This window comes from Amycolatopsis coloradensis (genome assembly GCF_037997115.1).
Lineage (GTDB): Bacteria > Actinomycetota > Actinomycetes > Mycobacteriales > Pseudonocardiaceae > Amycolatopsis > Amycolatopsis coloradensis_A.
In genome coordinates, this window is sequence record NZ_CP150484.1 from 6,378,817 (window position 1) to 6,434,041 (window position 55,225).

Below are 55,225 nucleotides of genomic sequence, written 5' to 3' on the forward strand. Positions count from 1 at the left end.
CGGTACAGAGGTCGAGAACTCTCGCCCCGGCGGGCATTCCTGACGTGCTCAACGCGCTCGCCAGCATCCAGGTGTCGTGTTGCGGGCGGTACACCCCCGGGGGTCGCAGCAGCCGTGGCCGCGCCGGGGCAAGTGGAATCGCTGCTGCGTTGGAGATCGCGGTCATGTCCCCTCCGGGTTCGCCGATGTTGCTCCCGGCTACCCCGGACGTACGGTGCCAAACGTCCACAATGGCCTGCGACGCGAGGGTTGGACGCGCTCGGAACGGGGTAGCCGCAGGTAAAGGACCGAAGGAGGCCCCGATGGAGAAAAAGGCCGACACCGGCGAGAAACGGGACGAGGAAGAACGCGAGGAGGTCCGAGGGGAGCAGGGCACGTCATCCGGTGATCCCCACGACGACACCGACCCGCAATCCGGCTGAGCCGGTGCGGAACTCCCCCGGCTCGCCCGGCCCGGGGGAGTTTCACGGCGTCTCCACGGGGTACCCGGCGGGTCTTCTGGCGAAACGGAGGCGTTTCCGATGAATCTGCGTACGACAGGCTTTCTTCTGCGACCGGCGGTGCTGATCATCGCACTGGTCCATCTCGTCTTGGGGGTGCTCGGCTTCTTCTTCCTTCCCGAAGCGAACCAGGCGGGCGAGAACACACTGTGGATCTTCAGCGCGACCGGGATGCTGGACGTCATCCGCACCGTACTCGGCGTGCTCGGCCTGGTCGCGGTGCTCAAGCCGTCCGCGATCCCGGCCTACTGCTGGCTGGCTTTCGTGGCCTTCGCGGGTTTGACCGCGTTCGGGGTGCTCTCGGCGGGCACCGACACGTCCGGTGACGCCGTCAACTTCAGCTGGGCCGACAACACCCTCCACGCGCTGACCTCGCTCGCGGCACTCGCGGTGGGCATCGCCGCCACGCGTGTTTCCCAGCGCAAGCAAAGTAAGGCAAGGGAAAACGTTTAGTCCGTCCACAACCGGCAACCTGGCGGGTATGACGAAAAAGGCCCCGCTCCGGATCCTCCTGTGGCACGTCCACGGGTCCTGGACCCAATCCTTCGTGCAGGGCGGCCATCGTTACCACCTGCCGCTGCTCGCCGAGGGCGGGCCTTGGGGACGCGGCCTCAGCGGCCGTGACTGGCCCTCCGCCGAGGAGATCCCGGTCGACGAGCTGAAAGACCTCGACGTCGATGTCGTCGTTCTCCAGCGGCCCGAGGAGATCCAGCTGGCGGCGCGGTGGCTGCGCCGCCGCCCCGGCAAGGATGTGCCCGCCGTCTACGTCGAGCACAACACGCCCCGGGAACACGCGGCCACCACCCGGCACCCACTGGCCGAGCGGGACGACATCCCGCTGGTCCACGTGACCCACTTCAACGAACTGATGTGGGACTCCGGTCTCGCACCCACGGTGGTCGTCCCGCACGGGATCCCCGACCCGGGTGAGCGCTACACCGGGGAACTCCCCCACGGCGCGGCCCTGATCAACGAACCGGCGAGGCGTGGGCGGATCACCGGAACCGATCTGCTGCCCGCTTTCGCGGAGATCGCGCCGGTCGACGTGTACGGGATCGGCAGCGAAGATCTCGAAGGCCGTCACCCCGCGCTCCGTCCAGGCGGCGACCTGCGCAGCCGCGAACTGCACGCCGAGGTCGCCCGGCGCCGCGTCTACCTGCACACCGCCCGGTGGACGTCGCTGGGGCTCTCGTTGCTCGAAGCGATGCACCTCGGCATGCCGGTCGTCGCACTGGCGACCACCGAAGCCGTTCTCGCGGTCCCGCCCGACGCAGGCGCCGTCTCGACGGATGTCGAAGTGCTGGCGAGGGCCTACCGCGAATTGATCCATGAACCAGATTTCGCCGCACTGGCAGGGAAATCCGCGCGCGAGTTCGCGTTGAGCCACTACGGGCTCGACGCGTTCCTCGAACGCTGGGACGCCCTGCTGACCGAGGTGACCGCTTGACCACGCCGACCGCGGCGGGAAGGAGCCCGATGAGGATCGCGATGGTTTCCGAACACGCCAGCCCGCTCGCCGCGCTCGGCGGAGCCGACGCCGGGGGCCAGAACGTCCACGTCGCCGAACTCTCCGCCGCGCTGAGCAGGCAGGGCCACGACGTCACCGTCTACACGCGCCGTGAGAACCGGCGTGTCGCCGCGACGGTCGAGACGCCGGACGGCTACCGCGTCGTCCACGTCCCGGCGGGCCCGGCGAGGAAGCTGCCGAAGGACGAACTGCTGCCGCATATGGGAGAGTTCGGCCGGGTGCTGCGCTCCCGCTGGGCCAAGGACCGGCCGGACGTCGTCCACGCGCATTTCTGGATGTCCGGCCTGGCTTCGATTCTCGCGGCGAAGGATCTCGGTATCCCGGTGACCCAGACCTTTCACGCGCTGGGCGTGGTGAAACGGCGCTATCAAGGCAAAAAGGACACGAGCCCGCCCGACCGGAGCCGGCTCGAACGGATGATCGCCAAACAGGCCGACCGGGTGATCGCGACCTGCTCGGACGAGGTCTTCGAACTCGTGCGGTTGGGCCTGCCGCGCTCACGCGCCTCGGTCGTCCCCTGTGGAGTGGACTTGACCGAGTTCACCCCGGACGGCGAGTGCGCTCCCCGCACGGCTAGGCAGCGGATCGTCAGCGTCGGCAGGCTGGTGCCGCGCAAGGGTTTCGACCTCGCCATCGCCGCGCTGCCCTCGCTCCCGGACACGGAACTGGTCATCGCGGGCGGCCCGGACTCAGGCGCGCTCGCCGAGGCTCCGGAAGTGCGGCGGCTCCAGGCGATCGCCGATCGGGCCGGCGTCGCCGACCGCGTGCACATGCCGGGGCTGGTGTCCCGCGAGAACATGCCCGCGCTCCTGCGTTCCGCCGACGCGGTGGTCTGCACACCTTGGTACGAACCGTTCGGCATCGTGCCGCTGGAGGCGATGGCTTGCGGTGTCCCGGTCGTGGCGACCGCCGTCGGCGGGCTGACCGACACCGTCGTCGACGGCGTCACGGGCCTGCTGGTCCCGCCTCGCAGCCCGAAGGACTTGGCGGGAGCGTTGCGACGGCTCCTCGGTGACTCTTCGGCGCGCGAGTCGTTCGGGATCGCCGGGACCGACCGGGTGCGGGCACGGTACTCGTGGGACCGGGTGGCCGCGGACACCTTGCGCGCTTATGGGCGCGTTGTGAGCGAGGAGACGGAAGTGGCGGCGGCTGCCGCTTCGCCTTCCTGACCCGCTGCAGGTGGGTCGCGTGCGGCGCGCATGTCCCGAAAGTGGCTTTCGCGGCAGGGCTCACCATCGCTGGTGGCGCGAAAGCCACTTTCGCAACACACCTGTCACGCTAAGTCACTCAGCAGGTCATTTGCGGTGCGCTGAGTCATTCTCATCTGTGATCAGTGCCGAATGCGCGCCCTCGAGCCTGGGCGCGGCACTCATGTCGCGACCCCCGCCAACGGTGCGGAAGCCGCTTTCACAACACTGACGGAGAGGTTCTCCGCCGATTCGAAGAGGAACGTCCCCGNTGATGTGGAGGGGATCGACTTCGTCACCCGGTTCTTCGCGCCGGGCGTCGGCATCGACGAAGACCGGGTCGATCTCAGCCGCGGCCGAGATCGACACCGCAACACCGGCGAAGCGAACCGGCTCACCCCACATACCGTCGCGCGACCGAGTTCCGCTGCGACTCCTCCAGCAGCACCAGCCCGCGCTCCACTCCGGCCGGAACCACCGCCCGCTCCCGCAGCACCCAAGGGATCCCCCGCACCGCTTCCGCCACCGCCGCGAACGTGGCCCGGTCGAAGGGCGCAGAACGCAGCACCGCGGCCATCCGGCGCACGATGCTGCCGAGCGGACGCCGCAGCCACAGCGTCCACAGCGTGTTCCGGATGCCGAGCTGCCGTCGCCGCCGCGGATCGCGGACGGCCGAGGGGGCGTGGTGGATCACCATCTCCTCGTCCCAGCACATCCACCAGCCCTTGGCCGCGAGGTCGAGGGCGAACAGCTCTTCCTCTCCCCCGAGCCACATGCGGTCGGAGAAGCCGCCGACGTCGTGGAAGGCGCGGACGCGGACGGCCGAGAGGCCCGCCATGACGCCCAGCAGCGCGGGCCCGGGCAGCCAGCCCGGGCCGGGGACCGGGGAGTGTCGCAGTTCCGGGGTGATCGGGTCCTCGGTCAGCGCCGGCTCCACCAGGCACCGCCCGGTCACCACACCGAGTCCGGGGTAGGCATCGAGGTGCTCGACGGCGCGCCGCAGAGACCCCGGCTGCCACCGGGTGTCGTCGTCGCAGAACGCGATATACGGCGTCTCCACCTCGCGGACGGCGAGATTGCGCGCGACGGCGCCGAGGTTCCGCGGCGAGCGGATCACCCGGATCGACGGGAACCGTTCTTCGACGGCGTCCGCCGAGCCGTCGCCGGAAGCGTTGTCCACCACCACGATCGGCGCCGCGTCGGGCAGCGCGGTCATCGAGTCGAGGGTCCCCAGCAGTTGCGCGCGCCGGTTGTGCGTGATCACCACGACCGTGATCCGGTCCGTCATTTCATCCTCCATGGGCGTGTTCCAGAACGCGGATGCGGCGCTCCACCGAAGCGGGCAGCCGTTGCCGGTCGGCGAGCGCGCGGGGCAGCCGCCGGAGCACTCCGGCGAGCGCGCCGAGCACGTGTGGTTCCCGGAGAACCCTGGCCAGCGCACGAAATCCTTCGGCTAGACATCGGCGCACGGGCCGTCTCATCACCGTGATCAGCATCCGGTTGCGGAGTTCTGCGCGCTCACGCCACGACGGCGACGGCCGCATCGGCGACGGGTGGTGATGCGCCCGCACGTCCTCCGCGTAGCAGAGCCACCAGCCGCGCGCCGCCAGGTCGTAGGACAGCAGCCGCTCCTCGGCACCGAAATGCAGCAGCGGATGGAAACCCGCGGCCTGCAGATAGGCGGTCCGCCGGACGACCGCGGAGCAGGCGAGGAACCCGAGCACGGCCGGTCCGGGAAGCCCATCAGGTCTGCCAAGGGGGCTGGCGGCCATCAGCGAGACGACCGGGTCCTCCCGTTCTTCCTCCCCTACCAGGGTTTTCGCGGCGACGAGGCCGACGTCGTCGTGAGCGTCGAGGATGCGCTCGGCCTCGGCGAGCGCATCCTCGGCCCACCAGGAATCGTCGTCACTGAAGGCGACATAAGGCGTCCGCGCCACGGCGACCCCGAGATTCCGCGCGGACACGCCGATGTTGCGCGGCAACCGGACGACGCGCACGCCCGGGAACGCGGCGGCCATGGCCGCGGTACCGTCGGAGGAGCCGTTGTCCACCACCACGATCGGCGGAGGCGGCCGCAACGCCGTGAGCCGCCGCAACGTCCGTTCCAGTTCCGGCGCCCGATCGCGGGTGGCGATCACCACCGTCGTCGCGGCCGCGCTCATCGCACCGGCCGGGTCTTGAGCGCCTTCACCATGTCCCGCACGAGCCCGTCGTCACCGGGCAGCGCGCGCAACGCGGCGACCGCCCGGCCCTGCACCGAGGAGCACCAGCGCCACCAGGAGTCGAGCACGTCCCGGTTGCCCGCCTCCTCGGCCGGGACGAGGGCGGGCCAGCCGAGCGCGTCGGCCTGTGCGGTGACCTTGCCACCGCCCTCGACCGGGTCGATGGCCAGAGCGGGCACTCCCGCCTGAAGACTCAGCACCAGCCCGTGCAGCCGCGTCGTGACCACGACGTCCAGATGCGACAGGATCGACGTGAACTGGTCCGGTGTCTCACAGCGTTCCCATTCCGACGCCGCCAGCCGCGTGTCGAGCGGCACTCGAGCGCAGTCGACCCCGGCGATCCAGTCCTTCACCGAGGCGTGCACCGCCGTATGGCGGCCGGAGTCGCCGTACTCCCGTTGTTCCGGCGCAAGGATCACCCCCGTCACCAGCACCGTGTCGGTCGGCACGCCGAGGGAGAGATCCGGTGTGCCGACCCCGTCGTGGTCCCGCGCGAAGATCTGATCGAAACCCGTGACCGTGTCGTCCTCCGGATCGATCACCGAGACCCCGACGGCGATCCGATGACAATGGGCGAACCTGCGGTGCACTTCGCGTACCTGCCTGCCGTGCGCGGGCCCGCAGACGAACACCACGTGGCTGTACCGTGCCGGATCCACCTCTTCGTAGTTCACGTCGCCCGGCCGGTACACCGGGCTCCACGCCAGGTCGTGCGGGAGCCCCATGGTCGACAACGCTTCGTCGACCCTGCGCATACTGAGAACGTCTCCTGCCGTCGCCTCGCCGTGCCGGAAGCTCGCCCAGCCGATCACCAATGCACGCATATCCGATGCTTACCCGGCATCTCCGGATTCACACGGTTTTTGCCGCTCTCACCGCGGGTAGCCAGTCGCCATGAACAGAGTGCTGGTGACCGGAGGCGCGGGTTTCGTCGGCTCGCATCTGTGCGAACGCCTGCTGGACGCGGGCACGGAGGTCGTCGCGGCGGACAATTTCGCCACGGCCGTCATGGCCAACGTGGCGCATCTCCTCGACCGTCCGGGGTTCCGGCTCCTCTCCCGTGACGTCACCGGGCCGATGAGCGCGCCGGGCCCGTTCGACGTCGTCTTCCACCTCGCGTCCGCCGCCTCGCCCCGTGACTACTTCCGCCTTCCGCTCGAGACGCTGCGCGCGGGCTCGCACGGCACCGAGCGGGCGCTGGACATCGCCGAACGCGACGGCGCGCGGTTCGTCCTCGCCTCGACGAGCGAGGTCTACGGCGATCCGCAGGAGCACCCGCAGCGCGAGGAATACTGGGGGCACGTGAACCCGATCGGACCGCGCAGCGTCTACGACGAGGCCAAGCGGTACGCCGAAGCGCTCGCTTCGGCCATGCGCCGGGAACGGGACGCGAACACCGGCATAGCCCGGATCTTCAACACCTACGGCCCGCGTATGCGCCCCGACGACGGCCGCATGATCCCGACGTTCATCGGCCAGGCGCTGGCGGGCGAACCGCTCACCGTGACCGGCAGCGGCGACCAGACCCGTTCCCTCTGCTACGTCGACGACACGGTCCGCGGTCTGATCGCGCTGGCGGACTCCGACGTGCCCGGCCCGGTGAACCTGGGCAATCCGCACGAATTGACCGTGTTACGGATCGCGGAGGAGATTCTGGCCGTCACCGGCAGCGCGTCGCGGATCGAGCATGTCGACGCGGCGGTCGACGATCCGGCCCGCCGCTGCCCGGACATCTCCCGCGCCCGCCGGGAACTCGGCTGGGAGCCGGAGATCCCGCTGACGGAAGGACTTCCACGCACCGTCGCCTGGTTCGCGCGGCCACGGTCCGGCCCATACCCGGCCGCCGGCGTCTGACCACCCGGGCCCCGAATCCCCGGAGAGACGCTTCGCTCAGTAGCGACGTCCTGGGCTTTTGCGCCGCGTCGTTTATCGCCGACTGCACCGGGTAGCGCTACAGGAGTAAGCGCGGGTCACGGCCCGCATCCCCCGACCGGAGAGGTGGCCCGGTGCGCATACTCGGTATCAACGCCGTTTTCCACGACCCGGCCGCGGCCCTCGTGGTCGACGGCGAGATCGTGGCCGCGGCGGAGGAAGAACGGTTCAGCCGTCGCAAGCACGGCAAGCGGCCGGTGCCGTTCTCCGCTTGGGAACAGCCCGCCGAAGCCGCCGCGTGGTGCCTGGCGGAGGCGGGAATCTCCGCGCAGGATCTCGACGCCGTCGGCTATTCGTACGATCCGGCACTCGTCGAGGCGGGTCTGGCGGGGCATGACGGGAAGAACGAAGGTCTCCGTACCGACTTCGCCCGCCGGGCTCCCGCGTTCCTCAAGGCGGCGTTGCCGGGGCTGGATCCCGCGACCGTCCGTTTCGTCCGGCACCACGTCGCGCACGCCGCCTCGGCCGCGCTCGCCGCGCCGTTCGAGGACTGCGCGGTGCTGGTGGCCGACGGCCGCGGCGAGAGCACGTCCTACCTCGCGGGTGAGTACCGCGACGGCAAGTTCGAGGAACTCGCCGAGCAGCGGCTCCCCCATTCGCTCGGGCTGATGTACGAGGACCTGACCGAGCACCTCGGATTCGCCCGGTCCAGTGACGAGTACAAGGTGATGGCGCTGGCCTCCTACGGGAAGCCCCGGTTCCTAGACCGGATCGCGGAAAGCGTGCACACCAACGGGATGGGGTTCCGTACTGACGAGATCGACTGGACCTCGTTCGCGCCCGCCGTCGAGCCGGGGCAGGAGCCCGGGCAGGTCCACGCCGACCTGACCGCGAGCGTGCAGCGCTGCCTGGAGGACGTGCTGCTCGAACTCGCGGCCAAGATCCATGAACACACCGGGCACACGGACCTCGCGATGGCGGGCGGGATCGCACTCAACTGCGTGGCCAACACCCGGCTGCACGCCGAAGGACCGTTCGAGCGCATCTGGGTCCAGCCCGCCGCCGGTGACGCCGGCACCGCGCTCGGGGCGGCGCTGCAACTCGCGGCCGACTTCGGTGAACGCGGCGGCCCGATGGCCGGCGCGGACCTGGGCCGAGGCTGGACGGACGACCAGCTGGAGAACGCGCTCAAGACCGCGAACGTGCGCTACGAACGGCCGGACGACGTCGCCGAGGCGGTCGCCGGAGCCCTGGCCGAAGACCGGATCGTGGCCTGGTTCCATGGCCGGTCCGAATTCGGCCCGCGCGCGCTCGGCCACCGGTCGCTGCTCGCGCATCCCGGGCACGCGGCCAATCTGGAACGGCTGAACGACGTGAAGGGCCGAGAACAGTTCCGCCCGGTCGCCCCGATGGTGCTCGCCGAACGCGCGGGCGAGATCTTCTCCCGCGGCCCGCTTCCCAGCCCGTACATGCTTTTCGTGCACGACGTCGCGCAGGAGTGGCGGGATCGCCTCCCCGCCGTCACCCACGTCGACGGCACCGCCCGCGTACAGACCGTCGACGCCGACGGCGAACCGCTCGTGGCGAGAATGCTCGGCGCGTTCGAACGGCTTACCGGCGTGCCCGCCGTGGTCAACACCAGCCTCAACACCGCGGGAAGGCCGATGGTCGATTCCCCGCGGGACGCGCTGGAGTGCTTCGGTTCGGCCCCCATCGACCTGCTCGCCCTCGGACCTTTCGTGGTCCGCCGTCCCTGACCTTGGAGGTGTGTCGTGATCGAAGAACACTTCGCAGCATTGAGCGAGGCCGCCGGGAAGTCCGCTTCCTGGTCGCCGAAGATCCGTGACTGGGGTGACCATCTGGCCACCGTGCTGTCGTCCGGCGGACGGCTGCTCGCGTGCGGCAACGGCGGGAGCGCCGCCGAGGCGCAGCACCTCACCGGTGAGCTGGTGGGCCGGTTCCGCAACGACCGGCAGCCGTTTTCGGCGATCGCCCTGCACGCGGACACCTCCGCCGTGACGGCCATCGTGAACGACTACGGCGAGCACGAGGTGTTCGCCCGGCAGGTGCGCGCGCACGGCCGTCCCGGCGACGTCCTCGTCTGCCTTTCCACCAGCGGGGGGAGCCAGAACGTCGTCGCGGCCGCGAAGGCCGCCCACGAACTCGGCGTGACCACCTGGGCGATCACCGGCCCCTCCCCCAACCCGCTGGCCGCGCTGTGCGCCGACGCGATCCCGGTGGAGGCGCCGTCGATGGCCACCGTGCAGGAGGTCCACCTCGCGCTGGTGCACGCCCTGTGCACCGCGTTCGACCACGCGCTCGGGGTGCCCACGTGAGGCCGCTGGTCGTGCTGGGCGACGCCTTGCTGGACGTCGACGTCGACGGCACGTCGGACCGGCTCTGCCCGGACGCGCCGGTCCCTGTGGTCGACCTCGCCCGCGAATGGCGGCGGCCGGGCGGCGCCGGGCTGGCCGCGTTGCTCGCGGCGCGGTCCACCGCCGAGGTCGTCCTCGTCACCCCGCTGGGCGGCGACCAGGCGGGCCGGACCCTGGCCGGGCTGCTGGAGCGCGAGGTCCGGGTGGTGCCGATGCCGTTGTGCGGCACCACCGTCACCAAAACCCGCGTCCGCGCCGCCGGGCAGTCGCTGGTCCGTCTCGACAGCGGTGACGGCAGGGCGGAGTACTCGCCGCTCACCGCCGGCGTCCGTGATGCGCTGCGTTCGGCGGGCGCGATCCTCGTCGCCGACTACGGCCGCGGCGTCACCGGCCATCCGGAGGTCCGCAAGCTGCTCGCCGAACTGGCGCGCACGATCCCGGTCGTCTGGGATCCGCATCCCCGCGGAGCTGAGCCCGTGGCGGGAATCCGCCTCGCGACCCCGAACCTCGCCGAAGCCGAGCAGCTCACCGAAGCCCGCGGCGACGCCGACGACCTGGCGAAGCAGATGCACGCGCTCTGGAAGGCCGACGCGGTCTGTGTCACCACGGGCTCGCGCGGCGCGGTGCTGACCGAGGGCGGCCCGTGCACGACGTTCCGGCCGCCGTCGGGCGTCGTCGCCAAGGACACTTGCGGCGCGGGTGACCGCTTCGCGTCCGCGGTCACCGCCGCGCTCCTCGACGGGGCGTCCACCGCCGACGCGGTGGCCACCGGGGTCGAGACGGCCGCACGCTTCGTCGCCACCGGCGGCGCCGCCACGTTGTCCACTGTGGACAACGAACCGCGGCCGGAGACCACGCACCACGGTGCTTCGGCGTTCGACGTGGCCGCGCGGGTCCGCGCGCGAGGTGGCAGGCTCGTCGCCACCGGTGGCTGTTTCGACCTGCTGCACCCCGGCCACGCCAGCCTGCTCCGGCAGGCACGTGCGTTGGGTGACGCCCTCGTCGTATGCCTCAATTCCGACGCCTCCGTGCGCGGCCTGAAAGGACCGGGACGGCCGATCGTGACCGCCCGGGACCGCGCCAGGTTGCTCACCGAACTCGCCTCGGTCGACGCCGTCGTGGTGTTCGACGAGCCCGATCCCGCCGCGGTGCTGGACCGCCTCCGCCCGGACGTCTGGGTCAAGGGCGGCGACTACGCGGACACTGAGCTCCCCGAAAGCGCCGTCGTGCGCAGGCACGGCGGCGAGATCGTCCTGATCCCGACCATCCGCGGCTATTCCACCTCCCGGCTGGTGGCCGCGGCGGAAGGAGCATGATGCGCCCTCTCGGCAATGTCCTGATCACCGGCGGCGCCTCCGGACTCGGTGCCGCGACCGTCGAAGCCGTCCGTGAAGCGGGTGGTACACCCCTCGTCGTCGACCGCGTCGAACCGGCGGCCGACGTCGCCTTCGTCCAGGCCGACCTGGCCGATTCCGCCGCGGCCGCGAGCGCCGTGAACGCACTCGCCGAACGAGCGGGCGGGATCGACGGCGTCTTCACCGCGGCGGGGACCGACGCGTGCGGCGCGCTCGACGAAGTGTCCACAGAGGACTGGGAACGCGTGGTCCGGGTCAACCTGCTCGGTACGGCCGCGGTCGTCCGCGCGGCGCTGCCCCATCTGCGGCTGAGCCACGGCACGGTGGTGACCTGCGCGTCGACGCTGGGGCTGCGGGTGGCCGGGGACGCGAGCGCCTACTGCGCCTCGAAATTCGGCGTCGTCGGCTTCACCAGGGCACTCGCCATGGAGCTGGCGGGCCGGGTCGGGGTGACGCTGCTCGTCCCCGGCGGCATGCACACCGCGTTCTTCGACGACCGGGCCGAGCAGTACAAGCCGCCGCCGGACGCGAAACTCAACCAGCCCGAGCACGTTGCGGCGTCGGTGGTGTTCGCCCTCTCCCAGCCGCCCGGCTGCGAGGTCCGCGAACTCGTGGTGTGCGCTTCGGAAGAAGGGTCCTGGCCGTGACCGGTGGCATCCTCGTGCTGCGCGCGCTCGGTCTGGGTGATCTGCTCACCGCGGTTCCCGCGCTGCGGGCACTGCGCCGCGCCTTCGACGGCGAGCGGCTGGTGCTCGCCGCGCCCGAGAACCTGCGCGACATCGTCGAACTGATCGACGCGGTGGACGAGTTGCTCCCGACGGCCGGACTCGGCGAGCTGTCCTGGCCCGGCGAGCCGCCGCGGCTGGCGGTCAACCTGCACGGCCGCGGCCCGGAGAGCATCCACGACCTGCTCGCCCAGGACCCGCTCGAACTGATCACGTACCGGCATCCGGACTTCCCCGGCGTCGACGGCCCGGACTGGCCTGCCGAAGCGCACGAAGTCGACCGCTGGTGCCGTCTGCTCGAGGCCGCCCGAATCCCGGCAGACCGCACCGATCTCGCGCTGCCGCCGCCTCCCGGCCCCAGCCCGGCGGCGGGTGCGGTGGTGATCCATCCCGGCGCCGCGTTCGCCGCCCGGCGCTGGCCGCCGGACCGGTACGCGCGGGTGGCGCGGGCACTCTCCGGAGAGCATCGGGTGGTCGTCACGGGAAGCGCGCCGGAAGCGCCCCTCGTCCGCGACGTCACCGAGGCGGCCGGGCTTCCCGACGAGGCGATGCTCACCGGTGGCGGTCTCGCCGAACTGGCCGCGACCGTGGCCGAAGCTCGGCTGGTGATCTGCGGTGACACCGGCGTCGGGCATCTCGCCACCGCCTATGGGACGCCGTCCGTCCTGCTGTTCGGGCCGACCCCGCCGCGGCTCTGGGGCCCTCCTCCCGATGCCCGGCAGCACAAGGTCCTCTGGGTGGGCGACGTCGGCGATCCGCACGGCGAAGCTCCGGATCCCGGCCTGCTGCTGTTGCGCGAGGAACGCGTCCTCGCGCAGGCCGAAGAACTACTGGCGACGGGGGCTTCCCGTGGGTGAGCGGGTGGGCGTGATCGGCGCCGGCTACGTCGGGCTCACGAGCGCCGCGTGCTTCACGCATCTGGGACATCAGGTGGCCTGCGTCGACAACAATCGATCCAAAGTGGACACTTTGCGGCGCGGTGAGGTCACGATCGTCGAGCCGGGGCTCACGGAACTCGTCCGGAACGGGCTGAGCAGCGGCCGACTCCGGTTCACCACCACGCCGGACGAGCTGTCCGATGTGGACTTCGTCTTCCTCTGCCTGCCCACTCCGGAAGGGAAGGACGGCGCCGCCGACGTCCGGGTGCTGGAAGAGGTCGTGGCCACGCTTCCCGGCCTGCTGCGGTCCGGCTGTGTCGTCGTCACCAAGTCCACCGTCCCGGTCGGCACCGGGACCCGGCTGGCGGAACTGCTCGGACGGCCGGATCTGCCCGTGGTGAGCAATCCCGAGTTCCTCCGCGAGGGGCACGCCGTCGAGGACTTCCTGAAGCCCGACCGGATCGTCCTCGGCTCGGTGCCGGAGAACCGGGCGCCCGCCGAACGGGTGGCCGCGTTGTACGGCGAGACGAACGCGCCGGTGTGGTTCACCGATCCGGCCAGTGCCGAGCTGGCGAAATACGCCAGCAACGCGTTCCTGGCGCTAAAAGTGTCCTATGTGAACGTCCTCGCCGAACTGTGCGAGCATTACGGCGCCGACATCCGCGACGTCGGGCGGCTCATGGGGCTCGATTCCCGGATCGGCCCCGCCTTCCTCGTGCCCGGCCCCGGCTGGGGCGGCTCGTGCCTGCCCAAGGACACCGCCGCGCTGCTGCGGACCGCCGAACACGCGGGCGTCGACTTCGGCATCCTGCGTGACGCCATGAAGGCCAACGCCCGCCAGCGGGCGGCCGTGGTGCGGAAGATCCGCCTCGCGATCACCGGTGTTTCGGACGGTTCGCTCTCGGGCATCCGTATCGGGCTGCTCGGATTGGCGTTCAAGGCGGGGACCGGGGATCTGCGCGATTCCCCCGCGCTCGCGGTCGCGCGGGAGCTCGCCAGGAGCGGCGCGGTGTTGACCGCGTACGACCCCGGCGTCGAGTCCGTCGAACCGGACATCGTCCAGGTCGTCGACGACCCGTACCTGGTCGCGAAGGACGCGGCGGCGCTGGTGGTGCTCACCGAGTGGCCCGAGTTCCGCGAGCTCGACTGGGACCGGCTCGCCGCCGCCACCGAACGCGCCGTCGTCGTCGACGCCAGGAATCTCCTGGACCCGGCGACCGTCAGCGAAGCGGGCTTCACCCATACGGGGCTCGGTACCGATCCGAACAGGAGGACAGGATGACCCAGCCGTTGAAGGCCCTCGCACTGGTGTGCTCGCTCAAACCGTCTCCCGCGCCGTCGAGCAGCGCGCTGATCGCCCAGCAGCTGCTCGACGAACTGGCCGGGTGCGGCGCCACCGGTGAACTCGTGCGCGTGGTCGACCACGACGTCAAACCCGGCGTGGAAGGCGACATGGGCGACGGCGACGCCTGGCCGGGGATCCGCCGGAAGATCGCCGCGGCCGACATCCTGCTGATCTCGACGCCGACCTGGGTCGGCCACATGTCCAGTGTGGCCCAGCGCGTGCTGGAACGGCTCGACGCCGAACTGTCCGAAACGGACGACGAAGGCAGGCCCGCGATGTTCGGCAAGGTCGGTGTCACCGCCGTCGTCGGCAACGAGGACGGCGCGCACAAGATCACCGCCGACCTGTTCCAGGCCCTCAACGACGTCGGTTTCACCGTGCCCGCCCAGGGCGGGACGTATTGGAACGGCGAGGCGATGAAGGGCGGGGACTACAACGATCTCGACGAGACGCCCGAAGCGGTCGCCTCGACCAACGCGACCCTCGCGCGCAACGCCGTCCACTTGGCGAACCTGCTGCGGGAGCGGCAGTATCCCCCTTCCTGACGCCAGGTGTGAACGACGCCATGGCCGGGTACCCCGTTTCCGTGATCGTCAAAACGCTGGCGTTCGGTGTTTGTCTCCTGCTCGCCGGCTGCACCGGAGCGAGCGGGCAAGAGCCGGTGAAAGAGGCAGCCGCGCGGTTCATCGGCGCGCTCGCGTCGGGTGATCACCGCTCGGCGTGCGCGCTGCTGGCGCCCCGGGCGCAGGAGTCCTGGGCGCCGGAGAGCTGCGAACGCGGCCTCGCGAGGGCGGACGTCCCGGGCGGAACACCCGAAACGGTCTCGATCTGGAGCGAGGAAGCCCAGGTGAAGACCGCCCGCGACACGCTTTTCCTGCACGAATCGTCCACCGGATGGGTGATCACTGGCGCGGGCTGCCGCCATCGGAACGAACAGGTCTACGACTGCTCGGTGGGTGGACCGTGAAAGCGCGCCCGGTGTTCACCGTCTACCTCGTCTTCGTCGTGGCCGTCCTCGGCTATTGCGTCCTACTGGGCCTGCTCCACCGGTGAAGGAGGCGGATGATGCGGCGCTTTCTCCGGGACAACGCCCTCTCGCTGGCGTTCGGACTGCTGTTCCTGCTGAGTCTCGCGGGACAGGCGTTCGCGGGCCTCGCCGATTACAACGACGGGCGGCTCAGCCACGCCGCCGAACCGATCGGCCTGCTCGACTACCTGGCGTCCGCCGACTTCGCCGTCGACGTCGCCGAAAACTGGCAATCGGAGTACCTGCAGTTCTTCCTGTACGTGTTCGCGACCGTATGGCTGCTGCAACGCGGCTCCCCCGAATCGAAACCGGCCGGCCGGGTCGGCCTGGAAACCGACGAGGAGCAGCAGGTCGGGCGGTATTCGACGGCCGATTCGCCGAAATGGGCCAGAGCGGGAGGCTGGCGCACGGGGATCTTCTCGATGTCACTCGGACTGGTGATGCTGGGACTGTTCCTGCTGTCCTGGCTGGCCCAGTCCGTGGCCGGGATGAGCGCCTACAACGCCGAGCAGCTCACCGAATTCGGTGATCCGGAGTCGTGGTTCGGCTATCTGGCGTCGTCGGACTTCTGGAACCGCACACTCCAGAACTGGCAATCGGAATTCCTCGCCATCGGCTCGATGGCGGTGTTCAGCGTGTACCTGCGCCAGCGCGGCTCCCCCGAATCCAAACCCGTGGGCGCGCCGCATCACGTCACCGACGAATCCGGGTGAGTGAATCGCGGAGAACGGGTATCCGTGCGGTGTCGGACTGACGACCACGGACAGGAGTGTCCATGACCACCACCACGAAACACGACCTCGTCTCGGTGATCACCGAAGACCACCGTGCCTTCGAACGGATCTTCAAGGAGCTCGAATCCGGCAAGGGCGGTGATCGGCACCGCAAGGACCTCGCGGACCACGTGATCGCCGAACTCGTGCGGCATTCGATCGCCGAAGAGCAACATATGTACCCCGCCGCGCGGAAGAAGCTCCCCAACGGCGACGAGGTCGCCGACCACGAGATCGAGGAGCACGCCGAAGCCGAACGCGTGATGAACGACCTCATCGGCCTGGAGCCGACGGACAAGCGGTTCGACCAACTGGTCGGGAAGCTGATCGAGGACGTCCGGCACCACATCGAGGAGGAGGAAAGCGACCTGCTGCCGAAACTGCAGGCCGCCTGCTCGCCGGGAGAATTGCAGGAACTGGGCGAGAAAGTGTTGCGGGCCAAGGAGATCGCCCCGACACGGCCGCACCCCGCCGCCCCGGACCGGCCGCCGGCGAACCGGATCCTGGCGCCGGGGACGGCGTTCATCGACAAGATCCGGGACGCGCTGACGGACCGCGCCACCTGAGCTTTCCGGCGGCGTTCCGTGAAGGCCTCCTTCCCTACTCTCAAGGTAGGGAAGGAGGCCTTCACGGCGTCGCGCGATCCGNCACGTCGCTCTTCCGATCTAGGGAAGGAGGCCTTCACGGCGTCTTGCCGGTGGTGTGGCGGTTCCGGTGGGGAAGGGTGTTGCGAAAGTGGCTTTCCCAACGTCCGGCGTCGCTGTTCCAGCCGAAACGCAGCAACCTCAGAGCTCCGCAGGAACATCCCGCACCGAGGACTCGGGCAGCTCCCCCGTCAGCGCGAAGTCCACCCGCCGCGCCACCGAAACGGCCTGGTCCGCGAACCGCTCGTAGAACCGCGCCAGCAACGCCACCGAGATCGCGGGCGCGACGCCGTGCGGCCAGTCCGGCTCCGTGACCAGCGTCATCAGCTCTTCGTACAGCGCATCGACACGCTGGTCGGACCGGGCGAGCGAGTGGAACACCTCCGCGGTCGGCCCCTCGATCGCCGCGCCGAGATCTTCCGCCATCGAGCCGACGAGCCCGGCCATCTCGCCGAACCGGCCGGCGAGCGCGTCGGGGACGGCGAATTCCGGCGCTCGCGCGGCCTGGTCCGCGATGTGCTGGGCGAGGTCGCCCATCCGCTCCAGCCGGTCGGCGCAGTACACCGCCGCGAGCACGGTCCGCAGGTCGCGCGCGACCGGCGCCTGCAGGGCGAGCAGCTTCTGGGCGGTCTCCTCGCATGTGGTCCGTGCCGCGTTCAGTTTCGCCTCGACGGCCGCGAGTTCGGCGGCGGCTTCGGCGTCCCGGTCGAGGAAGACCCGGTTCGCGAGGCGTAGTTCCTCGCAAGCCATCCCGCACATGCTCGACAGGAGCTCGCCGAGAACGCTCAGTTGACCATGGAATCGATCCCTCATGTCAGCACTTTCGCAGGTTCGAGGACGTACGTGGCGTACGCCGCGCGGATCACCGGCTGGGCGACGTTGCGCACGGGGACACCGCCCGGGCTGACGCCTTGTTCGCTGCCGTAGTGCGCGTGTCCGTGCACGGCGAGCGCGACCTGGGCGTCGTCGATCGGCTCGCACAGCAGGTACGACCCCAGGAACGGGTGGATTTCCGGCGGTTCGCCGTGCAGGGTGCCGGGGATCGGCGAGTAGTGCGTCAGCGCGACGGTCACGTCGGGCTGCTCGTGTTCGAGCCCCTCCAGCGCGGTGCGCAGCCGCCTGGCCGCCGCCATGGTGTGTTCGACGAAGTCCTTCATCTCGCGTTCACCGAACCGGCTCGCGCATTTGCCCGCGAACCCGCCGCCGAAGCCTTTCACCCCGGCGACGCCGAGCTTTCCGCCGTCCAGGTCCACGGTGGTGGCCGAACCCTCCAGAACCGTGATCCCGCTTTCCTCCAGCAGCCCGCTGACCGCCTCCGCCTCGTCCGAGTGGTAGTCGTGGTTGCCGAGCACCGCCACCACGGGGACGTCGAGCCCGGCGAACTCGTCGGCCACCACCCTGGCCTCTTCGACGCTGCCGTGCCGGGTGAGGTCGCCCGCGAGCAGCAGCACCTCGGCGTGTTCGGCGATGTTGTCCAATGCCGGCCGCAGCAGGCCCCGGTTGTCCTCCCCGAGGTGGACGTCCCCGACCGCGGCGACCCGGATCACCGGATCTCCTCGGCGTGCGACGGCTCGCGGACGTCCGCCGTCCGGACGTCGTTGTGCACCAGCTCGGCCGCGATGTGTTCGCAGACGACCGCCTCGATGTCGGCCTTGCGGTTGGCACAGGGGACCTCGCCGCTGAGCCGGACCTGGTCACCGCGCACGGTGACGTGCACGCCGAGTTCGGCGGTCCTCGGATCCTCCGCCAGCGCCTTGGTCAGCCTGGCGACCAGGTACTGGGGCGCTTCCTCGGGCATCGGAAGCTCCTTTCCGTCGATGATGGACAGTGCCGCGAGCAGGGTCAGGAACGACCAGGCGTACGGCGATTCGGCGGTCTCCTCGGCCACGCGGTGCCAGTCGACCTGCTCGCGGAGGTCACGGGCGATCCGCAGCAGCGGCCCGAAATCGCACCGGTGCGGGCTGAGCACGAGTATCTTGTCGACGAGCAGATCGGTGCCGTTGAGCACGGGAGCGGCGGTCGCCCCGACCCGCATCAGCGAAGCGCGGTCGAGCATTTCGTCGGTGACCGGCCGATGGTTGGGCCGGAAGATGAGGTCCACGAGACAGTCGCCGTCGTAGACCTTGGTGAGCCAGTCCTCCGGCGGACGCACCCGTCTCAGCCCCGCGGCTTCCAGCGCGTCCGCCGCTTCCTCGATGTCCTCGTGCTTGAGGAAGAGGTCGACGTCGTGGTCGGACGGCGGGCCGCCCCGCGCGTACACGGCGAGACCGCCCGCGATGGCGAACCGCACCGACGTGCCGTCCAAAGTGGACACCACCTTGGTCAGCGTGTGCAGCAGCTCCTTCTCGTTCACGGCCGCTCCTCCACCCCGGTGGCCAGTTCGTGCCCCCGGCCGACGTCCGGTTTCAGCGGTTCGGTCGGGAACCCTTCGCCTTCCCGCAATCCCTTGAGGAACGCTTCGATCGCGTCCTCCGACGAGTATCGCGGCGTCCAGCCCAGCTCTTCCCTGGCGCGCGTGCAGTCCATCACCGGGAGACGCAGCACGGCTTCGAAAAGCCCAGGCGTGGCCGGAATCAGGTGCAGCGACCAGGCCGCGGCGAGCGCGTTCCGGACCAAGGAGGCCGGGACCTTCACCGGCCTGGCACCGAAGATCCGTGCCAGCGCTCGCGTGTCCAGTACCGGGTCTGCGGCGACGTTGAAGGCGCCCTTGACGTCCTGCAGCGCACAACGGCGGTACGCGTCGGCCACGTCTTCGGTGTGCGCGGTCTGGATCCTCAGTCGCGGGATGTCCGGAAGGATCGGGACGAGCGGCGGCCTCAGCAGTTTGCCCGGAACGAGCGGCCCGCCGAAAAGGCGGCGCTGTTCGGGCGCCGCGGCCTTCTGGAACAGGAATCCCGGGCGCACCCGTACCACCCGCAGCCGTGGATGACTGCGGTCGAACGCCTCGAGAACCCTTTCCACATAAGCCTTTTCCCGGGTGTACGCCGCCTTGGGCGAGCCGTGCGTCGGCCAGTCCTCGGTCACCGGGTGGTCGTCGTCCCTCGGCGAGTACGCCCCGATCGACGACGCGTACACCAGCGACGGCACCCGCATCGCCTGCGCGGCTTCGAACACCCGGATCGAACCCAGCACGTTGACCCGCCAGGTGACCTCGGGCCGGTGGGTCGGCTGGAAAAGCCAGGCCAGGTGGATCACCACGTCGGCGCCGTCGAACACGGCCCGGAGGTCGTCGCGGGCCACGTCGGCGGTGACGAACTCGGTCTTCGGGCTCTCCCAGCGGCTGGGGCGCCTCGCCAGCCCGACGATCGAGCCGACCTCGGGGTCCGCACCCAGCGCGCGCACCACCGCTGTCCCGACGTTACCGGTGGCGCCGGTGACCACGATCCGCTTGCCACTGCTGCTCATGGGTACGGTTACCCACCGTCGCCCCGGCTTAATCGGCGCGGAGCCGCTGGACGAGACGGCGAGCAGGCAACGCCATCGCCCCCAGGCCGATCGACGTCGCGACCTCGTCCGTGGGCGTGACGAGCAGGTGGTCGATCTCGTCGAGCAGCCTGCGGCACCGATCGAGTTTGTCCGGGTCACCCGAACGGGCCACCTCGGCGAGTGCCTCGAGCAGGTCGCCGACGACCCCGCGCGCGTGCTCGCCGGGATGCCGGAACGGCTGCTCGCTCCGGGCGGCCTCGCTCACGGCGTCGATCAGCTGGGCGAGCGGCTGCCACAGGGAAATGAGGTTCGACAAGGGCTCCTCGCGGATCTCACGCCGTCCGCGAAGGTTCAGGTACCGGCCCTCCCGGGTCCAGCCGATCGCGTCTTCCGCCTCCGCGGCCAGGCTGCGGACGTCCTGCAGCCGGTCGTCGAGACCGTCGGCCGAATCGCCGCCGCGGACCAGTTCCGCGGTCTCGTCGAGGACGTCGGCGATCGCCCCGGCCAGCCGGGAGGTCGCCGCCCGCAGGCGTTCGCCGTGCAGCGGCGGCAGGATCACCGCGTTGAGCACCGCGCCGATCGCCGCGCCCAGCGCGGTCTCCAGCAGCCGGTCGGCGAGCAGGACCGGTTCGGTCGCGCTGCCGTAGGAGATCAGGAGCATGCCGGTGATCCCGACCCACACCCCGGAATCACCGAACCCCCGCCACGAGCCGATCAGCAACCCGGTGAAGACGACCAGTCCGAGCGCGATCGTGACGGACGGGATGACCTGGCCGGCGCCCGCCGCGAGCAACACCCCCACGCCGACCGCGCCGACCTGCTGCGCCCAGCCGCGCAGGGAGCGGTAAACGGTGGCCTGCACCAGGAACACCGCGGCGTACGGCGCGAGGAAGGGTTGCGGCAGCCGCAGCACCGAGGTCGCCACGATCCACGCGATCACCGCCGCGGCCGTGGCCTTCGTGGTCTGGATGAGACTCCGGCGTTCCTCCCCCGGAACCCGGAACGCCCGGCCGGCCCAGGCGAACGGCGCCGTCCATGGGTGCCGGGCGCCCATCACGGCCCCGGAGGCGCCAGGTGGACGACCTTGGTCTGCGTCATCTCGTCGAGCAGTTCGGGCCCGTAGCCGTAACCGCTGCCGCTGACACCCCGCGGATGGGCGGCTCCGCCGGGCGCGCCACCGAAGACGTTGTTGATCTTCACGGTCCCGACCGGGAGTTCGCGCCATGCCCGCTGCGCGTGCGCCATCGAGGAGGTCAGCACCGTGGCGGCGAGCCCGTACTCGCCGTCGGCGGCCTGGCCGAGTGCCTGCTCGAAGTCCGCGACCACCGTCACCGGCGCTACCGGGCCGAACGTCTCCTCGCGGAGAATCCGCATCCCGGAGGTACATCCGGTGAGGACGGTCGCCGGGTAGAAGGCGCCGGGACCGTCCGGCACGACGCCGCCGACGAGCGGATCGGCGCCTTGCGCGATCGCTTCCGCGACCTGGGCGTGCACCCCCTCGCGGTGACGCCGGTCGACGAGCGGGGCCAGTTCGCGCCTGCCCGCTTCGGCGACCAGCGCGGTGATGAAGGCGTCCGCGACGTCCTGGTGCACCAGGATCCGTTCGATCGAGACACAGATCTGCCCTGAGTTGGCGAACGCCCCGGTCGCCGCCTGACCGGCCGCCCAGACCGGATCCACGCCGGCGTCGACGACGAGCGGATCGTTGCCACCGTTCTCCAGCAACGCCTTGGCGCCGGTCTTCGCCGCACTCGCCGCGATCGAACGACCCGCGACGCTACCGCCGACATGCGCGATGACGTCGACATCCGCATGGGCCGCGAGTTCGGCGCCGACGGTCCCGTCACCCTGCACGGTCTGGAGCACTCCCTCGGGAAGCGCCTCGGACAGCACGTTCCCCAGCCAGGCGCCGGTGTGCGGGCAGCGTTCACTCGGCTTGTGCACCACCGTGTTCCCCGTGACCGCCGCGGCACCCAGCAGCCCGCAGGCCACGGCGACGGGGTCGTTCCACGGCGTCAGTGCCACGACCACGCCCCGCGGTTCGGGCACCATCAGGTCGGTGGCCGACGGATCACCCAACAGGGATCGGCCGCGGTGCACCGGACCCAGTTCGGCGTACTGCTCCAAGGTCCCGGCTCCGGCGAGGACACCTTCCTCGGCTTCTTCGCGAGGCTTCCCGGTCTCGCTCTCGATGAGGACGGCGAGTTCACCCGCCCGAGCCCGGAGCGACCTGGCCGCGTCCTTCAGCGCGATCCCGCGTTCGGCCGCCGGTGTGGCGGCCCAGCCCGGGGCCCGCCGTTTCGCCGTGGCGATCGCCATTTCGACGCCATCGGGGGTCGCCGCCTTGACGCTGCCGACGAGCCTGTCGTCGACGGGGTCGCGGATCTCCAGCACGGTCGGCCGATCCACCGTCGTCATTCGCACCTCCACCAAGTTTCCTGCGCGCCGGTTACCCGGTGTCGTTTTGCCGAAACAGTGCCGGGGTAGCCGCGAGGGAAACCACCACCGCGAAGGGGCGACACCAGTGGCACAGCATCGAGAAGACGCGAAGGACGAACAGCTGGGCGGAAGCCGTGTGGATCCCGGGCAGTCCGCGCTGACCACCCAGCAGGGTGTCCGCGTCGATCACACGAACGACTCCCTGACCGCGGGAGCCCGGGGACCGACGTTGCTGGAGGACTTCCACGCGCGAGAGAAGATCACCCATTTCGACCACGAGCGCATCCCCGAACGGGTCGTGCACGCGCGCGGCGCGGGCGCCTATGGCTTCTTCGAAGCCTACGACGACGCGCTGGCCGACTACACGGTCGCCGAATTCCTCACCAGCGGCGAGAAGATCCCCGTGTTCGTGCGGTTCTCCACCGTCGCGGGGTCGCGGGGCTCGGCCGACACCGTGCGTGACGTCCGCGGCTTCGCGACCAAGTTCTACACCCGTCAGGGCAATTACGACCTCGTGGGCAACAACATGCCGGTGTTCTTCATCCAGGACGGCATCAAGTTCCCCGACTTCGTGCACGCGGTCAAACCCGAACCGCGCAACGAGATCCCGCAGGCACAGTCGGCGCACGACACGTTCTGGGACTTCGTGTCGCTTCAACCGGAGAGCCTGCACATGGTGCTCTGGCTGATGTCCGATCGCGCGCTGCCGCGCAGCTACCGGATGATGCAGGGCTTCGGCGTCCACACGTTCCGGCTCGTCAACGCCGACGGCAAGGGCACCTTCGTGAAGTTCCACTGGAAGCCCGTGCTCGGCACGCATTCCCTGGTGTGGGACGAATGCCAGAAGATCGCGGGCAAGGACCCCGACTTCAACCGGCGCGACCTGTGGGACGCCATCGAGGCCGGGCAGTACCCGGAATGGGAGCTGGGCGTCCAGCTGGTGGACGAGGACTCCGAACACGACTTCGACTTCGATCTGCTGGACGCGACGAAGATCATCCCCGAGGAGCAGGTGCCGGTGCGGCCGGTCGGGCGGATGGTCCTGGACCGCAACCCCGACGACTTCTTCGCCGAGACCGAGCAGATCGCCTTCCACACCGCCAACGTGGTACCCGGCATCGACTTCACCAACGATCCGCTGTTGCAGGCACGGAACTTCTCGTACCTCGACACGCAGCTGATCCGGCTCGGCGGCCCCAACTTCTCCCAGCTCCCGGTGAACCGGCCGATCGCCCCGGTGCACACGAACCAGCGCGACGGTCACGGGCAGCAGAGTATCCACAAAGGACGGACGAGCTACTTCCCGAACTCGCTCGGCGGTGGCTGCCCGGCGATCGCCGATTCCGGCGTCTTCCGGCACTACACCGAAGCCGTGGCCGGCCACAAGATCCGGGAACGCAGCGAGAGCTTCAAGGACTTCTACAGTCAGGCGACGCTGTTCTGGAACAGCATGTCCCCGGTCGAACGCGAGCATATCGTCGCCGCGTTCCGGTTCGAACTCGGCAAGGTCGAGGACCGGGAGGTCCGGGCGCGGACCGTCGCCGAACTCAACAACGTCGACCACGACCTGGCGGCCCGGGTGGCCGAGGGGATCGGCGTGAGCGTGCCCGCCGCTCCGGCCATGCCACACCATGACCGCTCCTCCCGCGCGCTTTCCCAGCTCAACCAGCCCTCCGTCGCCCCGGCCAGCCGGAAGGTCGCGGTGCTGGCCGCCGACGGGGTGGATACGATCGGCGTCGGCCGCCTGGTCGAGGCGCTGACCGAGCAGGGCGCGATCGCTGAGGTCCTCGCGCCGACCGAAGCCGAACTCCGGCCAGGCGGTGAAGGAGGCCCGCTGCGGCCGGACAGGCAGCTCAACACCATGGCTTCGGTGCTCTACGACGCCGTCGCCGTCCCGTGTGGCCCGGGCGCGATCAACATCCTCGAACGCGACGGGTACGCCGTGCATTTCGTCGCCGAGGCGTACAAGCACGGCAAACCGGTGGCCGCCTTCGGTTCGGGTGTGGACCTGCTGCGCCGCGCCGGGGTGACCTCGAAGCTGGCCGACGACACCGAAACCCTGATCGACCAGGGCGTGGTGACCACCACGGCGGCCGAGGCGACCCTGCCCGACGGCTTCTTCGCCTCGTTCCTCGCTCAACTGGGCGAACATCGGTCGTGGCTGCGGCAGACCGACGCGATCCCGGCGTGACCGGAGTTTGCGGCGGTGGCTCCCGGGTACCGGAAGAGGGTGAGCGACCTCGACTACACGATCGTGATTCCGACGACCGGCCGGGAGAATCTCCACACGCTCCTGGCCGGGATCGAAGCCGCCGGGGAACCCCGGCCCGCGCGGATCATCGTCGCCGACGACCGGCCCGGCGGCGATGATCTGCGGCTTCCCCCGTCCAGTACGGAAATCGAAGTGGTCCGCTCCGGCGGACGCGGTCCCGCCGCGGCCCGTAACGCGGGCTGGCGGCGCGCGGAGACCGAGTGGATCGCCTTTCTCGACGACGACGTGGTGATCGGCTCGGACTGGCCGCGGAAACTCGCCGAAGACCTCCTCCCCCTCGGGCCGGAGACGGCGGCGTCGCAGGCGCGGCTCGTCGTACCGCTGCCGCCGGACCGTCGTCCGACCGACGACGAACGCGGAACGGCCGGGCTGGAGACGGCCAGGTGGATCACCGCCGACATGGCCTACCGCCGGTCCGTGCTCGCCGAGGTCGGCGGATTCGACGAACGGTTTCCCCGTGCCTACCGGGAGGACTCGGATCTGGCCTTGCAGATCGCCAAGGTGAGTCACCTCATCGCACGGGGTGAACGCGTCACCGTCCATCCGCCCAAGCGATCGGGGCCGCTGGCCAGCCTCCGCGCCCAGCGGGGCAACGCCGACGACGCGCTCATGCGGCACAAGCACGGTGTCCTCTGGCGACAGCAGACCGGAGCCGGACACGGACGGCTCGAACGGCACGCGCTGGCCACCGTGAGCGCGGCGGGCGCCGTGGCGTTGTTCGCGCTGGGACACCGTAAGGCCGCCACCGCGGCGGCCGGAGTGTGGGCGGGGCTGACCGCCGAGTTCGCCGCGCGCCGGATCGCACCGGGGCCGCTCACCCCGGGCGAGGTGTCGCGGATGCTCCTGACCAGCGTCCTCATCCCGCCGGCGGCCTGCTATCACCGGCTGCGCGGGGAGCTGCGGCACCGGCTGGCCCGGCGGCCACAGGCTCTGCTGTTCGACCGGGACGACACCCTCATCGTCGACGTGCCCTACCTCGACGATCCCGGCGGCGTCCGTCCCGTGCCCGGCGCCAGGGAACTCCTGCACGGCATACGGGCGGCGGGGATCAGGATCGGCGTGGTCAGCAACCAGTCCGGGGTGGCGAAAGGGCTGATCACCCCGGATCGGCTGGCCGCCGTGAACGCCCGCGTCGAACAGGTCCTCGGCCCGTTCGGCACCTGGCAGGTCTGCGTGCACGACGACGGCGACGGCTGCGCCTGCCGCAAACCCGCGCCGGGCCTGGTTCGCCAGGCCGCGGAGGCGCTCGGCGTGGACGTCCGCCGCTGTGTGGTCATCGGCGACACCGGTGCCGACGTGGACGCCGCCCTCGCGGCCGGAGCCCGCGGGATCCTCATCCCGACCGCGCGGACCCTGCCGGAGGAGATCGCCCGCGCCCGTCGCCGGGCGACCGTCGCGCGGGACCTCGCCGAAGCCGTGCATCTGGCCGTCGCGGGTACTCGATGAACGTCCTGGTCGCGAGGATGGACAACCTCGGCGACGTCCTGCTGGCCGGTCCCTGCGTCCGCGCGGTCGCGGCCGGGGCGGAACGGGTGGTCCTGCTGACCGGGCCCCGGGGCCGTGCCGCGGGCGAACTACTGCCCGGAGTGGACGAGGTCATCAGCTGGTGCGCCCCGTGGATCGACCCCGAGCCTCCGCCCGTCACCCAAGAGGACACCGACGCGCTCGTCCGGCGCTTGCGCGGGTTCTCCTTCGACGCGGCCTTGATCTTGACGTCGTTCCACCAGTCCCCGCTCCCGCTGGCGCTACTGCTGAGGATGGCGGGCGTGCCGTGGATCGGCGCGGTCTGCGAGGACTACCCCGGATCGCTGCTGGATCTGCGGCATCGCGTTGCCGGTGATCCGCCGGAGCCGGTCCGGATGCTCTCCCTGGCCGAGGAAGCGGGATTCTCGTTGCCACCCGGCGACGACGGCGGTCTCGCGATCCGTGAACCGCTGCCACCCGTGGACGGGCTAGTCGGCGATGAGGGCTACGTGGTCTTCCATCCGGCCGCGTCGGTCCCGGCCAGGCAGCCGTCCGCCGAACGGTCGGCCGCGATCGTGCGGGCACTGTCGGACGCCGGGTACCACGTGGTCGTGACCGGGTCCCCGTCGGAAAGCACGCTGACCAAGGAAGTGGCCGGAGACGCGCTCGATCTGGGCGGCCGCACGGGACTGTCCGAACTGGCGGCCGTGCTCGCCGGGGCGGACGTCGTGGTGGCGCCGAACACCGGCCCCGCCCATCTCGCTGCCGCCGTCGGGACGCCGGTCGTCTCGCTGTTCTCGCCGGTCGTGCCGGCGTCGCGCTGGGCGCCGTACGGAGTGCCGTCCGAAGTGCTCGGCGACCAGCACGCGGCGTGCAGGGACAGCCGGGCCCGGGTCTGCCCCGTGCCCGGCCACCCGTGCCTGGACCGCCTCGCGCCCGAAGCCGTCGTCGACGCCGTGGCGCGCCTCAGCCGGGTGTCGTCTCGCCACCCAGCGCGGCGATGACCTCGCCGCTGTAGTACGACGAAAGCCGGTTGGACGCCAGGAAGACGTACGACGGCGCGAGGTCGTCGGGATGCGCCGCCCGCTCGAACGGGACCTGGAGGCCGAACTTCTCCACCTTCTCGGGCGGGAAGGTCGACGGGATCAGCGGTGTCCACACCGGACCGGGCGCGACACAGTTGATCCGAACGCCGCGATCGGCCAGTGCCTGCGCCATCGCGTACGTCCAGGCGTGCACGGCACCCTTGGTCGCGGAGTAGTCGATGAGCGATTTGTTGCCCCGCAAGCCGTTCACCGAGCCGGTGTTGATGATGACCGAGCCCTCACCCAGATGGGGCAACGCGGCGTTGGTCACCCGGAAGAAGCTGTGGATGTTCACGTCGAAGGTATGCGTCCACTGCTCGTCGGTGAGCTCCTCCGGAGAGTCGACCGGCCACTGCGTGGCGACGTTGTTGACCAGGATGTCCAGGCCGCCGAGCTCCTTCACGGTCCGGTCCACGATCTCGCGGCACTGCGCCGCCTCGGCGAGATCACCCGGCAGGAGGAGACACTCGCGCCCTTCAGCGCGTACGCGTTCCTCGGTGTACTTCGCGTCTTCGTGCTCGTTGAGGTAGGCGATCGCCACGTCGGCGCCCTCCTTCGCGAAGGCGATGGCGACCGCGCGGCCGATCCCGGAGTCACCGCCCGTGATCAACGCGCGCTTGCCTGCCAGCAGCTCGCGCCCCTCGTAGTCCTCCATGGAATCACGAGGCCGCGGGTCCATTTTCGACGTCACGCCCGGTGGTTCCTGCTGCTGCGGCGGCCGTAACCTGTCTGCCATCGGTTCCCTCCCGTCGGGTGCTTTCGCCGAGGGTTACCCGGATGGCCGCTTTCTCGAACATGCCCGCTCTCGTGCCCGACGGCGGTGTCACGAAAGCCACTTTCGCACCGTTGAAGGTTGCGAAAGTGGCTTCCGCATCACCCGCCGCCAAGCGCGGTCGAGTGTGCTTGCAGGGACGACATTCGTGATGGGACGGACGACACGCGTGATTGGATGGACGACACGCGTGTCCAGGCGGACGACTCGCTGCGGACCACGGCCGCGCGTCGTGTCGTCCCTCCAGTCACGCGTGTCGTCCCTCTGATCACGCGTGTCGTCCATCCAGTCACGCGAACCGGCCGTTCGGGGCCTTCACGGACTCGGTAATCGCCATGTTCGCCCCATGTGCATCAGTAGTAACAACGGCCGCGCGTGAAGGGGCCCTTCCCTCGGCTCACCTTCCCTAGTACATGAAGGCCTCCTTCCTTGCGCCTGGCGCAGTGAAGGAGGCCTTCATGTACTAGGCCGGGCAAAGACTGGTCCAGAGCCGGTCGGGTCTTGCGAGGCAGGTGCGATGGGCACTCGGCCACGCGGTCCGGAACCCTCAGTGCACCCGCCGGTCCTCCGCCGTCCCCCGGTACCGAATCGTCCACAGGCTCCGGCGGATGTACGTCCGCTGCAACCACCGGTCCCGCCCGTTGTGCCGCGCGAAGAACTGCGACCGCGCGTGCAGGCCCTTCCGGTTGTTGATCAGCAGCGCGGTCCCCGGCTCCAGCTTGACCTGGTGCGCGACCTCACGGCAGACCCGCTGCAACTCCTCCAGCGCCTGCTCCGCCTCGACGGTCTCCCCCACCACGCCGTTGGCCGAGATCGCCACTTCCGGGGATTCCGCCGGCCCGGAGATGACCGCCACGAGGTCGGAGAGCACGTCGGCCCCCTTGGCCACGTCACGCACGTAGCTGCCGGGCGCGTTGAGCCGGAAGAGCGGGCGGCGCAGGACGTCGAGCACCTCCGGGGCCAGGGCGGCCGAGATGTCCCTGCCGTCGGCGTAGTAGGTGACGGCTTCCTTGTTCCCGTCCTGGCGGACGCAGTTCAGCACCAGGAAGTCCGGATTGGACACGTCGTAGCGGCCGACCTCGTCGTGCACGATGTCGTTGTGGAAGTTCAGGAACACGTGCGAGCTCTGGTTGGTCTGGCTCCGCGCCCCCGCCGACACCGGGACGACGTCGTGCACAAGCCGCCCGCTCTTCTCGGTGGTGAACCCGACCGGCTCGCCGAGTAGCTGGCTCAGTCCCAAAAGGACGGTCTCGGCGACGAACGTCTTCTTGTCCTTGCTGGGTTCCCCGTCGATCGGCGTCTCGGGGAGCTCCGGGTCCACCGGCAGGTTGCGCACGAGCGCGACGCCGGGGGTGTCGACGTGCCTGCCGAAGTCCAGGATCGTCTGCAACTGGTCGATCGGCAGCTTCGCGAACGCGACCCGGAGCATCGCCAGCGAGCGGTCGATGTCGTCGACGGGGTTCGGGAAGGACCGCAGGTCGCTCCCGATGGTGTCCCGGACCTCGTCGGTGAGCGCGACCTCGGCGAAGGTGCTGACTAGGGTTTCCTGCTTGCTGGTCATGGTGTCCTATCTTTTTTCCGCCGCCGCTGGACCGGCGGTCTTGTCCGAGTCCTTTCCGGACTTCTTCCCGAACTTGGCGATGAAGGTGAGCGCGGGGGCGGTCGCGATCGTCGACACGAGCGTCATGATCACGAGCATCGCGAACACCGCCGGGCTGATCACCTTCAACTGGAGGCCGACGTTGAGCACCACCAGTTCCGTCAGTCCCCGGCAGTTCATGAGCGCCCCGAGTGACAGCGATTCGCGCCAGCCGACGCCGGTCAGCCGAGCCGCCGTGGTGCTGCCCGCCCATTTCCCGAACACCGCCACCGCCGTGATCACCACGGTCCACAGCCACAGCGATCCGGAGCCGAGCAGGCTGAACTCGGTGTGCAGCCCGGTGTAGGCGAAGAACAGCGGCAGCAGCAACGTCAGAGTCACGCTGCCGAGCTTCCCGGCCGCGCGGGTGACGACCGGATCGTTCCTCGGCGCGATCACCCCGAAGAGGAAGGCGCCGAAGATCGCGTGGATGCCGATCTCGTTGGTGGCCAGCGCCGAGAGCATGATCCCGCCGAGCAGGATGGCCAGCACCGCGGACTCCGGCACACGGGCGAGCGCCTTCGCCAGCAGCGGCCGGACGACGGAGAGCATGACCACGACGAACACCAGGGTCAGCCCGACGGTCAGGAAGACCTCGGACGGAGTTCCGCCCTGGCTGACGGCCACCACGACGGCCAGCAGGCACCACGCGGCGACGTCGTCGACGGCGGCGCAGGTGAGCGCCAGCGCCCCCAGCGGCGTCTTGGACAGGCCACGATCGGTCAGGATCCGCGCCAGTACCGGGAACGCGGTCACGCTCATGGAGACCGCGATGAACAGCCCGAAAGCGAGGAAGCCGACGTCACCGCCGAAGGTCGGGTACATGCCGAGCGCGAGCACGATGCCGCAGACCATCGGCAGCGCGATGCTGACCTGGCTGACCGTCACCGCGGTGAACCCGCGTGCGCGCACCGCGGCGAGATCGATCTCCGAACCGACCAGGTACATGAAGAAGATCAGGCCCAGCTGCGAAAGGATGTTGATCGCCGAGACCACCCCGCCGGGGAACAGCCAGCCGAACGCGCCGGGCCAGACGAGCCCGAACAGCGACGGTCCCAGCAGGATGCCGGCGACGATCTCACCGATCACCGCGGGCTGGCCGAGCCGCCGGGCCAGGACACCCGCCAGGTAGCAGGCGCCCAGAATCACCGGCAGCGCGACCAGCAGGCGGGCGTAGGTGTCGGGCCCGCCGCCCGCGGCTTTGGCGCCCGTGCTCGCGACGGGCGCGTAGGCCGACCCCAGGCCGAGCACCACGACGACGACCACCGCCGGAACCGCGATCAACGCCGTCCCGACGACGATCCGGCGCAGCGTGGTGCGCCCGCCCCGGTCCCGCACAGCCGAATCCATCGAGTTCTCCCTAACCGGCACGCAGTTCCAGCGTGCAGCACTTGACGCTGCCGCCCGCCTTGAGCAACTCGGACAGGTCGGCACCGATCGGTTCGAAGCCGTGCTCCCGCAGTTGCGCGGTCAGCTCGGTGGCCGCCTGCGGGAGCACGACGTGCTTGCCGTCGGAGACGGCGTTGAGGCCGAACACGGCGGCGTCGCTCTCGGAAGCCGAGATCGCGTCGGGGTACAGCTCCTTCAGCAACAGACGGCTTTCCTCGGAGAACGCGCCCGGGTAGTACATGACCGTGTCGTCGTCGAGGACGGCGAGCGCCGTGTCGAGGTGGTAGTACCGCGGGTCGATCAGCGTCAGCCGGGTCACCGGGCGGCCGAAGAACTCGCGCGATTCGTTGTGCGCCTCCGGGTTCGTACGGAACCCGGTCCCGGCGAGGATCGTGTTCCCGGCGACGAGGTAGTCGCCCTCCCCCTCGTTGACCCACTGCGCCTGCCGCACGTAGCGGTATCCGTTGTCCCGGAACCATTTCAGGTACGCGGCGGACTCGCCGGCGCGTTGCACGTGGTGGAAGCGCGCGACGAGCACCTGTCCGTCGACCACGGTGGCGCCGTTGGCCGCGAACACCATGTCGGGCAGACCGGGCAGCGGTTCGAGCAGCTCGACACGATGCCCGAGATCGACGTACAGGTCGCGCAGCCATTCCCACTGCGCGATGGCCAGCTCGGTGTCCGTCGGTTTCTTCGGGTCCATCCAGGGATTGATCGAGTACTCGACGTCGAAGTACGTCGGCCTGACCATCAGGTAGTGCCGTTGGGTGGCAGTCCGTGACACGCTTCCTCCACGCGGTTTTGGGCGTCTTTCGCCACCGGACCCTGGGTAAGTGCCCGGTTTCGTCGTATTCGGTGCTATTTCTGGGTTTCGGAGAGTTTGACCTCGATCTTCCCGGCGAGGTCGTTCGCGTTGCGCATGGCTTCGTCGAAGGACGCGCCCAGCGCGCCGATGCCGCCGAAGATGTTGTTGCCGAGCGGAGGGCGTTTGATCAGGTCACCCGGCTTGGCGAAGATCTTGAGGTAGTACAAGGAGTCCGATTCGTTCACCGCGGGCGGGACGTCGATCGAGGCGATCACGCCGCCGGGGCAGATCAGGCACATCGCGGCGGTGTGCAGTCCCGTCGGGCTGAAGTGGTGGACATCCGGCCGCACGCCGCGAGAGACGTCCATGAGCCCCTTGATCGGGTCGTACCCGGCCGAAAGCCGCGCCATATGGTCGAGTCCCCCGCCACCGGGCCGGACGGCGATCTCCAGCAGGAACGGTTTGCCCTGGTGGAATCGGACCTCGGCGTGCAGCGCGCCGCGGGTGAGCCCCTGCGCCCGCACTCCGGCGGCCACCACCGCGTGCACTTCGGTCACCTGCTCTGCGGTGAGCGACGTGGGCGCGTGGTGCACGTCGTCGTCGAACGTCTCGCCCTCCGAAGTTACTCTGTCCACAATGGATCCGAGGTAGACCTCGTCGTCCCATGCCACCGCTTCGATGAGGTGCTCGTGACCGTCCAGAAAGGACTCGACGAGCAGGCCGTGCGGGCCGAGGTCCAGCCCTTCGGCCTCCATGTTGTACCAGGACATCCCGTCGATGCCTTCGCGCGCCTGCGCGTAGCGTTCCCGCATCTTCTCTTCGTCGTCGACGCGGAAGACGAAGTTGCTGGCCGCGCCGAGTGTCGGCTTGAGGATCACCGGATAGCCGAAGTCCTCGGCCGCTTGCAGAGCCGAATCGAGGTCTTCGACGAACCGGTAGTCCGGATGCGCGGCCCCGCCCTTTTCGTGCGCCTGCCGCATGATCAGCTTGTTCCGGCTGGTCCGCGCCGCGTCGACGCCGATACCGGGCAGGCCGAGCGCTTCCGCGACCGCGGCGACCAGGACCACGCCGGATTCGGAGAAGGTGAGCACGCCGTCGAACGACTCTTCGGCGTGCCAGGCCTTGGCGTGCCGGATCAGGTCGTCGATGTGGTTGCTGCCGGCGATCCGGTAGCGCTCGGACGGCCAGAGATCCTCGGTCCCGATCCCGTTGAGCACGTACAGCACGCCACCGAAATCCTCGATCTGCTGATACCGGGGCAGGTAGTAGTAGGAGTTCTGGCTGGCTTCCAGCGCGAGCAGTTTCACGACACACCTCGCAGGGCAGGACGGATCGGGTGGACACCGGCCGCTCGCGCGAGCGGCCGGTCGAGCGGTTCGAGTCCGGTCGGGACCGGGTCGGCGCCGGTCAGGCGCGCGGCCAGGGACCGGGCGATCAGCGGGGCGAACTTGAACGACGAGCCGCCGCACGCCGCGTAGGTCAGGACCCGGTCGCCGAGGACGGCGAGCATCGGGCCGAGGGTGGAGCGCCGGGCGAGGTAGTGGCAGTCCCGGGTGTCGACCAGCCAGTCCCGGCGGAAGCCAGGGATCAGCGTGGAGAATGTGTCGATCAGGTGTTCACGCCACCACGAGGGCACCGTGGCGCCGCCGATCTCGTCGACCATGCGGCACGCGCTCGCGGCGCTGAGCTTCAACGGCGTCCCGGCCACGGGCGGCACCAGCCACGCGCCCCCGTCGGAGCCGAGCGACGTGATCGCCGGGGTCGCGGCCCACGCGGCGGCGTCGGCGGGCGGGACGTCGCAGTAGAGCATCGTCTGCCGGTGCAGCACGAGTTCCCTGGACAGCGCGGGGGCCAGCAGGTCCCGGGACCACGGGCCGGCCGCCACCAGGACGGCGTCACCGCGGAGGGTCTCACCGTCGGCCAGCCGGACCTCGGCCCGGTCGGCGTCGATCCCGGCCACCTTGCGATGCGGATGGAGTTCCGCCTTCGCGTGCCATCTCAGCCGAGTGGCGCACGCGGTCAGTACGCGATCGGCGAGCAGGACCCCCGCGTGCGACTCGAAGATCGCGCCCGTCCCGGGCACGAACCCGGCGTGCGGGAATTCCGCGGCGAGTTCGTCGGCGCCGAGCACTTCGGCCTTCGATCCGGCCGCGGTGAGCAATTCCCGCGCCGCCGTCGCCGCGTGCGCCGGAAGCGCGGTGAGCGCGCCGACCTGTTCGTAGAACGGCGTGGACAGCAGGTGTTCGAGATCGATCCACGCGTGATGCGCGGCGACGGCGGCCGCCGTGGTGGCGGGGTCGTCGGCGTGCAACGCGCGCAGCACGCGATGACGGTCGAACGACGTCGCACCGGAGAACGGGATGTCCGCCTGATCGGCGATCACCACTTCGTGCCCGGTCGACACACACTTCAGCGCGGTCAGCAGCGCGATGACACCACCGCCCGCGAACACGACTCGCATGGTCTTCCCCCTCCGGGCGAGACTTCGTTCGGGCACCACGAGGTACCCGGATGCCACTGCTGGGTGGTGGCATCCGGGCCTTGCCCCCGTCGGGCAAGGATTTCAGGAGGCGCGCGGGGTCACGAACGTGTCGTTGATGACGTAGCCGTCGAGGCCGTACGTCTCCCCGTACTCGATGAGATCGCTGGTGCGGTTGAGGAAACCGCGCCCGTTGTTGTTCAGCGAGGTGTTGCACAGCACGCTGAACCCGGTCTGCTCACGGAACGCCTCGAGCAGGTCGGTGATACCGGCGTTGCGCTCGCGCGTCACCGTCTGGGTGCGCGCGGTGCCGTCGACATGCGTGATGGCCTTCAACTCGTCGGAGGTGACGTGGTTGAAATACAGCATGTACGGATCCTCGACCGAGCCGACGAACCACTGGGGAGCGTCGGATTCCAGCGCGATCGGGGCGATCGGGCGGTAGTCCTCGCGGCGCTTGATCTTGTTGAGCCGCACGGTGGTGTCCACGGTGAACGGCGCGGCGAGGATCGACCGGTTGCCCAGCGCCCGCGGGCCCATCTCGTACCGGCCGCGCGCCCAGCCGATGATGTTGCCGTCCTTGAGATACTTCGCGACCTCACTCGCCACGAGCGGCCGTGTCTCGTACTTGGCGGGATCCGGGACGACGTCCTCGACGAAGTTCTCCCCCGCGTAGACGTCCCATTCGATGGTCGCCTGCCCGGTGTAGAACCATTGCGCGTCGATGGCCGTGCCCAGTGCGGAACCGCTGTCGTTGGGGCACGGCGGTACGAACACCGACGAGAACAGGCCGCTCTCCCGCCACAAGCGGTTCCAGTCGCAGTTCAGGCCGCAGCCACCGGAGATCAGCAGTGGCAGACCTTCTGTCAGGTTCTTTTCGGCGTAGTCGTAGAACCGGTCGAAGATCGCCTGCGAGTGCTTCGCCGCCGCGTTGCGATATTCCTGCGACCAGACACCGGCGTTGTACAGATGGGACCAGGACATCTCCTCTTTGGACAGACCGAGGATGATGCCGTCGCGGTCGAGGATGAAGTCGATCGTCTTCTGCTCCTCCGGCGTGAGCGGGCCCGGCTCGGCGAATCCGGTCAGCGCCATCTGCTTGCCGGCGTCGTTGAACCGGAACTTCCCCTTGCCCAGCGGGAAAACCGGGTCGGCCAGCGCGAAGAGATACGCGTACTTCGCGCCGGGGTCGGTCAGGACATGCTGCAGGTGCGTGGCCTCGCCGCGTTCGTCGATCCGGTAGAAGTCACCGATGTTCCCTTCCCACACCAGGGAGTAGTACGCCTGGCCGGGCGCCGCGGGGGCCATCCCGAGGGAGGTGTAGATATGCGAGCGTTCGTGGGTCGAGGAGAAGTACCGCACGTCCTTGCCGAAGAACTTGCCCGCCTCGTCGGAGATCGCGCCTTCGCCGACACCGAAGTATCCGGTGCGGGACGGCGGTTCCACCGAGAACTCTCCCTTGACCCAGCCGCCGAGCGCGACCACGTCGGGCTGCTTGTCGAGCATGCCCGCCGCGCGCGCCATCAGCTCGCCGGTGATCCGGTCGTAGCGCGGGTAGTTGTCCTTTTCCGACTCCAGCGCGAACAGCAGCTTGCCGTCCTCGATCGCCACGATCCCGCCATCGTGACCCTCTTTCATCGACAGAATCAGCATTGTGTCACCGAATTTCGCTCGCCTTCATTCGTCGACTCATTCAAGCCGCGCGGCCCGTTGACCGGAAGCGCCGCGCGGGGAGAACAATCAACCTTCGGACGAGCCACCCGGCAGCGTGCGCACCGCCTCGTGGCGCAGCGATTCGAACGCGTTCTTACGCGTCCTGCGGCCCGCCATCGGGACGGCTGCGGCGAACGGGCCAGGTTCGCGTTGCCGCTCGGCGGCGAACGCGCTGACCAACCGGGACACCGCGTAGCGCCCGGCCACGTTGGCACGCTGGAGAAGTCCGGCGTCCACCACGGATTCGAGGAGTTCGTCGGCGGTCTCGATCATGATGCCCATCGCGGCGGCGATGCCGATCGACGTCGTCCAGCCCGCGCCGCTCTGCCCGAAGTGCCGGATGGCCTCCCGCTCGGTGGGCGACAGATGGTCGTACGCCGCGGAGAACCGGTCCCGCACGTTGACGTCACCGACACAGAGGCTGTCCATGAGCCGTTCGCGATCGGCGAGCTGGCCCGCGGTGTACGCGATCGCCCATTCCGGGCGCGCGGCGATCTTGCGGCCGACGATGTTGACCGCCAGCGGAAGATCCCCGCACAGTTCGGCGATCGTGTCGGTGGCGTCGTGCTCCGCCCGCACCCGGCCCGGTCCGGCGATCCGGCCGATCAAGGCCAGCGATTCCTTGCGGGAGAACGTATCGAGCTCGATACGGTTCGTGTCCTCCAAGCCGAGCAGCCGGGCGCGGCTGGTGACCACGACCTGGCTGTGCGGGGTCTGCCCGAGCAGCGGCCGCACCTGACCCTCGTCCCGGACACCCGTCAGGAGCACGAACAACCTGCGTTCCGCCAGCAGGGACCGGTACAGCCCGATCCGCTGCATCGGATCGTCGGGCACCAGATGGGCAGGCACGCCGAGCGCGCGCAGGAACCCGCGCACGATCCCGTTGGCCGAGCGGCCCCCGGAGCCGCTGTCGCCCAGCTCGGCGTAGAGCTGCCCGTCCGGGAAGTCCGCCGCGACCTCTTCCGCCAGCCGCAAGGCGAAAGCCGTCTTCCCCACCCCGATCGGGCCGCTGACGAGCAACGGCACCTTGACCGGCCCGCTCGCGCCGATCATCTCGGCCGCGTCGGCCAGATCCCTTTCCCTGCCGACGAAGGTCCTCGATGCCATCGGCAGCTGAGCCGGACGGGCGAGGCGGATGACGCCGGATGCCGTCGCGTGCGCGCCGTCCGGCGGAGTGTCCGCCGGCGCGGGCGCACGATCCTCCCGTGCCTCGGCGCCGGCCCCCGGCTGCCCGGCGACGCTCCGCCAACGTCGTTCCCACACCGCACGGTCCCCACCGCACGCGGAGACGAACGCCAACGTCACGGCGAGCGTCGGCAAGCGGTGGCCGCTCGCCGCGCTGGACAGTACGGAAGGTGCGAACAGTGCGGTCCTGGCGAGTTCCCGGTAACTCGGGTTTCCCGCCCGGTTCCTCAAAACGCGCAGATCGTGAGCGAATGCGGCGATCGGACCAGTGGAGCCGTCCAACGGTCGCTCGGGTCTGCCCATGCCCTCTCCTCCCCTGGATGGGGTAACGCAATCGCGCTGCGTGACCGCCATCCTTGTGACCTTCCTGACCACAACCCTAAAGGACCAATGAAGGATGCAGCAGATACAAATAGGTGACTCAATGTACAAAGTCCAATAGTTGGACGCGGAAATTCACCCCCTTGGTGGCACCGGATAGGGTTCGCCCATGTCTGCTCCCCTGCCCCCGCTCGCCGAACTTCGGCGGGCCGCCGAAGTGTTCAACGGCTTCGCGAATGTGGACACCTCTTGGCTTCGGCTGCTGGAAGAAACGCGGTCCGCGATCGACCTGTCACAGCCCGCGCATCGCACAATTCTTCTTCGCTGGCTGAACTCGTGGGGATGCCGTATCCGTTACCCGCGGGACGGCGAACCCGCCCCCTTCGACGACGGTGTCCGCACCTGGTGGGAGACCTGGGGGACCACTCTCCCGTCGGCCGACCTGGCCGGCTTGACGGACGCGGAGATCGACACCGCCGCGAAGGCCTACGCGGACCTGTCAGGTGTCGTCGTCGCAGCGGGACGGACCAGGCGTACGCTGGGCCCGACCGCCGCGGCCAAGGCGCTGTATGCGTTGCGGCCCAACACGATCATGCCATGGGACGCTGCCATCGCAGCCACCCTCCACGGTGCCCGTGACGACGCCGCGTTCGGCGCGCACCTGCGGCTCGGCCGCGCGTGGGCCGCCGCGGTGATCGCCGAGGCGGGGAACGACGGGGCGGAAATCCCCGCACTGGTGGGCAGGCCCGTGTCACTGGCGAAGATCCTCGACGAATACCTTTACGTCGCCTTCACCATGGGCGCCAAGGGTGACTGGGGAACAGACAGCGGAGAATGGTGGAAAAATGGTAACCGGGGATGACGTCAGACGGATCGTTTCAGACCTGCCTCGCGCCTATGAAGCGCTGGTCCGCGACCGAGCGAAGTTCCGCGTGGGGCGAATCGTGTTCCTTTCGCTCTCGCCGGACGAAACCGTGATGGGATTCGGCTATCCCAAAGAGGAGCGGGAAGCACTGGTGGCCGGCGAACCGGAGAAGTTCATGATGCCGATTCCGTCCGATATGCGCTATCAGTGGGTCCGCGTCCGGCTGTCCGCGATCGATTACGAAGAGTTACGAGAACTGATCGTCGACTCGTGGCGAATGTGCGTGCCGAAGAAGGTCTGGACGGAATACCTGGAAAAGAACCAGAGCTGAACCACTCCTTTCGGCGTGCGCCGTTCAGCCCTCTCGCTTGCCCTTTTCGGTCGCGTGAATTCGCCTTTCGGGCGACGAACGCGGGTAGAAATCCGGTGCCGCCCGAGGCGATGTCCGTGAAGGCCTCCTTCCCTACCCTGAAGGTAGGCAAGGAGGCCTTCACCACCAGCCGGGGTTCTTGCGCGGCACCAGCCCGAACGCGACGCGAAAGTGGCTTTCGCGACATGATCGCCGGGTTCGCACTCCGAACGCGCGTGAAGGCCCCCTTCCCTCGGCTGAGCCGAGGGAAGGAAGCCTTCACGCAAAACGACCTACTCGGCCACCTCTTCGATGGCGGACGTGCCGCGGGAGCCGGGATTCCCGTACCGTTCCCACACCTCGTTCAGCCGGATCCGCCCGTCCGGCAGGAACTCCGGCGTGTTCGTGCTGTGCCCCGCGATCACCTGACCACTGGCCAGCACCATCGTGTAGGCCATGTCGATCGTCCCGTCCTCGCCGCACTTCCCGGTCAGCGACCCGAGCCGCACACCGCCGCCGGTCAGCTCGGCCCACACCAGGTCGTCCTTCTGCCGGTACAGGGTGACCGGCGCGTTCGGATCCGTGCTGACCTTGCGGAACCGTTTACCGTCGTAGTTGATCATTCGTTCTGCTCCGTCCAGGTCGGGAACCAGAGGTCGTCCGGGGTCAGATCCGCGAGGTCGTACTTCCCGAGCGCGCTGGTGAGCAGCCGCAGCTCGAGTTCGAGGCAGCGCACCAGCCGCACGAGCCCTTCGGCCGCGTCCTCGTCGACGGCGAGCAGCGCCGCCCGGCCGAGGCCGACCGCGGAAGCGCCCATCGCCAGGCACTTGAGCGCACGGGCCCCTTCCCAGATCCGTCCCGACACCAGCAACGAGGCGTCGTGCTTGCCGACCCGGCGCAGGCATTCCACCAACGGCAATCCCACTTGGTCGAGGAAGACCGACGGCGCCCAGCCGGTGCCGCCCTCGGCACCGTCGACGGTGACGGCGTCCGCTCCCGCCGCCCACGCGACCCGCGCGGCCTCGCCGACGTCTCGGCCCGGATGCAGTTTCACCCAGGCCCGGGCCCGCGGGTAGTTGTTGCGCATCAGGTGGATCTGCTGGCGCAGGATCTCCCCGGTGAAGGTGCCGGGGCTGCTGGAACGCAGCACCATGGCCTGTTCCTTACCGAAGGCTTCGTCCACTGTGTACTGTTCGGCGATCTCGCCGGCGGCCGTGCGCGAGAGCACGGTCATCCCGCCCAGCCCCGGTTTGGCGCCCTGTCCCACCTTGAGCTCGAACGCCAGCCGCCCGGTCTCCAGCAGTTTCGTCGCGGACGGGTCGCTGTAGACGAGGTTCCACACCTCCGCGTCGGCGTCTTCGGTGCTTTGCTGCACGACGACACCGCCCAGCCCGTCCGGTACGGCGTCGGCGTACGCGCGGATCCGGCCGAGCAGGCCGTCTTCGGCGCTTTCGCCCATCCGGCCGTATCCGTGCATCGGCACGACGTTCTCGCCGATCACCATCGGCATCCCGAGCCTGCCCGCCTGTTCGCTCGCGGCGATCCCGAGCCCGCTGCCCGCCACCTGCGTGGAGCCGAACGCGCACAGGAACACCGGCGATGGCGCGGTGAACCCGCCGAGGACGGTCGACAGCCCGACATCGCCGTACACCGGTTCACGCGCGAGGTCGAACATCTTCTCCAGGCGCCGCGGGACGAACACCGGCGGCACGATCCGCGCGCGGTCGAGTTCATCGGTACCCGAGTCGACGTCCGCGCCGAACAGCGACCGGCCGTATCCCGCGACGTCGGGGAAGATCGCCGCGCTGCCTTCCCGTGCCCTGGCCCGGATCGCGTCTTCGGGGAGCTGCCGCGCGGTGATCACGGCGCCGCGATCCCTGGCAGCTTCGGGTACGCGTTCGCCTGCCAGATCGCGTCCAGCCCGGCGATGTACCGCGTCACCCGCTCCAGCCCCATCCCGAAGCCCGCGCTCGGCGGCAACCCTTCGCGCGCGAGGTCGAGGTACCAGGCGTACTTCGCCGGGTTCTCCCCCGTCTCCCGCATCCGCTCGATCAGCCGCCGGTACTCGTGCGTGCGCTCGCCGCCACTGCAGAGTTCGCCGAACCCGTCCGAGGCGATGAGGTCGAAGTTCCGCAGCACCCCCGGTTCGGTGCTGGACTCGCCGTCGGTGAACCCGCGCGAACCCTTGGGGTAGTCGACGATGAAGAACGGCCGGTTCGTCTGCTCCGAGATGATCCGCTCGCCCTGCCAGTCGATCTCCGCGTCGGCGCTCTGCCCGTGCCGCAGGCCCTGCAGCCGCGACACCGCCTCGCGGTGCGTCATCCGCTCGAAATCCTCTTCCAGCAGCGCCGTGAACGCTTCGGGATCCCGGCCGAGCGTGGAAAGGTCCACTTTGGACTCTCGCAGGGTGTGGGCGACCACGTGCCGCAGCAGGCCCTGAGCGACGTCGAGGACCTCCTCGCGGCTCGCCCGCGCCACTTCGACGTCGATCTGGGTGAACTCGACCAGATGCCGTCCGGTGGTCGAGGTCTCCAGCGGCTCCAGCCGCACGTTCGGGGCGACATAGAAGATCTTGTCGAACGCGAGCAGCGAAGCCTGCTTGTACAGGATGACGCTGGTCATCATCTTGTACTTGTGCCCGTAGTAGTCGACGTCGACCTGCTTGGCCCCGCGGCATCCCGGGTCGGTGACCGGCCCGATCAGCGGCGGTTGCAATTCCACGAAACCGTTCATGCCGAGGTATTCGCGGGTGCCCGCGGTGATGCTGTTCTGGATGCGCAGCGCCGCCTGCGTCACCGGCGACGTCAGATGCTCGCGGGTGCCCGGCGGCAGCGCCGCGGCCGATGGTCCGGTCATGTCCTACTCCCCTGTGTCAGTCGGTTCACGGGCTCGATTCCCGGCAGCCCGTACTTCTCGTCGAACGACCGCTCGACGTAGCGGAGCGCGTCCAGCAGATCGCCCGAGGTCATCCGCCGTTCCGCGGGCAGGTCGACGAGGTCGCCCAGCGGCATCGCGCCGATCCGCTGCCACTCCAGGCGGCCGCCGGCGTCCAGCCGTCCGCGCGCGCGGCCCGCGTTGTCCGGATGCAGGCAGAACGGGACGTCCAGCTGACCCCGCGCGAACGCCGTGACCAGCGCCCTGCCGAGGTCGGTGTCGAGCGAAAGAACGTTGTCCACCAACGCTTTCGCCTGCGCGTGGATCCCGGTGTCACCGAGCCTGCCGATCCGGGACACACCCCGCGCGGCCTCGGCGGCGTGCTCCAGCGCGGTCACGTTCTCCGCCACGGTCGGCAGCCGGTGCGCTTCGGCGGTGGTCTTGACGATCAGCCTGCTCGCGCCGGTGCGGGCGGCCAGCCGCGCGGACTCCGCGATCAGCTCCAGCGCGCCGCCCGGGGTCCTCGGGTGGACGCCCATGTAGCCGTAGATCACCACATGCGTCCGCGCGTGCGGCACGTATTCCGCGATCAGCGCGTGCAGCGCGGCGACGGCCTCCTCGTCCTGCCCGGCGTGGGTCTGCTGCGCGTAGCTGAAGGACAGGCAGCGGATCCCGTGCCGCCAGAAGAACATCCCCTCCAGCACGCTCAGCGCGACCAGCAGCGCCGGTGGGCACAACTGACCCATCATGCAGCCGCCGAAGGTCTCCAGGTGCGGCTCCAGTTCGGGACCGCGGGCCTCGGCCAGCGTTTCGCACGAGCGCCGCCAGTTGTCGACGGCCGCCGAAAGCGGCATGCGGCTGTACGGCAGGCAATACGACACCGGACCGCCCTCGGTCGCGTGCAGCCCGAAGTCCAGCAGGGACCGGACGATCCGGCGGGGGTCCGCCGAACCGTGCCGGACCTGCACCGGGAAGTCCCCGGTCAGCACGCCGTCGAGCAACGCCGTCGTCGTCGCGGGATCGTGGTCGACGAGCGGGTACCCGTTGAGATCGGCACCGGCCGCCAGTGCCGCGCGAGCCGCCTCGTGGTCACCGACCCTGGTGTAGCTGTCGATCGTGATCGTGCCGACCGTCGCGGCCCGCGCCGCCCTGGTCGCCAGCAGTCCCCGGGTCATCCGCCCCGGATCGGCGAACCCCATGCGGGGCTGGACGACCAGGTCACCCCTGGCGTGGTGGCGCGCGACCACCTCGCCGAACGAATGTCCCCGCCGCGGGGTGAGCACGCTCATCCGGCGCCCAGCGGGACACCGGGGTTGCGCACGGACAGGGTGCGGAGGAAGGTCCGGAACGGCGTCAGCCCGCCGGAGTCCTCGAACACCGCGTCGAAGCCGGCCTCCAGCAGCCGCGCCGCGTTGCTGCCGCCCGTGACGTCGAGCTTCCCGCCGATGACGACCGGCATCGTGACCAGCTCCGCCCGCGCGCGGAAGGTCTCCATCAGCCGGACGCCGTCCTGACGGCCGTGCCCGTTGAGGCTGCTGATCACCAGCAGGTCCGGCCGCCGGGTGACGCATTCGCGCACGATCGTCGCGTCCGGGACGCAGGCGCCGAGGTTGGTGACCCGGCAGCCCAGTTCCTCCAGCAGCAGCTCCAGGTACACCAGGTTCCAGGTGTGCGCGTCGGACGAGAGCCCGGTGACGAGCACGTCGAGACCGGCGTCCGGGAGCGTGGGCTGGACGGCTTCGATGGTCATGGTGCGGCGCTCTCCCTCTCTCCTCGGTCCGGCCGCACGTCGATCTCGATCAGCGCGACCGCCTCTTCGGCCAGGCGCGACGCCTCCGCCGGGCTGTCCGCGGTCACCATCAGATCGCCGACTCGGTCCCACGAACTGCGCAGCCCGTCGAACCGGTCACCCGCCGAAACCCCGACGTCGCACAGGAACACGCCTTCGGCCTGCGACGCCTTCTCCACGCCGCGCACGTCCTCGATGAGACCGGGCTCGATCGAGAGGAACCGGACCGCGGCGCCGCCTTCGGCCTTGCGCGGCAACACGTCCACGACCGGTTCGTCCTTCATGACCGAGAAGTAGGCGCGGTTCAGTTCCACCGGATAGGCGCGCTGGATCAGCTCGATGATGCCGTCGCCCGCGAACCGGCCGGCGCATTCGACCAGGTACGGGACGCCGTCCGAGACGATCCACTCACAGTGGACGATGCCGGTGCGGAACCCCGCCGCCGCGGTGAGCCGCCGGGTCTCCTCGGTCAGTGTCGCGGTCAGTTCGTCCGGGATGTCCGCGGGGACGATATGCGCGAGCTCGATCGGGCGCGGCCCGGGGAACAGCCGCTTGCCGGTGACGTTGGCGAACAGCGGCTCGCCGTCCCGTAGCAGCATCTCGACGCTGTATTCGTCGCCCTCGACGAAGCTCTCGGCCAGCATCTTCAGTTCCATCGCGCGGTCCGGGACGAAGATCCCCTCGTCCTGCACGACACAGTTCGCCCACGCCTGCTCGGCTTCCGCCGGGTCGGTGAGCACCTGTGTCCCCACCGACGCCTGCCGGTTCGCCGGCTTGAGCACGGTCTTCCCCGGATGCCGCGCCATGAACTCGCGGACCTGCGCCGGGCTTTCGACGCGCGCAGACGCCGGGTTCGCGATCCCCGCCGCGCGGCTGACCAGGCGCAGCACCGCCTTGTCCCGCAGGATCTGCGCCGCGCCGAACCCCGCACCCGGCAGGCCGTAGCGCTCCGCGAGCCGGGCCGCGAACGGGGTCGCGTACTCGGTCAGCGGGACGACGGCAGCCGGATCGAGGTCGTGGTGGACGTGGTAGAACTCGTCCGCCTTGCCGGGCAGGTGGAATTCCCACTCGATCAGCTCGCGCACCAGCGCCGAACCGGCCACCGTCGTCCGTGCGTCGCGTTTGCGGACGACGTCGGGTTCTTCGACGAAGATGACCGATCCGTCCGGCTGGAAATCCTTGATGGACGAACCCAGCGCGGCGGCCACGAACCCGACCAGCACCACCGGCCGCGTCATGACTCGTCCTCGACGTAATACCAGTTCTCCGGATTGATCAGGCCGTACGGGTTGATCGGCGAGAACCCGCGCAGGTTGCCCGCGACCTCGAACAGCCGCCGCGGGAACGTCGGCATGAAGATCACCGGAGCCTGGTCGGCGATGTACTCCTGGTACTCGTAGAGCGCTTCGAGGGAGTCGGTGGTGACGGTCTTCGCGATCAGCTCGTCCGCCTTGGCGTCCCGGTAGTTGCTGAAGTTGCAGGCGGCGCCGCTCTGGAAGAGGTTCTCGCCGGTCGGGTAGTTGTAGACCCAGCCGCCGCCCCAGCAGGACAGCTGCCACATCCGCTTCTCGCCGGGGCCGTCCTCCGCCACCAGCACCGACCCCATCACCTCTTCGAGGCGGATCTCGATGCCGGCCTTCGCCGCGTCGTCCCGGAACTGCGCCATGAGCCGCGCCAGCGACGGCCGCCCTTCCCAGTAGCGCAGGGAGAAGCTCAGTTCGGTGCCGGCCGGGATGCCCTCGCCCGCTTCACCGGGGCCGGTGCCGGGCCGGACGCACACCGCGGGTGAGGCGCTGACGTCCCAGCCGTTGTCGGCGAGCAGCTGCCGCGCCTTCTCCAGGTCGAACGGCCAGAACCCGCCGCGCTCGGCGATCTTCGGCGAGACCAGGTCGCTCTTGGGCAGCACCGGGATCGACCCCGTCTGGCTCCAGCCGTAACCCTGGTAGACCTCGCGGGCGCCGTACTCCTGGTCGAAGCAGCTCTGCAACGCCTGCCGGACGTAAGGCTGCCTGATCATGTTCCCGGCGACGGTCGGGTTGCTGAAGTTGACCGCCATGAAGTTGATGTTGAACAGGATCTGCGGCTCCAGCTGGAAACCGTCGCCCAGCGGGTTCGGCCCGCCCTTCGTCGGGTCGCCGTCGGGCTGGACGCCCATCCCCGGTGGCAGGAAGCCGACCTGGACGTCACCGGACTGCAGCAGTTCGTACTGCTGCTCGTCCGACGTCGTCGAGACCTGGCGCAGCTCGTCGAGATGCGGCGGATTGGGCCCGCTGTAGTGCTCGTTCGGGACGAAGGTGACGACACCTTCCTCGGTGTAGCTCTTGAGCCGCCACGGCCCGTTCACGACACTCCACACAGGACTGCCGGCCCAGCGCGTGCGGTGCGAGTTGTCCTCCTCGACGACGTCACCGTTCTCCGCCATCAGGAACTCGTAGACCGCTTCCGCCTGACCGATGTCGTGCGTCGCGTCGGCGGGCCCGGCCGCGGTGCGGTCCCACGCCTTCGGCATCGGCGTGATCATGGTCAGCTGGTTCAGCAGGACCCAGTTCTTCGAGTACGCCTTGTCGAAGGTGAAGCTCACCTTGTCGTCGGCGACCTTCTCGAACGACACCAGGTTGTCGGGGAAGTAGCCCTCGGAGTACGCGCCGAACTTCGGCCCCTTCACCTTCAGCATGTTCATCCAGAAGATGACGTTGTCCGCGCAGACCGTCTCGCCGTTGGACCACTTCCACGGTTTGATCCGGACCGTGCAGGTGCGGCCGGTCTCGTCCCACACCGGCTCTTCGCCGACGCTGAGGTCGTAGTCGATCTCCGGCGCGCCGTCCCGGCCCAGCCAGTACAGCGGCCGGTACATCAGCATCTGGAACTCGTAGAGGCTCCGCACGCCGAAGCGCTCGCCCGGGGTGAAGGGGAAGATCACCGCGGGCGGGAACCCGGGCAGGCAGGCCCAGGTCGCCACGCCGCCCTTGATCGGCTTGTCCGTCATGACTTTCGCTTCCTCCGAATGTCGGCCGCGCTCAGGCGGCGGTCGCCTCGAGTACCTCGGCCGGCCGCTTCTCCTGCGCCGACAGCGGTTTCGCCAAGCTGAAGTAGGTGCCGATCACGATCGCGCCCTGCAGGATCGCCAGCCCCCAGAACGCGTAGGGCACGGTGGTCGCGTCCGCCAGCGCGGACAGCCCGACCGTCGCCCCGACACCGAGCCCGAGTCCGAGGGCCTGGGTGCTGCCGAAGATCCGGCCGACCCGCTCCTCCGGACTGGCCCGCATCAGCAGCGTGCGCGCCGCGATCCGGCCCTGCGCGAAACAGAAGCCGGCGAACGGGATCGCCGCCATCAGCGCGATGTAGTGCAGCGGCTGGATCGCCAGGCAGATCAGGTTCCCGAGCGTGCCGAGCACGGCCAGATGGATCCCCTTGAACCGCTTGCTGACCTTGCCGTACGCGGCGGCGCCGACGATGAAGCCGACCCCGGCCAGCGCGTCGACCACACCGATCATCCACGCGCCCTGGTCGAAGGTCTGCAGGATCAGCGTCGTCAGGATGACGTTGGCGACCATCAGGCCGATGTTGCCGTTGGCGTAGAGCAGCGCGAGCCGCTTGATCGGCTGGCGCACGGGTGCTTCGACCCGCGCCGACGGGTCGGTGGCCGTGGTCTCCTCGGTCACCGGTGCCTTGGCGGGTTTGCGGCCGATCGCGTAGACCAGCACGGCCGACAGGACGAAGCTCAGGGAGTTGAAAACGAACAGCGGCGTGGGGCCGAACCAGATCACCAGGAAGCCCGCGAGCGAAGACGCCAGCAGCATCCCGGAGTTGCTCGCCATCTCGAAGTGGGAGTTGAACTTCCCGAGCCGCTCGTCGCGGATCCGTTCCTTGATGAGGCCGTTGCTGGCGGGCATGAACAACGCCGCGGTGCACGCGAGCATGAAGTTCGCTATGTACGAGCCGAGATTCGCCGGGCCGCCGATCCACAGCCACACCGGCAGCGCGAACGCGGTCATCGCGCTCACGAGGTCCGCCGCCACGCACAGCATCCGGCGATCGACCTTGTCGACCAGCTTGCCGAACAGGACCGCGAGCGCGACCTGCGGGATGGACACGGCGATGAACAGCCAGCCGACCGCCAGCGTGGTCTGTTCGGCGTGGAAGACCAGGATCGCGGCGGCGGTGATCTGGAACGCGTTGCCCGCCGTGGTGATGAATCCCGCCGGGACCAGGAGGCGTTCGGCGAGCCGGGAACTCCGGACCGCGTCGGCGGAGAGGGTGCTGTCGAGTGACATGGGGTGTCAGACCTCGCTCGTCGGAGGGAATTCCAGTGGTGGCACGGTGAAGGCCGTGGTGTGCGTGACGTCGAAGGCGGCCGCGGTGATGCGGGGTTCGAACCCGCCGGCTTCGGTGGCACGCTCGGCGAGGTCGATCAGGATCGGCGAGGCACAGCCGATCAGCGCCCGCAGTTCGAGGAAGAGGTCACCGAGCCGGGCGCGGAGCATCTCTTGGTCGAGGTTGCCCTTCAACGTGCGTTCCGTCGCCGCGCGCAGGCGTTCGACATGCTGCACCACCAGATCGGCGGCCCGGCTGAGGCTGAAGTCCTCGAGTTCGTAGTTCAGGGCGAACCGGGAGACCATCGCCGCCGCGCGTTCGGTGGCTTCGGTCGACACCGGAAGCGAGCCGTTCTCGCCACCGACCTCGGCGGTGAGTTTCGCCAGTGTCTCGGCGAGTTCGTTCCAAGGCGTGACCAGCCGCTCCCCCGCGACCTTCTCCAGCGCGGCACGGGAGAAGTTGGTCCGCGCGAACTCGGGAGCGGTGAGGTTGAGATGGAACCGCGCGATGTCGCGGGGCACCTCGGCCGCCAGCTCACGGGCCCAGACCACGTGTCCCTTGCTGGTGGAGAACTTCTCGTTCTCCAGTTCGTAGAACTCATTGACCAGCAGGGTGTCCGGGAGGACGTAGCGGCCTTCGAGGGCGATCAGTTCGGCGACGTGGACGACGCCCCAGGTGAACAGGGGGTCGAACCCCATGAACACCACGACCCGCGCGTCGTTCTCCGCGAGCCAGGCGTCGTCGTCGGCGACCTTCGGCTTCCCGTTGCGCCGCAACGCGTACTCCGTGCAGTACATCGAGGCGGGCATGCCCTCGACCCAGGCGTTGAGCCGTTGCCCCGGGGTCTGGAGGAACGGCGCCGGCAGGCCCCATTTCACCGGGTACGTGATCGCGAAGTCGGGCAACGGCCCGGACAGCAGTTCCCGCATCAGCCCGAGTACGTGCGGCCGCCACGCGGGGCCGCGTTCCTCGTAGTAGGCGAGGAGTTGCTCGCGGTACTCCGAGACCGGGAAGACCATGATCTCGGTCTCGCGGTAGGTCACCTCGTCGGCCGGGTCGAGCACCGAGTACGGCTCGATGAGCGCGTCGAAGTCGATCGGGTGCCCGCAGCCCTCGCAGAACCCGCCGCGGCTGTCGGCGAGGCACGTCGGGCAGCCACCGCCGACGAAACCCTCGACCAGGAACTCGCCCTTGCTCTCGCTGTACGGCAGCCGGACTTTGCGCAATCGGAGCTTTCCCTTGTCGTACAGTCGTTTGACGTAGTCGTAGACGAGTGCCTTGTAGCCTTCGTCGGTCGGCGAGAAGCCGTCGACCTCGACACCCATCGCCTTGAACGTGCGCTGGATGTTCTCGGTCGACTGCTCCACCAGTTCGGGCGGCGTCAGCCCGACCCGGGCCGCGCTGGTGACGAGGTAGGTCTGGCTGTCGTCGGTGCAGGAGGCGAACACGGCCTCGCGACCCGCCGCGCGCAGGTACCGCCGGTGCACGTCGGCACCGAGGTACGGGCCGGCGATATGCCCGATGTGCAGATCCCCGTTGGACGTCGGAGGGCCACCGATGATCACCACCGGTCGCGTGTCGGCCATGGTCACACCTCTTCCGTGTGCCGGGCGGCGAACTTCGCCGTCATGTCGGAGTCCCACCAGATCGCGTACATCTCGAAGTCCTCCGCACCGTCGTTGAGGATGCGGTGCTCGGTGCCGGGCTGGTGGAACTCGATGTCGCCGGGCCTGAAGGCGCGGCGCTCTCCCCCGGACTCGACGACCGCCTCGCCGCTGACGGCGATGAAGATCTCGTACTCGTGGTGGGAATGCGCACCCGTCGCGCCGTGCGCCGGCACCGTCACCCAGGCGCCTTCGAACGGCGCGTTCAGCGCCGCCCACGGCAGGAGCCGCTGGCCGTAGGCGCCGTTCTCGAAGACCATCTTTTCCCGCTCGAGCGGACGGATCTCCATGACTTTCTCTTCCTTCTCGTGGATCAGCGGGTGGCGACGATGGGGGCGGTTTCCGAAGTCGGCTGCGGTGGCACCGAAGGGTTTTCGCCGCGGTGGGCGAGGATGTCCTGCAGGATGTCGTTGGCCCGCGGGGCGAGGACGCTCAGCAGCGAGTCCGCGATGCCGTGCGTGGCCTCGTTGACGCCCTGGAGGTACACGGCCGCCGTGGCGGGCTGGTCGATCTCCAGCCGGTAGTCGCGGGTCACCTTGATCTCCGACAGGCCGATCGACTTCGCGATCTCCTGGACCATCCTCGGCATCTCCGGGGAGAAACCGGTGCCCAGCAGCAAGAGATCGGTCCGCAGTTCCTGGATCTCGCCGGTGCGCCGGTCGGTCAGCTCCAGCACGATCTCGTCGCCCTCGTCACGGGCGTCGGTGATGTCGTTCATCGTGATCATCTTGAGCCGGGAACGGCCGGAAAGACGGTCCAGGTATACGGAGCGGTAGAGCGCGTCCATCGTGCCCGGCGCCAGCCCGGAGTAGTTCGTGTGGTGCATCTCCTTGAGCATCTGCTCGCGTGCTTCCGGCCGTGCCTCGAAGAACTTGTCCACATGGGACGGGAAGAACAGCTCGTTGTTGAACTTGCTGCTCTCGTAGTAGTTCAGGCCGATCGAACGCATCACCATGGTCGGCTTGCATTCGGGCAGGTCGGCCTGCACCGAGCTGAACAGCTCCGCCGCGCTCTGCCCGGCGCCGATCACCGCGACGCGGTACGGGAGGTCCTTGCGCAGCTTCGCGATCCTCGGCAGGTACTGCGTGCTGTGGATGACGCGATCCTGGTTCACCGTCCGGAGCAGGTCGGGGATCCGCGCGTCCCGGCCGGCGCCGACCACCAGGTACCGGCTGCGGATGACCTCGCCGTCGGCGACGTGGGTGTCCCAGCCGGTGAGTGTGCCGTCCGTCCACACAGGAGTGATCTCGCGGCATTCCCGGCCGCGTTGCAGGTTCACCAGGGAAAGCGAGTCCGCCGTCCACTTGAGATAGTCGGCGAGCTCGACCCGGTACGGGACGAAACTGCCCATGTTCACGAATTCGTTGAGCCTGTTCGTGGCGTGCAGGTAGTTCAGGAACGAGAAGCGGCTGCGCGGGTTGCGCAAGGTCACCAGGTCCTTCAGGAACGAGACCTGCGACAGCGCCTCCGGCAGGAGCATGCCCCGCTGCCAGGAGACCTCCTCGTCCCGTTCGAGCAGGACCGATTCGCGGGCCAGTCCGGGCGCGAGCTCTTCCAGTGCCACTGCGAGCGCCAGGTTGGACGGTCCTGCTCCGACTGCGAGCAGCTCGACATCACGGTTCGCCATTTGTTTGCTCCGCCATCGTTGAGAGTGCTGGGAAGGTGTGCTGCGGTGCCGGTGCGCGGTCAGGCGCCGGCGGCCACCGAGGGCAACAAGGGGTGCGCGGTCAGCCGGACCTGGGCCATCGCCTTGTCCAGCACCGCTTCGCAGTCTTCGGGGTCGGTGCCCGCGCAGATCACGTACGCGTGCCGCGAGATGAACTCGGCCGGCGGCAGCCGCAGACGCGCACCCGGCTCGACGAGTACGTCGGCGGCGAGGATTCCGTTGTCACGCAGGGAATCCGGGACGGACACGGACTCGACGACGCAATCCTGTTTCGGGTAGCCGAACCGCACGCCGACCCATCGGGGTTCGGCCTCGTGCGGGAGGTGCGGACGCATGCCGAGTGCGACGTCGACCGCGGCCGCGCCCGGGTCGACCCCGGTCGCGAACTTGGCGAGCAACGGGATCAGGTCCCCGCCGAGCCTGCCGTTGATCTCCACGATCACCGGTCCGCGTCCGGTGAGCTTGAGCTCGGTATGCGTGATGCCGTACCGGAAGTCGATCGCGCTGTGCGCGCGGGCCAGCGTCGAGCGCAGGGCCGGGTCGGCGAGCAGTGCGTCCGCGGAGCTGACCAGGTGGCCGAGCTCCTCGAAGTACGGGTGCATGCCGACCGTCTTGTGGGCCACGAACATCGGTGTGTACTCACCGTCCACGACGGCGCCGTCCACACTGATCTCCGGACCGCTCAGGTACTCCTCGACCAGCGCCCCACCCTTGTAGGCGGGAGAGCCGCCGAAGCTGGCGTCCTCCGCGGTCCGGAACGCCTTCCGCACCGCCTCGGCATCTTCCGCGAGGCTGACGCCGATGCTCGCCCCGCCCCCGCGCGGCTTGACGACGACCGGATAACCGATCCGTTCGGCCACGCGGACGGCTTGGTCGTCGTCGTGCACGAACCCGAAATCGGGCTGCGCGACGCCGGCCGCGGTGAGCGTCCGGCGGCTGAACCACTTGTCACGGCAGCCTTCGATCGCGGAGATCCCGGCACCCGGCACCCCGAGTTCGTCCGCGACATGCGCCGCCGCGACGATCAGCGCCTCGTCCCAGGACACCACGCCGAGCACCGGCGTCGTGGCGTGGAGCGCACGGGCCGCGGCCAGCACGGCGTCCTGGTCCTGCGTGTCCAGCACCGTGGCGCCGGTGATGTAGCGCTCCTGCCACGTCGGCTCGGTCCCGGTGAACAGCCACAAGGGATGCCGATGCCCGGCCGACGCCAACAGGTACTCCCGGTACGGCCGCATCCCGCAGCCGATCACCAGGACAACACCCTCCGCTGAGCTCATTCCCTCTCCCCACCAGCCCGTCGCTCCGTCGCGGGCTACTACATCCCGGGGGCGGGTTGACCGGAACCCTTGATTCGGGAAGAACAATCAACGAGGGCGTGGCTTCACAGGGCCGCTTCGTACGCGGCGGCGAGGCGCTGCAGCACGCCGGGGCCGTCCTTCTCCGGCGCCGGCTCGCCGAGGTGGACGACCCGAAGTTCGGCCATGAACTCCGACCACAGTTCCGGCCCGCCCGCGGCGAGCAGTTCGGCCCGCACCCGCAGGTGCTCGGTCGTCGGACGATGCTCGATACCCCAGGCCCCGAGGTGCGCGAACACGGGTACCAGCTGGATCGACGCCTCGGTCAGGCTGTACGCGGCCCGTTTGCCGGGCCCGGCGTCTTCGCGGGTCAGCAGGCCGGCCTTGACCAGCCGCTTCAACCGGTCCGCCAGGATGTTGGACGCGATCCCCTCTTCGGATCCGGCGAGCAGCTCCCGGAAGTAACGCCGGGTGCCGAACATGATGTCCCTCAGCACGAGCAGGCTCCAGCTGTCGCCGAACGCCTCGACCGCGGCGTTGATCGGGCAGCCGGAACGGGCGGGTTCCGCCATCCCTTCACCTCCACCAGAAGTGGTTGCAATCTACCATCGCTCACTTTATCGTGGACCGCTGATTGCAGAACGCAAGCACCAGGGGGCCAGGATGCTCGAACCACAGACCGCGGACGGGAAAGTGCTGTGGCACTTCACGATGTCCCTCGACGGCTTCGTCGCGGACCCTGGCCACGGCATGGACTGGATGACCGGCGTCACTTCCCGGCCGGGCCTGATCGACGAATACGCCACGACCACCGGCGCCGTACTCGGCGGACGTGATGGCTGGGACGCCTACCCCGACCCGAGCGGTATCTACGGCGGCGCCTGGAAAGGGCCACTGTTCGTCCTGACCCACCACCCCGAAGACGCCACGCCCACGGACGGGGTGACGTTCCTGAACTGCGGCGCGGACGAAGCCGTCCGGATCGGGCTGGAGGCGGCGAACGGGAAGAACCTCGAGGTGTTCTCGCCGGACATCGGCCGCCAGTTGCTCGCGCTCGGGTTGATCGACGAGATCGATCTGCACATCGCGCCGGTCCTGCTCGGCGACGGCATCCGGCTGTACGACAACCCCGGTGGGACACCGATCCACCTCCGCGGACTCGGCCGGGAAGACCCGCGAGGCGTGCTCGACGTCCGGTTCCGGCCTGCTGATCGCGCGCCCCGGTCGTGAGTGATCGCATGACTGGCCGGACGACACGCGGCGGCACCCTGGCCACGCGCGTGTCGTCCATCCCGTCACGCGTGTCGTCCACCGGATCACGCGTGTCGTCCGGTCAAGCACACGAAACCGCCGGCATCGGCGCTGACCTCGTGACCACCGACGCGAGCAGGGCTGGACGTCCCTAGGACAGAATGATGTTCACCATCCACGAGATGCCGAACCTGTCGACGCAGGCACCGAATTCGTCGCCCCACATCTGCTTTTCGAGAGGAACCGAAACGGTGCCGTCGGCGGAGAGCTTCTCCCAGTATCCGCGCAATTCCTCGCCGTCGTCGCCACTGAGGCTGATCGACACATTGGTGCCCGGATTGTGCTCCATTCCCGGCGGCGTGTCCGACGCCATGATCGTGTAGCCACTCGGGGAATCGAGCTGGCTGTGCATGATCTGGTCCTCCGCCGGCGTTCCGGCCATACCGGACTCACCGAACGTATTCAGCGTCAGTTCTCCGCCGAACACCGACTTGTAGAACTCCATGGCCTGCCGGGCGTCGCCGGCGAAGCTGAGGTAGGGATTGAGACGGGAAGCCACTGGAACGCTCCTTCCGGTCGGGTCACGAGCATCCTGGCAGACCCCCTCCCGGTGCGACAACGGCTGGACTACGGCCGGGCGAATTCCTTCGCACAACGAAAATTCAACCCCGGCCACCGAAGGCGGTGAGCGATTTCCCGAATGCCGCTTCAGGGTCCACGTATGCCCGCGTTCCGGATCCACCCCGCCACGGCCGACCGGTTCGGCGACGTCGCGACGATCCTCGATCCGAACGGGAACGACCGCGCCTGCTGGTGTCTCGCCTACCGCGCGAAACCCGCGGACTACAGCCGGTTGCGCGGAGACGAACGCGCCGAGCACGTCCGAGGCCTGTGCGCGGCGGATCCCGCGCCCGGCGTGCTCGCCTACGACGGCACCACCCCGGTCGGCCGGTGTGGCGTCGGGCCGCGCGCGCACCTGCACCGTATGACGCGTTCCCGCACGATGCCGCCGATCGATGACGCTCCGGCGTGGACGGTCGTCTGTTTCGTCGTCCGGTCCGGCCATCGCCGCAAGGGCGTGGCGCACGCGCTGCTGGACGGCGCGGTCTCCTACGCCCGGGCGCACGGCGCACCCGTCATCGAGGGCTATCCCGTCGATCCCGGCGAGGGGCGGATCAACTCGTCCGCGGCACACATCGGGACCATCGGGCTGTTCGCCGCCGCGGGGTTCGAGCTCGTCGCGCCCGACACCGTCCGGACGTGTCGCGAAAGCCACTTTCGCAACCCCTCCCAGGGCGCGTCGCGACCGCCGCGCCCCGAACTAGCCCGAAGGGCCCTTCGCCGCGTCAGATGCGGCGAAGGGCGCCTCCAGCCCACCCAGCCGCATCGAAAACCGAGAGCTACCGATTGACTTTCGATAGATAACGCACGAAACTCGATGCATGATCACAGGGCAACGGGCGGTCGCGCCCCTCCGAGTGTTCCTCGTGCTGCTGTTCGGGGTCCTCGTCCTCTTCCAGACCATGTCCCTGCCGGGGCAGTTCGCGCACATGGCACGGCAGGACCCCGAAATGGCGTACCTGCGCTGGCCCGCGACGGCGGTCTCCGTCTTCTGGGTGCTGTGCGTCCAGGTCGTGGTCGTCGCCACCTGGCACCTGCTCACGCTGGTCAAGAAAGACCGGATCTTCACCGAAGCGTCCCTGAGATGGGTGGACGCCATCGTCTGGGCCATCCTCGC

At 69.3% G+C, this 55,225-nt stretch carries 54 protein-coding genes (2 of these 54 running past the window's edge); 22 read left to right on the forward strand and 32 right to left on the reverse strand.

What is annotated here, in order from left to right; all coding sequences use genetic code 11:
* On the reverse strand, positions 1-166 hold the beginning of the coding sequence (locus LCL61_RS29855) for a methyltransferase (protein ID WP_340682844.1). Its footprint begins 527 nt before the window's first position; the window shows 166 of its 693 coding nt (coding positions 1-166); the start codon lies at positions 164-166; its stop codon lies beyond the left edge, outside the window.
* A gap of 355 nt (positions 167-521) precedes the next feature.
* On the opposite strand from LCL61_RS29855, the gene LCL61_RS29860 reads away from it, so the two are divergent.
* Genes LCL61_RS29860 through LCL61_RS29870 form a run of 3 tightly spaced genes read left to right on the forward strand, consistent with a single transcriptional unit; the run spans position 522 to position 3,197 of the window.
* Positions 522-953, forward strand: coding sequence for a DUF4383 domain-containing protein (locus tag LCL61_RS29860; protein ID WP_340682845.1), 432 nt, complete (start codon positions 522-524; stop codon positions 951-953).
* 28 nt (positions 954-981) lie between these two features.
* A complete protein-coding gene (locus tag LCL61_RS29865; RefSeq protein WP_340682846.1) occupies positions 982-1,947 on the forward strand; it encodes a glycosyltransferase in 966 nt (321 codons plus the stop codon).
* Between the two features lie 29 nt (positions 1,948-1,976).
* Positions 1,977-3,197 carry a glycosyltransferase gene (locus LCL61_RS29870; RefSeq protein WP_340682847.1) on the forward strand — a complete coding sequence of 407 codons (1,221 nt, stop codon included), beginning with the start codon at positions 1,977-1,979 and terminating at the stop codon, positions 3,195-3,197.
* Between the two features lie 412 nt (positions 3,198-3,609).
* On the opposite strand, the gene LCL61_RS29875 is transcribed toward LCL61_RS29870, so the two are convergent.
* Genes LCL61_RS29875 through LCL61_RS29885 form a run of 3 tightly spaced genes read right to left on the reverse strand, consistent with a single transcriptional unit; the run spans position 3,610 to position 6,261 of the window.
* Positions 3,610-4,503: a glycosyltransferase family 2 protein gene (locus tag LCL61_RS29875; RefSeq protein ID WP_340682848.1), complete on the reverse strand. Its 894-nt coding sequence runs from the start codon at positions 4,501-4,503 to the stop codon at positions 3,610-3,612.
* A 1-nt stretch (position 4,504) separates the two neighbouring features.
* Positions 4,505-5,377: a glycosyltransferase family 2 protein gene (locus tag LCL61_RS29880; RefSeq protein WP_340682849.1), complete on the reverse strand. Its 873-nt coding sequence runs from the start codon at positions 5,375-5,377 to the stop codon at positions 4,505-4,507.
* Positions 5,374-6,261 carry a polysaccharide pyruvyl transferase family protein gene (locus LCL61_RS29885; protein WP_340682850.1) on the reverse strand — a complete coding sequence of 296 codons (888 nt, stop codon included), beginning with the start codon at positions 6,259-6,261 and terminating at the stop codon, positions 5,374-5,376. The genes LCL61_RS29880 and LCL61_RS29885 overlap by 4 nt, the downstream gene beginning before the upstream one ends.
* A 70-nt stretch (positions 6,262-6,331) precedes the next feature.
* On the opposite strand from LCL61_RS29885, the gene LCL61_RS29890 reads away from it, so the two are divergent.
* The 11 genes from LCL61_RS29890 to LCL61_RS29940 all read left to right on the forward strand — a co-directional run bounded on the left by LCL61_RS29890 (position 6,332) and on the right by LCL61_RS29940 (position 16,353).
* A complete protein-coding gene (locus LCL61_RS29890) occupies positions 6,332-7,291 on the forward strand; it encodes an NAD-dependent epimerase/dehydratase family protein (RefSeq protein ID WP_340682851.1) in 960 nt (319 codons plus the stop codon).
* Positions 7,292-7,443: 152 nt separating this feature from the next.
* A complete protein-coding gene (locus LCL61_RS29895; RefSeq protein ID WP_340682852.1) occupies positions 7,444-9,066 on the forward strand; it encodes a carbamoyltransferase family protein in 1,623 nt (540 codons plus the stop codon).
* Positions 9,067-9,081: 15 nt separating this feature from the next.
* Positions 9,082-9,645: an SIS domain-containing protein gene (locus tag LCL61_RS29900; protein WP_340682853.1), complete on the forward strand. Its 564-nt coding sequence runs from the start codon at positions 9,082-9,084 to the stop codon at positions 9,643-9,645.
* Positions 9,642-11,000, forward strand: coding sequence for a PfkB family carbohydrate kinase (locus LCL61_RS29905; RefSeq protein WP_340682854.1), 1,359 nt, complete (start codon positions 9,642-9,644; stop codon positions 10,998-11,000). Before LCL61_RS29900 ends, LCL61_RS29905 begins: the two co-directional genes overlap by 4 nt.
* Positions 11,000-11,686 carry an SDR family oxidoreductase gene (locus LCL61_RS29910; RefSeq protein WP_340688706.1) on the forward strand — a complete coding sequence of 229 codons (687 nt, stop codon included), beginning with the start codon at positions 11,000-11,002 and terminating at the stop codon, positions 11,684-11,686. Before LCL61_RS29905 ends, LCL61_RS29910 begins: the two co-directional genes overlap by 1 nt.
* The gene (locus tag LCL61_RS29915) at positions 11,677-12,621 is read left to right on the forward strand and encodes a glycosyltransferase family 9 protein (RefSeq protein WP_340688707.1); all 945 of its coding nucleotides are present in this window, start codon (positions 11,677-11,679) and stop codon (positions 12,619-12,621) included. Before LCL61_RS29910 ends, LCL61_RS29915 begins: the two co-directional genes overlap by 10 nt.
* A 4-nt stretch (positions 12,622-12,625) precedes the next feature.
* Entirely contained in the window at positions 12,626-13,924 is a 1,299-nt protein-coding gene (locus tag LCL61_RS29920; RefSeq protein WP_425342070.1) for a UDP-glucose dehydrogenase family protein, read from the forward strand.
* Positions 13,921-14,532 (forward strand): flavodoxin family protein, encoded by a 612-nt coding sequence (locus LCL61_RS29925; protein ID WP_340682856.1) that lies wholly within the window; start codon positions 13,921-13,923, stop codon positions 14,530-14,532. The genes LCL61_RS29920 and LCL61_RS29925 overlap by 4 nt, the downstream gene beginning before the upstream one ends.
* Positions 14,533-14,552: 20 nt before the next feature.
* Positions 14,553-14,954: a hypothetical protein gene (locus LCL61_RS29930; RefSeq protein ID WP_340682857.1), complete on the forward strand. Its 402-nt coding sequence runs from the start codon at positions 14,553-14,555 to the stop codon at positions 14,952-14,954.
* Between the two features lie 98 nt (positions 14,955-15,052).
* Entirely contained in the window at positions 15,053-15,727 is a 675-nt protein-coding gene (locus LCL61_RS29935) for a DUF6766 family protein (RefSeq protein WP_340688708.1), read from the forward strand.
* Between the two features lie 62 nt (positions 15,728-15,789).
* Positions 15,790-16,353: a hemerythrin domain-containing protein gene (locus LCL61_RS29940; protein ID WP_340682858.1), complete on the forward strand. Its 564-nt coding sequence runs from the start codon at positions 15,790-15,792 to the stop codon at positions 16,351-16,353.
* A gap of 219 nt (positions 16,354-16,572) precedes the next feature.
* On the opposite strand, the gene LCL61_RS29945 is transcribed toward LCL61_RS29940, so the two are convergent.
* The 6 genes from LCL61_RS29945 to LCL61_RS29970 are packed head-to-tail and all read right to left on the reverse strand — an operon-like array spanning position 16,573 to position 22,275.
* Positions 16,573-17,244 (reverse strand): phosphate signaling complex PhoU family protein, encoded by a 672-nt coding sequence (locus LCL61_RS29945; protein WP_340682859.1) that lies wholly within the window; start codon positions 17,242-17,244, stop codon positions 16,573-16,575.
* On the reverse strand, positions 17,241-17,978 hold the full coding sequence (locus LCL61_RS29950; RefSeq protein ID WP_340682860.1) for a metallophosphoesterase family protein: 738 nt from the start codon (positions 17,976-17,978) through the stop codon (positions 17,241-17,243). Before LCL61_RS29950 ends, LCL61_RS29945 begins: the two co-directional genes overlap by 4 nt.
* A complete protein-coding gene (locus tag LCL61_RS29955; RefSeq protein WP_340682861.1) occupies positions 17,975-18,784 on the reverse strand; it encodes a nucleotidyltransferase family protein in 810 nt (269 codons plus the stop codon). The genes LCL61_RS29950 and LCL61_RS29955 overlap by 4 nt, the downstream gene beginning before the upstream one ends.
* Positions 18,781-19,836, reverse strand: coding sequence for an NAD-dependent epimerase/dehydratase family protein (locus LCL61_RS29960; protein ID WP_340682862.1), 1,056 nt, complete (start codon positions 19,834-19,836; stop codon positions 18,781-18,783). Before LCL61_RS29960 ends, LCL61_RS29955 begins: the two co-directional genes overlap by 4 nt.
* A gap of 28 nt (positions 19,837-19,864) precedes the next feature.
* Entirely contained in the window at positions 19,865-20,911 is a 1,047-nt protein-coding gene (locus LCL61_RS29965; protein WP_340682863.1) for an FUSC family protein, read from the reverse strand.
* Positions 20,911-22,275, reverse strand: a complete 1,365-nt coding sequence (locus LCL61_RS29970; RefSeq protein ID WP_340682864.1) for an aldehyde dehydrogenase family protein — start codon at positions 22,273-22,275, stop codon at positions 20,911-20,913. Before LCL61_RS29970 ends, LCL61_RS29965 begins: the two co-directional genes overlap by 1 nt.
* 106 nt (positions 22,276-22,381) lie before the next feature.
* Here LCL61_RS29970 and LCL61_RS29975 point away from each other — a divergent pair, with 106 nt between their 5' ends.
* From LCL61_RS29975 to LCL61_RS29985, 3 genes are read left to right on the forward strand one after another with little or no spacing between them, the layout of a single operon-like run.
* Entirely contained in the window at positions 22,382-24,487 is a 2,106-nt protein-coding gene (locus tag LCL61_RS29975) for a catalase (protein ID WP_340682865.1), read from the forward strand.
* A gap of 39 nt (positions 24,488-24,526) precedes the next feature.
* Positions 24,527-26,014, forward strand: coding sequence for an HAD-IIIA family hydrolase (locus tag LCL61_RS29980; protein WP_340682866.1), 1,488 nt, complete (start codon positions 24,527-24,529; stop codon positions 26,012-26,014).
* Complete coding sequence (locus LCL61_RS29985) at positions 26,011-27,036, forward strand: glycosyltransferase family 9 protein (protein WP_340682867.1); 1,026 nt, start codon at positions 26,011-26,013, stop codon at positions 27,034-27,036. Before LCL61_RS29980 ends, LCL61_RS29985 begins: the two co-directional genes overlap by 4 nt.
* Here the strand turns inward: LCL61_RS29985 and LCL61_RS29990 are convergent.
* From LCL61_RS29990 to LCL61_RS30025, 8 genes are all read right to left on the reverse strand, one after another.
* On the reverse strand, positions 26,999-27,853 hold the full coding sequence (locus LCL61_RS29990; RefSeq protein ID WP_340682868.1) for an SDR family oxidoreductase: 855 nt from the start codon (positions 27,851-27,853) through the stop codon (positions 26,999-27,001). The genes LCL61_RS29985 and LCL61_RS29990 overlap by 38 nt on opposite strands.
* A 583-nt stretch (positions 27,854-28,436) precedes the next feature.
* Complete coding sequence (locus LCL61_RS29995) at positions 28,437-29,450, reverse strand: TauD/TfdA family dioxygenase (RefSeq protein WP_340682869.1); 1,014 nt, start codon at positions 29,448-29,450, stop codon at positions 28,437-28,439.
* Between the two features lie 6 nt (positions 29,451-29,456).
* Positions 29,457-30,878, reverse strand: a complete 1,422-nt coding sequence (locus LCL61_RS30000; protein WP_340682870.1) for a cation:proton antiporter — start codon at positions 30,876-30,878, stop codon at positions 29,457-29,459.
* A gap of 10 nt (positions 30,879-30,888) precedes the next feature.
* Entirely contained in the window at positions 30,889-31,701 is an 813-nt protein-coding gene (gene ddaH, locus LCL61_RS30005) for a dimethylargininase (RefSeq protein WP_340682871.1), read from the reverse strand.
* A 74-nt stretch (positions 31,702-31,775) separates the two neighbouring features.
* Positions 31,776-33,029, reverse strand: coding sequence for an ATP-grasp domain-containing protein (locus LCL61_RS30010; protein WP_340682872.1), 1,254 nt, complete (start codon positions 33,027-33,029; stop codon positions 31,776-31,778).
* Positions 33,026-34,183, reverse strand: coding sequence for an FAD-binding oxidoreductase (locus tag LCL61_RS30015; RefSeq protein WP_340682873.1), 1,158 nt, complete (start codon positions 34,181-34,183; stop codon positions 33,026-33,028). Before LCL61_RS30015 ends, LCL61_RS30010 begins: the two co-directional genes overlap by 4 nt.
* Before the next feature lie 102 nt (positions 34,184-34,285).
* Complete coding sequence (locus LCL61_RS30020) at positions 34,286-35,854, reverse strand: carbamoyltransferase C-terminal domain-containing protein (protein ID WP_340682874.1); 1,569 nt, start codon at positions 35,852-35,854, stop codon at positions 34,286-34,288.
* Between the two features lie 87 nt (positions 35,855-35,941).
* Complete coding sequence (locus LCL61_RS30025) at positions 35,942-37,402, reverse strand: NB-ARC domain-containing protein (protein WP_340682875.1); 1,461 nt, start codon at positions 37,400-37,402, stop codon at positions 35,942-35,944.
* A gap of 187 nt (positions 37,403-37,589) precedes the next feature.
* Between LCL61_RS30025 and LCL61_RS30030 the strand changes: the two genes are divergently transcribed.
* Positions 37,590-38,282: a hypothetical protein gene (locus tag LCL61_RS30030; RefSeq protein ID WP_340682876.1), complete on the forward strand. Its 693-nt coding sequence runs from the start codon at positions 37,590-37,592 to the stop codon at positions 38,280-38,282.
* Positions 38,266-38,616, forward strand: coding sequence for an MmcQ/YjbR family DNA-binding protein (locus LCL61_RS30035; protein WP_340688709.1), 351 nt, complete (start codon positions 38,266-38,268; stop codon positions 38,614-38,616). The genes LCL61_RS30030 and LCL61_RS30035 overlap by 17 nt, the downstream gene beginning before the upstream one ends.
* Before the next feature lie 311 nt (positions 38,617-38,927).
* Here LCL61_RS30035 and LCL61_RS30040 read toward each other — a convergent pair whose 3' ends face one another.
* From LCL61_RS30040 to LCL61_RS30100, 13 genes are all read right to left on the reverse strand, one after another.
* Entirely contained in the window at positions 38,928-39,257 is a 330-nt protein-coding gene (locus tag LCL61_RS30040; RefSeq protein ID WP_034319691.1) for a hypothetical protein, read from the reverse strand.
* A complete protein-coding gene (locus tag LCL61_RS30045; RefSeq protein WP_340682877.1) occupies positions 39,254-40,498 on the reverse strand; it encodes a glutamate synthase-related protein in 1,245 nt (414 codons plus the stop codon). The genes LCL61_RS30040 and LCL61_RS30045 overlap by 4 nt, the downstream gene beginning before the upstream one ends.
* Entirely contained in the window at positions 40,495-41,490 is a 996-nt protein-coding gene (locus LCL61_RS30050) for an asparagine synthetase A (protein WP_340682878.1), read from the reverse strand. Before LCL61_RS30050 ends, LCL61_RS30045 begins: the two co-directional genes overlap by 4 nt.
* Positions 41,487-42,797 carry a methylaspartate mutase gene (locus LCL61_RS30055; protein WP_340682879.1) on the reverse strand — a complete coding sequence of 437 codons (1,311 nt, stop codon included), beginning with the start codon at positions 42,795-42,797 and terminating at the stop codon, positions 41,487-41,489. The genes LCL61_RS30050 and LCL61_RS30055 overlap by 4 nt, the downstream gene beginning before the upstream one ends.
* Positions 42,794-43,258 (reverse strand): cobalamin B12-binding domain-containing protein, encoded by a 465-nt coding sequence (locus tag LCL61_RS30060; protein WP_340682880.1) that lies wholly within the window; start codon positions 43,256-43,258, stop codon positions 42,794-42,796. Before LCL61_RS30060 ends, LCL61_RS30055 begins: the two co-directional genes overlap by 4 nt.
* On the reverse strand, positions 43,255-44,535 hold the full coding sequence (locus LCL61_RS30065; protein WP_340682881.1) for an ATP-grasp domain-containing protein: 1,281 nt from the start codon (positions 44,533-44,535) through the stop codon (positions 43,255-43,257). Before LCL61_RS30065 ends, LCL61_RS30060 begins: the two co-directional genes overlap by 4 nt.
* Complete coding sequence (locus LCL61_RS30070) at positions 44,532-46,283, reverse strand: ABC transporter substrate-binding protein (protein ID WP_340682882.1); 1,752 nt, start codon at positions 46,281-46,283, stop codon at positions 44,532-44,534. Before LCL61_RS30070 ends, LCL61_RS30065 begins: the two co-directional genes overlap by 4 nt.
* Before the next feature lie 31 nt (positions 46,284-46,314).
* Positions 46,315-47,571 carry an MFS transporter gene (locus tag LCL61_RS30075; protein ID WP_340682883.1) on the reverse strand — a complete coding sequence of 419 codons (1,257 nt, stop codon included), beginning with the start codon at positions 47,569-47,571 and terminating at the stop codon, positions 46,315-46,317.
* A gap of 6 nt (positions 47,572-47,577) precedes the next feature.
* Complete coding sequence (locus tag LCL61_RS30080) at positions 47,578-49,197, reverse strand: class I tRNA ligase family protein (RefSeq protein ID WP_340682884.1); 1,620 nt, start codon at positions 49,195-49,197, stop codon at positions 47,578-47,580.
* A 2-nt stretch (positions 49,198-49,199) separates the two neighbouring features.
* Positions 49,200-49,565, reverse strand: coding sequence for a cupin domain-containing protein (locus tag LCL61_RS30085; protein ID WP_340682885.1), 366 nt, complete (start codon positions 49,563-49,565; stop codon positions 49,200-49,202).
* Positions 49,566-49,588: 23 nt separating this feature from the next.
* Complete coding sequence (locus LCL61_RS30090) at positions 49,589-50,902, reverse strand: lysine N(6)-hydroxylase/L-ornithine N(5)-oxygenase family protein (protein ID WP_340682886.1); 1,314 nt, start codon at positions 50,900-50,902, stop codon at positions 49,589-49,591.
* 59 nt (positions 50,903-50,961) lie between these two features.
* Positions 50,962-52,218, reverse strand: coding sequence for an ATP-grasp domain-containing protein (locus tag LCL61_RS30095; RefSeq protein ID WP_340682887.1), 1,257 nt, complete (start codon positions 52,216-52,218; stop codon positions 50,962-50,964).
* A 104-nt stretch (positions 52,219-52,322) separates the two neighbouring features.
* The gene (locus LCL61_RS30100; protein ID WP_340682888.1) at positions 52,323-52,808 is read right to left on the reverse strand and encodes a helix-turn-helix domain-containing protein; all 486 of its coding nucleotides are present in this window, start codon (positions 52,806-52,808) and stop codon (positions 52,323-52,325) included.
* 91 nt (positions 52,809-52,899) lie between these two features.
* Between LCL61_RS30100 and LCL61_RS30105 the strand changes: the two genes are divergently transcribed.
* Positions 52,900-53,466 (forward strand): dihydrofolate reductase family protein, encoded by a 567-nt coding sequence (locus tag LCL61_RS30105; protein WP_340682889.1) that lies wholly within the window; start codon positions 52,900-52,902, stop codon positions 53,464-53,466.
* Between the two features lie 172 nt (positions 53,467-53,638).
* On the opposite strand, the gene LCL61_RS30110 is transcribed toward LCL61_RS30105, so the two are convergent.
* Positions 53,639-54,046 (reverse strand): VOC family protein, encoded by a 408-nt coding sequence (locus tag LCL61_RS30110; protein WP_340682890.1) that lies wholly within the window; start codon positions 54,044-54,046, stop codon positions 53,639-53,641.
* 162 nt (positions 54,047-54,208) lie between these two features.
* Here LCL61_RS30110 and LCL61_RS30115 point away from each other — a divergent pair, with 162 nt between their 5' ends.
* Complete coding sequence (locus LCL61_RS30115; protein ID WP_340682891.1) at positions 54,209-54,898, forward strand: GNAT family N-acetyltransferase; 690 nt, start codon at positions 54,209-54,211, stop codon at positions 54,896-54,898.
* 31 nt (positions 54,899-54,929) lie between these two features.
* Positions 54,930-55,225 carry the 5' portion of a DUF2975 domain-containing protein gene (locus LCL61_RS30120; RefSeq protein WP_340682892.1) on the forward strand. 184 nt of this gene lie beyond the right edge of the window, so only the first 296 of its 480 coding nucleotides appear in the window; it begins with the start codon at positions 54,930-54,932; the stop codon falls past the right edge of the window.

What these genes read in the sequence shown, in the direction of transcription:
- LCL61_RS29860 (WP_340682845.1), top strand. Translation starts at nt 522, where the DNA reads ATGAATCTGCGTACGACAGGCTTTCTTCTGCGACCGGCGGTGCTGATC.
- LCL61_RS29865 (WP_340682846.1), top strand. Translation starts at nt 982, where the DNA reads ATGACGAAAAAGGCCCCGCTCCGGATCCTCCTGTGGCACGTCCACGGG.
- LCL61_RS29870 (WP_340682847.1), top strand. Translation starts at nt 1,977, where the DNA reads ATGAGGATCGCGATGGTTTCCGAACACGCCAGCCCGCTCGCCGCGCTC.
- LCL61_RS29875 (WP_340682848.1), bottom strand. Translation starts at nt 4,503, where the DNA reads ATGACGGACCGGATCACGGTCGTGGTGATCACGCACAACCGGCGCGCG.
- LCL61_RS29880 (WP_340682849.1), bottom strand. Translation starts at nt 5,377, where the DNA reads ATGAGCGCGGCCGCGACGACGGTGGTGATCGCCACCCGCGATCGGGCG.
- LCL61_RS29885 (WP_340682850.1), bottom strand. Translation starts at nt 6,261, where the DNA reads ATGCGTGCATTGGTGATCGGCTGGGCGAGCTTCCGGCACGGCGAGGCG.
- LCL61_RS29890 (WP_340682851.1), top strand. Translation starts at nt 6,332, where the DNA reads ATGAACAGAGTGCTGGTGACCGGAGGCGCGGGTTTCGTCGGCTCGCAT.
- LCL61_RS29910 (WP_340688706.1), top strand. Translation starts at nt 11,000, where the DNA reads ATGCGCCCTCTCGGCAATGTCCTGATCACCGGCGGCGCCTCCGGACTC.
- LCL61_RS29925 (WP_340682856.1), top strand. Translation starts at nt 13,921, where the DNA reads ATGACCCAGCCGTTGAAGGCCCTCGCACTGGTGTGCTCGCTCAAACCG.
- LCL61_RS29930 (WP_340682857.1), top strand. Translation starts at nt 14,553, where the DNA reads ATGGCCGGGTACCCCGTTTCCGTGATCGTCAAAACGCTGGCGTTCGGT.
- LCL61_RS29935 (WP_340688708.1), top strand. Translation starts at nt 15,053, where the DNA reads ATGCGGCGCTTTCTCCGGGACAACGCCCTCTCGCTGGCGTTCGGACTG.
- LCL61_RS29940 (WP_340682858.1), top strand. Translation starts at nt 15,790, where the DNA reads ATGACCACCACCACGAAACACGACCTCGTCTCGGTGATCACCGAAGAC.
- LCL61_RS29945 (WP_340682859.1), bottom strand. Translation starts at nt 17,244, where the DNA reads ATGAGGGATCGATTCCATGGTCAACTGAGCGTTCTCGGCGAGCTCCTG.
- LCL61_RS29960 (WP_340682862.1), bottom strand. Translation starts at nt 19,836, where the DNA reads ATGAGCAGCAGTGGCAAGCGGATCGTGGTCACCGGCGCCACCGGTAAC.
- LCL61_RS29965 (WP_340682863.1), bottom strand. Translation starts at nt 20,911, where the DNA reads ATGGGCGCCCGGCACCCATGGACGGCGCCGTTCGCCTGGGCCGGCCGG.
- LCL61_RS29970 (WP_340682864.1), bottom strand. Translation starts at nt 22,275, where the DNA reads ATGACGACGGTGGATCGGCCGACCGTGCTGGAGATCCGCGACCCCGTC.
- LCL61_RS29985 (WP_340682867.1), top strand. Translation starts at nt 26,011, where the DNA reads ATGAACGTCCTGGTCGCGAGGATGGACAACCTCGGCGACGTCCTGCTG.
- LCL61_RS29990 (WP_340682868.1), bottom strand. Translation starts at nt 27,853, where the DNA reads ATGGCAGACAGGTTACGGCCGCCGCAGCAGCAGGAACCACCGGGCGTG.
- LCL61_RS29995 (WP_340682869.1), bottom strand. Translation starts at nt 29,450, where the DNA reads ATGACCAGCAAGCAGGAAACCCTAGTCAGCACCTTCGCCGAGGTCGCG.
- LCL61_RS30000 (WP_340682870.1), bottom strand. Translation starts at nt 30,878, where the DNA reads ATGGATTCGGCTGTGCGGGACCGGGGCGGGCGCACCACGCTGCGCCGG.
- LCL61_RS30015 (WP_340682873.1), bottom strand. Translation starts at nt 34,183, where the DNA reads ATGCGAGTCGTGTTCGCGGGCGGTGGTGTCATCGCGCTGCTGACCGCG.
- LCL61_RS30020 (WP_340682874.1), bottom strand. Translation starts at nt 35,854, where the DNA reads ATGCTGATTCTGTCGATGAAAGAGGGTCACGATGGCGGGATCGTGGCG.
- LCL61_RS30025 (WP_340682875.1), bottom strand. Translation starts at nt 37,402, where the DNA reads ATGGGCAGACCCGAGCGACCGTTGGACGGCTCCACTGGTCCGATCGCC.
- LCL61_RS30030 (WP_340682876.1), top strand. Translation starts at nt 37,590, where the DNA reads ATGTCTGCTCCCCTGCCCCCGCTCGCCGAACTTCGGCGGGCCGCCGAA.
- LCL61_RS30035 (WP_340688709.1), top strand. Translation starts at nt 38,266, where the DNA reads ATGGTAACCGGGGATGACGTCAGACGGATCGTTTCAGACCTGCCTCGC.
- LCL61_RS30040 (WP_034319691.1), bottom strand. Translation starts at nt 39,257, where the DNA reads ATGATCAACTACGACGGTAAACGGTTCCGCAAGGTCAGCACGGATCCG.
- LCL61_RS30050 (WP_340682878.1), bottom strand. Translation starts at nt 41,490, where the DNA reads ATGACCGGACCATCGGCCGCGGCGCTGCCGCCGGGCACCCGCGAGCAT.
- LCL61_RS30055 (WP_340682879.1), bottom strand. Translation starts at nt 42,797, where the DNA reads ATGAGCGTGCTCACCCCGCGGCGGGGACATTCGTTCGGCGAGGTGGTC.
- LCL61_RS30060 (WP_340682880.1), bottom strand. Translation starts at nt 43,258, where the DNA reads ATGACCATCGAAGCCGTCCAGCCCACGCTCCCGGACGCCGGTCTCGAC.
- LCL61_RS30065 (WP_340682881.1), bottom strand. Translation starts at nt 44,535, where the DNA reads ATGACGCGGCCGGTGGTGCTGGTCGGGTTCGTGGCCGCCGCGCTGGGT.
- LCL61_RS30070 (WP_340682882.1), bottom strand. Translation starts at nt 46,283, where the DNA reads ATGACGGACAAGCCGATCAAGGGCGGCGTGGCGACCTGGGCCTGCCTG.
- LCL61_RS30075 (WP_340682883.1), bottom strand. Translation starts at nt 47,571, where the DNA reads ATGTCACTCGACAGCACCCTCTCCGCCGACGCGGTCCGGAGTTCCCGG.
- LCL61_RS30080 (WP_340682884.1), bottom strand. Translation starts at nt 49,197, where the DNA reads ATGGCCGACACGCGACCGGTGGTGATCATCGGTGGCCCTCCGACGTCC.
- LCL61_RS30085 (WP_340682885.1), bottom strand. Translation starts at nt 49,565, where the DNA reads ATGGAGATCCGTCCGCTCGAGCGGGAAAAGATGGTCTTCGAGAACGGC.
- LCL61_RS30090 (WP_340682886.1), bottom strand. Translation starts at nt 50,902, where the DNA reads ATGGCGAACCGTGATGTCGAGCTGCTCGCAGTCGGAGCAGGACCGTCC.
- LCL61_RS30095 (WP_340682887.1), bottom strand. Translation starts at nt 52,218, where the DNA reads ATGAGCTCAGCGGAGGGTGTTGTCCTGGTGATCGGCTGCGGGATGCGG.
- LCL61_RS30100 (WP_340682888.1), bottom strand. Translation starts at nt 52,808, where the DNA reads ATGGCGGAACCCGCCCGTTCCGGCTGCCCGATCAACGCCGCGGTCGAG.
- LCL61_RS30105 (WP_340682889.1), top strand. Translation starts at nt 52,900, where the DNA reads ATGCTCGAACCACAGACCGCGGACGGGAAAGTGCTGTGGCACTTCACG.
- LCL61_RS30115 (WP_340682891.1), top strand. Translation starts at nt 54,209, where the DNA reads ATGCCCGCGTTCCGGATCCACCCCGCCACGGCCGACCGGTTCGGCGAC.